Below are 47943 nucleotides of genomic sequence, written 5' to 3'. Positions count from 1 at the left end.
GAATTTGTTCGTCGTTTTGCTTGTCATAGACCCTACTTCTCACGAGTTGGGGTCTCCGGCAAACCCGGAGCGGTTCAGTACGAACTAAGGAACATAAATCGTCCTTAGGTTTCTTAGCGAGTGAAAATGGTATGATTTCCCTAGGCTTAGCCAACCCCTATTTCACGCATTACATAGGGCAGCGCGGGCGCAAGCTCGTATGCCGCTTCCGACATAGGCCAGACCTCGCGGTAAAGTAAATTGGTACTGTCGCTAGATGGTCAGTGCTGCGCCGCTCTTTGCGGGTTTTACGGTCTCTGGCTCTACTGCGCTTTCCCAAGCTGAACAGAAAATCTCTACGCAAGCAATCAGCGATAGCGATCGCGCAGCAGGGACGTGGTCCTCCAGGATCAGGTTAAACGCTTTCGCCAGTTTGGAACGATCTAGGTATCCACTCTTCATTAGGACCCCATTTTTAATAAACTCCATCAGATCCTCATGATTTTGCCGAAGCGAGAGAAATAACGCCATGTTCTTTTCTTCGCTCTGCTCGAACAAGAAATCCGTATTTCTTGGAAAATTCCTCAAATCCAGCTGATCGGGTTCACTTAAAAAGCTGTGATAACTCTTCCGCCGCATGGCCGCTTCCACGACAGGCTGCGAAAAATATGGATTCAGTATAGGGACGGAGGCAGAGAACGGCGGTGCTTGTAGATTCTGGGCTCGGGCAAGGTTCGCCCAGTGAGTGGGTGTGGAAGAAAGCCTTCGCTGTACAATCCGCGGCCGTCTGATACGGCTTTTTGGAATAATGTCTGAGCGGTCAGGAAAGAGCCCCCGATACCCGCCCTTCTTATGGTTCCTCGGGTCGGACTGCGAAACGAGAGCGCGGTAAATGCTGTCAGCAAGGATTTTTGACAGGGAGGTGCGTCGCACGCCGGCGAGCTTTTTTGCGGTCGCCAGTGCAAACGATGTGCCTTTGGCCCTGAAGGCGTCGAGGACCGTCCCTTCATCAGGAACCGCATTGAGCAGCACGTCTCCGCCATGCCAGTCCACTAAAATCCCGTGCTCTCCTGCTATATCCAGAACGGCTTCTTCCCGTTTAAGATATAGGAGCCGTTCATTTAGGGAAGTTGGGAGCCTCTTTGGCACGAGGGTTGCCAGCGGGGCAGCATCTGTTGCTGCAACTTTTGCTACTGTACTCCGAGCCATCTTCGCGACCGGCGGGGACAACTTCGTGTTGGCTACCGCCATTGGGCCGGATGGGGATACCTCAATAAAACGAATAGCCTCACTCGAAGGCAAGGCGGCCTCTAGCCAGATGGCTGCTACCGATGACGCTATCTCGCCCGATACAGGTAAACATATATTCGCGTGTTCTTCAAACAGCGCGCGAAGGGTAGAGGTCACTTCATCAGCGAGATCAACATTACCAGCCCGGCTCGCAGACGGTCCGAACCACACCCGCCTAGTCTCGATCTTCCCATCGCCGTTGACTTGCAAGCAATGTCCTGCGGGAACAGATCCGACATCCGAGAATGGCGTATGACCTTCAACTCCATAGCCTGTTTCGGCAAAGTTGACTAGGAAGCCTATGCTCCAAACCGGTTGTCGACCGGCCACCAATCTTTCTAGATCAACATCTAAACTTATACGTCCGCCGTATCCCTGACGGTAGAAAAGCTGCACACTCTTCATGGGATCGGGCACGAAGATTCTAGACGATTTTTGTTCGTCGATGATCACAGCGACATAGTGCCCCCATATAGTCTCTGGGATCCTCTCACTTAAAGCAACGTCGGTGTCCTCGGACGAGATAACAGCTTTCAACGCGAGAACCGGTGAGTTCCCGTCAAACGCAATAACGGGACCGATGTGAATCAACTCCACGCGCCGATCGCGGTCGATGGGTATCCGATCAATTGCAAAACCATCGGACGCTGTTTGCCATTCTGACGATATCAGCTCCCACCGTGGCTGCTTCATTACGTCCTCCTGGGAAATCGAAACAGCAAAAGGCATCTTCTCGCTCAACTTTTGCTGAAATGAACCAAACTACTTACCATCGTCCGCCAGCCGCGACTGCTGCGCGGCGAAATCTCTTTTGAGCTTAGACGCTTGCTCGAATGTGACTGCCCCTCGCTTCTGAAGGGCGGCGAGTATCTTACAAACGGTATCAGTATCGAGCGGTTTACGTGGCACGCCTAAAAGGTCGTCCGCCCAAGGATCGGAAGCCTGCCTTACTCCAAGGATTCCATGCTGGAACGCCAGTGATCGGATAGTTTCGTCGATCCCTAAGGGATATCCCGTGCTCGGATTGCTCATTATTAAAACCTCAGAACCAAAGCTTGGATTGTGCGCTATAGCTTGCTAAACACGGCTCGCGAAGGCGTTTCCCTTGCTGGAGAATGATGCAGAGCATCGAGGCGATCGCCGTTCATCTTGAACGTAACGGTCAGCCCCTTACTAATTGGGAATATTGCGGTGTCTCTTTCAATTGTTCCTCGATAGAGATTCCCGCCGGGCTTGGTTACCAACAAATTAGTTCCCCAAGCGTAGTAAGCTGTCACCTTCTTGCCGTCCGCTGAAACTATTGTCAGGAGGGCGTCCAGTGTTCCCTCCCATTGCCCTCGCCATACGCCTTCCCACGGCTTTAGTTCCTCTGGGAGACGATGAACCGACCTGTACTCTGCCGGCAGAGAAGCAGCGGAAAGAGAATCTAAGGGATCGAATCCCTTCACCGTTTCCGCTTCATTGATAGGCCTAGTCTCATTTTGAGCAATGGACAGGGACCCGGACAGCAATACAAGGGCTGTGGCCAAAAGTAATTTTGGTATCGTCATTGAAATACTCCTCAGTGCAGGTACCAATGAAAGACATCCCCGCCTCGTCTCTCCTTCCAGCTCTTCGGCGCGGGGATGTCGTGTTCCTCACGGCTTATCACAACACCAAAATCGGATCCTAATGGTCTCCCCAAGGAGAGCCATTCCTTAAAATCAGTTTCAAAAGCGTCTGCCGCATAGGGATTGTTGAAGCTTGCCAATGAACCTGCGCGCCATACGGCCAAAGATTCTTTCGCTTCATCTTTAATAGTAAGCGCAAGGGAAGGAGATCCCCCGAACAGTCGGTCGTTGATGTCCGACGGCTCGAAGGGGTTAGGAGGAGCAAACACCTGAAACCTGGTTTCGGTTTTTGATAAAAACGCGCTAAGCGGTAAAGCTCGATACTCCTGTTGCTCCATCGGACCCTCTCCCACAGGGAATGGCCGCGAGGTCCAGTCTGAGGCGAGGACAGCCGTTAGTGATGGCGGCAAAGCTTGTTGTAAACCTGACGGGTCAGAACCAACGGAGCTAGAGGGAGTCATAGGTACGAAACGGCACAGGCGAGCCGTTATGGATCGAAGAGTTTGTCCGGACTTCTCCAGAACGTAGGCTTCTTCGGTCGGCCCTCGGCCACGAAGAGGAACCACAACCTTGCCGCCCTCGGCGAGCGCATCCCACACGAAATCCGGAATAAAATAGGTAGATGCAGTGAAAATGATCCGATCGAATTTCTGTTGGAAGACCGAGGTATTTCCATCTTGAATAAGGACTTCGGCGTTGTTGATTCCAACACGCGAGAGATTTTGCTGTGCCTGAAGCCCGAGGACTGGCTCAAGTTCGACACCTAAAGCGTGCCCATGTTCGCCAACAAGCCGAGATATAAGTGCCAACAACCACCCCGTACCGCAACCGATCTCAAGCACCGACTGACCGGGCCTGACATCCAGAAGCGACAAAAGGTGTAATATGAATGCAGGCTCAGAATTGGACGCGTGCAAAGTACTCCCGTCGTCGCGGACGTACATTAGCGGTCGGTTCGAATATATCTGCTCCAAAGAACCCTCTTCTTCGACGGTCCGTAGCCGCGGATCGTTGAGCAGCTTAAACCGATTGACAAACTCGTGTCGCGGAAGAGAAAAATAGGCATCCCTCAGTTCTGGCGAAATGACTGTAGGCGCTCCACGGATAGGCCTGTAATCCATGATGACCTTGAACAAATCTTCCTGAAGTTTCCTAAACTCTTTCATGCTTACTCCTTCCCAACGAAGGTTACTGTTGCAACAATTTCCTCGATGCCATCTATTCCCAAGAGATCTTCCACCTCACGGTCGTAATATCCGCCCCAAACCACACTTGAGAGGTTTACAGCGGTGGCAGCCACTAGAAGAGATTGGGTTGCTAGACCCATCTCTACCGCGGCGAAATGTCGGCCTCGAAGGCCATACTTTTTCGATACACGCTGCGGGTTGGACGTGTGGACAATCGCAATTCCGGCGCTGTTGGCAAGCGCTTCAGGGATATTGAAAATGTCGCGTAACGCCTCAACAGCCGGCGCCTCTGCAAGTTTCCTCAGTTTCTGCTCGTACCGCGAATAGTGACAAACCCCTGAGGCTACGCCGGTTGTGCGGAGAAGGATTGGGTAGCACTCTATGGAATAGAGGCCGCCGGCGGCGGGATAAGGCCTCTTAGGCAAGACAAACCCGGTCGCCTCACCGCTGGAACCACGATCACTTCCGTAGGCTAGATGGAGAAGCGTTGATAGGTCTTCAATGCTAACCGGTTCACCGGAGAATTTTCGGACGCTAGTCCTTTTCAAAAGGCAATCTGAAATTGCGGAGCTCGGAAGGGCAGCTGCTGTGAGCTCGACCTCGGGATAGCCAACGTACTTCTTGTAGGCACTGGCTATGTAATCTCTGCCTTCCTCGGAACTATTGTAAAAGCCGACGCGCGAGCGAAAGGCCTCGTCATGCCCTGGAACCAATTTGGTCGCGTCATGAAGTATCTCAAATAAGTCGCCTGGATGCGAAACCGTTGTCATCAGGGTTCCTCATGCGAATGGGTGGAGCATGGTGTTGATTGCAGAATCGGCGGGTAGACCTAGGTGAGGCGCAACTTGGAAAAGACGACGATGGTCGAGGGTATGGTTGCCGTAACCATGGGTTAGCGGCTGTAATCCTGGCGTCAGGCATCGAACGACGTGAAACCCAATCTCGGATACGTCGTCGGTTGTTAAATCTACTAAGTACGCATCGATATTTTGACTTGATAGGTAATTTAGATGCCGATCGTACGGTTGCGGAAATGTTTCTTTCTCTTCTTTTCGGGCGACGCTTGAGCCTCCTCCAAAGAAAAAATCAACCCCGTCAGCTGCTTCGGGTTGGGCATAAAAATCTCCATGATCGAGAAAGCTCTCAACCTCTTCGAGTTTGAGTGAATTACTGGTTCGTCCTCGTCTGCTAACCAGTAAGATGCATATCTGAAGCGCTTCGATGAGCGCCTTAGTTAGGGCTTTTCCTCGATCAATGTTGGAACTGGCACCGAGCGCGATACCGAAACGTTCCTCGTTAGCAAGTGACACCCTGGCCAGTATCGTATGTTCTGGAGCGTCAATTGAAAGATCGAAAAGTTCAGCTTTCAAAGGCCCGTCTCGAAATACCTTTAACAGCGATGGATCAAGCCCCTGAACACTGTCAGCATCACGTTCAATTCGGGGAGGGGGGCAGCGAAGCATCCATCGACTCATAAAGCAATCACGCTCAATGAGTTCAGAGAGAGCGGAGGCAACCGCATCATTGCGAGTGCGTCCTGCGGCTAATCCAGACGAGGTTGTTTGATGAAATTTGTCGCCTTTGCAGGCTAGAGGAACCGAAAGCCACACCAATGAAGCCGGAACAAACTTCGTTTTTCCGCTTCTCAGGTCCTTAGCTTCGCCCCAATGCATGGGCGCTCCAGGATCGAACTGATAACGCGGATGTTGCGTGACACCGTCGGTATACCCAATCCACCTAAGAGGACTGACAGCTGCATCACCCAACTCATTATATGAAGCTTGAAATATTTTGCTTTCATCGGCGTTTAATGCGCAATACCGTTCAACGCTCTCCCCGATCATGCGCCACATCGCATCCTCATAGGTGAGACCGCATCCAGCCGCATGATTTGCGCGCTCCGTGTACCTCAAGGGCGCTTGGTGTGTTCGATAGAAGTACGGAGCAGCTAGTCTCCCCGCGATGAAGAACACCTGCGGGAAACCCGGAGGTGTCTGATTTCTCGAAACCTCCGTGATAATTCCGCAGTATGGATCAACGAGTTTAGAGACTATTGAGGCAAGTTCAGACATTAGCCATACTCTCCGCCACTGGTGACGCCACAAGAGGGGCAACGTGGAATCTTCAGAACCTGATGCTCTTTGAAAGCGCTTTTCAGCACGTTTCCAACGTAGAAGCGGTTGTATGCAGCATCCTCGCGGCGGAAGACGAGGTGTGCGATCAGCGCAGCACCAAACGCAGTTGCTGCCTGCACCGCCGCCCGGCTCGGCCGGCTGCCCCAGCTTACATCTCCGAACAGAGATATTTTATCCGGATCACGGGACGCAGCGTTTATTCGATGGCGAACGCAATCTTCACACGCCGTAACATGTGGTTCGATTGCAGGACCGATGCGAAACTCGTTTCCTGAAGCAACAATAACGAGCCCGATCTTTCGGGCTTGTAGCAGTTTCCGGTTGAAGGTGAGCATCTCTTCTTGATTATTTGTAGCAGATCCAAACACCCAGACATCCGCAGTCTCTGACGCAACTACGTGTCCTCCGATATCTTCAAACTGCTGTTGTAGCGGGTCAACAATAAGGGGATCGCCGCTGAAACAGACCGATCTTTCTTCGGCAGCTTGAGTTCCAAAACCGATAGCGCCAAAGAGAGCGTCCTGCTCATTCGGTGTTGCGACCAAAACTCCTTCAGATCTAAGAAATTTGACTAAAACGCCATGCTCTTCGTCCAGCGTTTTGGGAAAGCAGACGCCGGTCTCGTTCAAACCGTCGCGAAGCATTGCCTGGAATTCGGAAGAGCCCTTAATCTCAAAAACCCGCTCCGGTGTTTTTACAAGAAGGCTATCTTTAGATTTCGCGACTGTAACGCTTGGGCTGAAATAATACCGCATGAGTTCCCCTTTCGTGAAGGGGCTATCACTAGACAGCCCCTCCCTATTTGAGTGTATTGGCGTGGCGCTGCCTCAGTCGCTAGAACACACACCAGTGTCGCAGGATGTACAACTCCCTGTGCAACCCGAGCATGTGCCGGTATCGCAACTGGTGCCGGTGCAAGAAGAGCTGCAGTTCGGATCGATGTCCGTCGAACCGCGATAGCTCCTTGCGTTACCGAATTTGTTCCCGTCCGCCAGTACGGTAACATCTTCGATCAAATGAGCGATGATTGACGGTGGAACGTGGCTTCTTACGGGGGTGTGCAGATTCGCTTGATTCATGACCATACTCCTTTAGGTTTATGATTCAGCATGCTGCGTCACCGAGAGTGTCACATCTAGAGCGTGTGTGAAGATAATTAGTTATCACAATATTTTGAAGCGCGCGGATAAAGTGGCGTCAAAATAACCTAAATTGCAGAAAATAAGTTCAAAAAAACGGACTCAAGGAGGAACGATGCCCTATAAGAAAATTTCATCGGTTGTATCTGGTATTGACATCCGACCCACTCAGTCCTCGGACATTATGCAACTTGCAGAATTGATGAACCTACCCAAATTTATCGAGGGGCGTCTAAATCAACCATTTCAGTCACCTGATTGGATTCGGCGATGGTTGGAGGGAGGTAACCGCAACATCGTCAGCGTGGTTGGGGTCAAGGACGGCAAAGTTGTCGGGCAAGGTGGTTTTGAATGCGGTTTTGGCCGACGGTCGCATTCTGCAGAGCTTGTAATCGGGGTTCATGATGACTTCCATGGTCAAGGAATAGGAACGCTGCTGGTTGATAATCTCCTCGACGCTGGAGTGAATTGGTACAATGTGCGGCGCTTTGAACTGACGGTGTTCAGCGACAATGAACCCGCGATCAAGCTCTATAAAAAATTCGGATTTGAAGTTGAGGGAATCCGCAAACGCTTTGCATTCAGGGCAGGCGAATTTGCGGATGTAGTCCATATGGTACGGTTTTCGGAACAGGATTCCGGCTAACTGGGGTATTGAGATGTCGCTGGCAGACCGAATTTATAACCCTTTCGAGAAGTTCATTAGGCCGCTGGACATACCTTTTCAGCCTCTGCCAACGGATAACCCATTTTTAGCCGTATTGCATTTCGCCAAACTGTTTCGTTCGACTCTAATTCTTATCGCCTTGTTGAACATCGCAGTAGAGGCGATCAACCTGTCCGTTATTTGGGGCATGTCGTTTATCGTTGATGGCGTGAGCAATGGCGAGCCGGCAATCTTTCTCGCTCAAAACTGGCCGATCCTCGCGGGTTTAGGCGTCCTCATTTTTCCAGTCATGCCGATATTTATCTTCATCGCATCCGCGCTCAGTTCCCAGTCAGTTGGAGTCTGCATGCCGGCAGCCGTGCAGTGGCAAGGACACAAAGCTGTCGAAAGGCAAGATCTTGCCTTTTTCCATGACGTGTTCGCCGGTCAGGTAGCGAACAGAATTAATCAGGTGGCATCTGCTGTTCAGCAGCAATTAGTCGTTGCTTTTCAGAGCATCCCACATTTTTTGATGCAGTTTGTTGGTTCGCTTGGACTGCTTATCGCACTTTCTTGGCAGCTAGCCGTTCCAGCTTTCATATGGATGGCAGCGAATGTTACGATCGCATTGATTGCCGTTCCCCATTTTTCCGAGCGATCCAGTCGCTCGGCCCAGGCCCGAAGCCTCGCTGTCGGCGCAATGACGGATCTGTACGCCAATATCCAGCTGGTGAAACTTTTTGCCGCGGAAGACAGCGAGGCCGGGGCGATACGGAATGTAATGACGAACGCAATTGAAACCCAGCAGAAAGAAAGGCGCATCTTCCTCACCACTGATAATGGAGTTGTGACGCTCAATGTGCTGCTCTGGTTCAGCGTCGTTCTTGTGGGGCTATGGGGGCTGGCTGAAGGTTTCGTAACTGCTGGAGAATTCGCAGGCGCTGTTTACATCGTACAACGCCTCTCCTCGAACGGTCGGGCATTTCTGCAAATTGGGCAGCAGATTTTTCAAGCTATCGGAACCATCCGGGATGCGATGCCCGTAATGACAACTAAGCCGATGATAAGCGATACAAAGTCGGCGGTGCCACTGAAGGTCACGAACGGCGCAATTCACTTCAGCAATGTCAATTTCCAATATCTGCTTGGCAAGGAGGTACTACGAGATGTGTCTTTTCTCGTTAAGCCGGGTGAAAAGGTAGGTATTGTGGGTGTATCCGGCGCGGGAAAGACGACATTGATCAATCTTCTCTTGCGCTTTTTCGATCCAGAGGCTGGAAGAATCGAGATAGATGGCCAGGATATCAGGTCCGTCACCCAAGCAAGCCTAAGGCAGAGTATCGGTGTGATCACACAAGATGTGATGCTTTTGCATCGTTCCGCGGGCGATAATATCCGCTATGGACGTCCCGATGCTTCAGATGAGGAACTGAGAAAGGCTGCCGCCCTCGCTCAAGCGGATGATTTCATTGCGGAGCTCAAAGATAACCAAGGCCGGATAGGATACGGTGCGTTTGTTGGCGATCGAGGAATAAAGTTGTCGGGGGGGCAGCGTCAGCGCGTGGCGATCGCTCGCGTATTCCTAAAGGATGCACCTATCCTCGTTTTGGATGAAGCAACGTCTGCGCTGGATAGCGCTTCCGAGGCCGCAATCCAAGAAAGATTGTATTCTTTGATGAAAGAAAAGACTGTGATTGCAATCGCTCACCGGCTTTCCACGATCGCAGAAATGGACCGTATTCTCGTCCTAGACAGGGGACGAATTGTGGAAGAGGGAACCGTCGCGGAATTAGTTAAGCGAGATGGGCTCTTTGCGCGCCTCTGGGCCCGCCAGACAGGCGGATATCTCGCTGACGCGGTGGAATGAGAGCGGCGGTGCAAAAGTCGCCACGGTAGCGGCGGAATAATCCAGCCGCGGGCGGAGTAAAATCCGGCCACCCATTTCTGCATTGAAGGCAGGAGGGACAGGAGATCTACACCGTGGGCTTTATTTGAGGGTTCGCCTTGCTGTTTCCTAAGGGATGACGCAGCGACAGGCAGCGAAGCATTTCAACATATCTCGCGACAGCGTCGCCAAGATGGTGGCCTATTCGACGCCTCCGGGCTATCAACGGCGGTCACCGATCCGGCGTCCGAAGCTGGATGCGTTTGTGTCGACGATCGAGCATTGCCTCGATGAAGACCTGAAGATGCCGCGCAAGCAGCGCCATACAGCCAGGCGGGTATTCGACCGCCTGCGCGACGAATGCGGGTTCACCGGCGGCTACACGACCATCAAGGATTATATAGGCCTAGTCGGCCCGAAGCTGCGATTTTGGCCATCTCAAAGAACGGACAGAGAACGCCTGATTTACAAGGTTTCTGAGTTGGCACCTTGACCTGCCAGAGCACGGTATACGGTCATTCTGGAAACGTTCAGATCGCGAGCAACCGCTGCTTTGGTTGCGCCCGCAGATATTCGTTTGCGGATTTCAACTTCGTCGACATTCTTTTTCCGCCCCTTGTACTTCCCCATGGCTTTTGCCGCGTCGATCCCGGCTCTTTGCCGGTCCTTGATGAACTTGAGCTCCATGTCGACGACCATGCCGAGGATGGTAATGACCATTCGCCCCATGCTTCCCGCCGTCGTCACGTCGGGATCAAGAACGCGCAGGGATGCGCCTTTTTCATCAAGCTCGTGAACAAGGTTGAGAACATCGCGCGTTGATCGCCCCAACCGATCCAGCCGCAGCACCACCAACTCGTCGCCTGCGTGTAGAAACTGCATGATGGTTTCCAGCTCGGAACGACCTTTTCGAGAAGCGCCTGATCCGGTTTCCGCCCGAATGATTTCGCAACCGGCAGCCTTCAAGCGCTCGTTTTGAATGTCGAGGTCCTGATCTGTGGTGCTGACGCGGGCGTATCCGATGCGAGCCATGGCAAATCTGTCACTTTAGGGTGGTTTCGATTGTGTAACGTCACTTCTACCGAAAATCCACCCTTTTGTTACATGTGGTATGCGTCACATTTGGTTGTTTCTTATAGGTGTACCCAAAAGCGACAATCGTATTCAACGCCGTCACAAAAGCTCCTCATATCTCAGCTGTCGGGAAGATACCTCAAGGTTCCAAAGATTCGGGGCTCCGCCAGCGGTGCGGCCGCGTATCCTTCCATAGGTCGCGATGCCGTTGAAGATTTGCGGAAGAGACGATGGTTGCAGGCTTACCATATAGGTCGATGGTTTTATGGTGCAGAAATGGATGGTTCCATCGGAATGGTACGTCACCCCAATAATACGTCGTCGGCGTTGTGCTCGAATCTTTGACAAGAATGATTTCACACAACGTTTCCCGAAACACGAACGCTCTTTTGTGTCGGAATCGCTTTCCTGTGACTTCGGCAAACCTTTTGTGCTGGTAGCTAATTGCCATGTCTACAGGAGCGAATTCAGCGCCTCGATAAACCAAGTCGATGTCGCCATGTTGCCAAGGTTGGCGACTGCCAAGAAGCTCCTCAGCCCATCCTCCGAAGACATCCCACGCCGTTGCTCGAACGACAGGCCCGTTGCGGAATAAACGATGAAGAGACCGACAACGAAGGCAAGAAAACCAAATTCGGTCAGGTTGAGATGAAAACTGTCCGTGAGCCTTGCAACGTCGGGCCTGCTTCTTTTGCGTGTTCGAGGGAAAGTTCAGGGGCTATGTTTCCGATCGTCGGAAGATCGGGGTCTTGCGATGGCGAAACGATAAGCCGGCTCAGTTCACCATTGCGTTTCAACAGGCGGTCAGCCGTGGAAATATCGACAAATGCTGCGCCGTCGGGGAGATCCGCTCGTGGCTTAAGGGAAAGGCCAGAGGTATCTTTCAATGTGGCAGCCGTTGCAGGCGAAACGATCATCTGTCCGGGCGTCTGGATGAATTCGACCAGCCCGGACGGATCAGATGGTGCAGGCACCATTCCGTCGGATGGCATGGTCAGGGGGTCGATGCCGATAAGCCTGATACGCGTCGTACCAAACCTGTAATCGCCCTCAATGATCGGAGAGACGTGCAAACCCGCCCTTCGAAGCCGGGCATATGTTTGCGAGGAAATTCTGCCGCCGTCCTTTGCCACCAGTTGATCCAGCTGGTTTTGCGCCAGGACCGAGGCCGCCCGGTCATAACTTGCTCTGGCTTCGGCATTGATTGCCTGGACCGCGCACCAGAGGCCGGTTGCAAGCGTGACGCCGACAATGAGGGTGAGAAGCTGAAGCGGTCGGTAGCGCCAGTGTGAGAGCAGCGCCCGGAAAGCGGTCCAGTTCATTGCGAAACCTTTCCACCACTCAGCGCGATACGCCGATCGAGTTTTACCGCCAACCGGCTGGAATGGGTCACCAGGAGGAGTGTGATCTGCGCGGACTTTGTCAGTCTCAACATGATATCGATGACGATATCAGCAGTCGCCTCGTCGAGATTACCTGTCGGCTCATCGGCAAGAATGAGGGGCGGTCTTGCCGCAAGCGTACCTCCGATCGCCACCCTTTGCTGCTGACCGCCGGAGAGCTGTTCGGGATAGCGTGCAAGCAGCTCTCCGATCCCCAGCGCCTCGACCAGGCTTTTTGCCCAGACCGGGTCGAAACGGCCCGCCAGCCGGGCGTGAAACGAGATATTGGATCCGACATCGAGGCTCGGAATGAGATTGAACTGCTGGAAGATTAAGCCCACCTCCCGGCGTCGGAAGCTCGCTCGACCGGCCTCGTCGAGATCGGTTATTTTCCGACCCCCCACCGTGATAATGCCACTGTCGGGCAAATCAAGGCCGCCGGCCAGATGCAAAAGCGTACTCTTTCCGCTGCCGGACTCCCCCGTCAGGGCAAGACTTTCGCCGGCTTCAAGTGAAAGGTCGACGCCGTTCAGGACCGGGATATTGGCTTCGGCTGTCTGGTAGGATTTCTTGATGCCGGAAAGTGAAAGGACCATGGCTCTTCGATCTCTGCTTCGTCCTATATGGACCGATATGCTGGCGGATCTCAACCGGTTTAGATACCGATATTCCGCGCGCTGCCTTAACGACCGCACCGTTTCTGGCTGTAAAGTCGCCCTCCCCTCTGGCGTCTCCCCCCTCCCGTTCCGAGCGTGAGATGGCACCCGACATAAAAAACACTCGCCGTAGCCTTCCGACAGTCATGGCGGCTCCAGGGGGCCGGATTGACCGACGAACTATGATCAACGTGACGGTTTGTGTCGCAGCCCCTTCGATCATTTCTGAGCCGGGCAAAAGTGAGCGGCGTGGCGCTGAAGGCTGCCGAGGCAAAATTTCCTCAAAACTTGGGAGTATCCATGTCAGTCACGGGCATCCGATCACTTTGGCTCATATGACAGGCGCATACAGGCTTCACCCTGTTGAAAAATTGTCCTATGCTGTGGAAACATGACAGGCGGTGTGCATCCGGACGGCGAGGGTCGCCAAGGCAGTGTCCGGCCACAAGCAACTTCTAAACTCGGCCGGACTCTCATTGGAGAGTCGTCATGTCGGAACAATCTTTTGCAACGCCGTCCTTGCCGTTCGTACGTGTAGAAACCTGCGACGGAATACACGCCGCTGTCGCCTTTGAGGTGATGCGTGATCACTATGGAGTTTATGCTGCGACAGCCGCGGCATGGTGCGCCATAGAAGCACGTGGCGACGGTAAGGATGACCATTATCGTTTCTGGCTTGGTCTTTTTTGCGATCTTCGCAAGGCGTCCCCGGTCTTCTCTCTTCAGTTGCCACCAGCCTTCAACATTCCAGGAATTTCTGAGCGCTCCGGAATTCCGTCCGCGGAGAACAGGTGTGACTGCCTCTCGGTGCTGCTCAAATCCCGGCATGTCGGAAACGCAATTATTCGCGAAATACGATCAATAATAAAAAACTAATATTGGATTTGGCGCGGCAGCGTAGCCAATGTCTGCCGGCAAATTGCGAAAAATCAATCCATTACGAGGGCGAACGATGAAACGTGGAATCCTGTTTGTTACATTTGTAGCAGCAACCGGCCTGGTCAGTTCTGCAGACGCAGAGCAGTTGATCGTCAACAGCTACGGTGGACCTTACGAAGATATCATCCGGGATCGGATCATCGAGCCCTTCGAAAATGAATTCGGCGTGAAGGTTATCTACGACGCGGTTGGATCCGCGTCGCAAGACTCTTGTCATCGAAGAAGAGCCAGCCAGCGGCCTCCAGCAGCCGACTGATTTTGATCCTCGCCGTCGCTTCCTTGCGTGGTACCATCGCCCATCCCCCGAGAAAATTCAGCCATCATTGCGCCTTCGGAATAAACCCCACAGTAAACCCGAACAATCGGCCAATCTTCGCTAAAGTTTCGAGCGTTGGGTTCGCCGTCCCGGCTTCGATCTCAGCAACTTGGCGCCTGGTGAGCGATAGCGTCTTGGCGAATTCGTCCTGCGTCAAACCAAGCCCTCTTCGGATTTCAACAACAGCCTCAGGTAACCTCAAGTCGCCAGTCCGAGCGCGTTCCGCCAGTGTTCGCCGGTTCTCAAGAATTTCCTCTTTCGTTGGCTTTTTCCATCGAGCCATTTAGCTGTCCTCCGGCATCACTGGCACGCCGCCAGAACGCTCTCCGCGATTTCAATGCAGCGTCCCATTGCACGCTCTAGAATTTCCGGAGACCCACCCATATCTTTCGCCATATCCGGTGTTTGCCGGAGGTATTCGGCAAACACGGAAAGCTCAGCTGCGAGCGCATTCTGCTCATCTGGATCAGGGATCAGTTCAGCGCAAATGCGTTTCCAATCGGCAAGGTGATCGCGACCACCGTCCCGCATCATGGCCCAGCGGGTGGAACGAACGATCCCCTCTTTGGCAAGCCGCATTGGCGCGAAATCAAAGAGCGGAGACAGGCGGATCGTGCCGTCCTGGTGCTTACTCAGTGCAGAATTTCGGCCATGATTATCGGGATTGCCGAGCGCCAAATTGGCGATGTCCCGCTTCAGGTATTCGACAATGTCCGCGAAAGGATTGGCAGAATATTGGCGCAAAACGTCGATGTAGGCCTCGTGCGAGCCGACATGACCAAAATCAGCAATGCCGATCGCGGATACCAGGCTTTCTTGGCCCAGCCTAACGGTTCCGCCACCTTCTTTTTTCTTCCGGTCGAACCGAGGAATGATCAGGACACTTTCGGCGTAGGTCGAAGGTTCGTCCACATTCAGGCCGATCTCTTGAGCGATCCGCGAATAGAGAGCTTCGCCTTCGAGTATAAGGCGGTCCACGGGCTCGTTGCTGCGGACCAGCTTGACAATGACGTGGCGCACGGCCTCATCATCAGTCACGAAGCTGTCGGGATAATAGAGACCGTCATTCGCTTGGGTCATGGAGACCTTAGGCCATTCGCCTTGCAGGCCGCTTGAGCCAGAGGCGAGCATTCCGAAGCGATCTGCGACTTCCATGAAGCGATCCGAGCGCTCAAGGATTTCCGCTTCTGTAACCCCTTGGCGCTCAACACCGCGCAGCCGTTCCGTCTCGGCCTCCGCCGCTTCTTTGATCCGGATATTGCCTATGCCGCCCGTCGCCGATCGCAGAAGCAGCGGGAGATCAGAAGCACGCAAGCTTTCAGCAAGACTGAGATGCACGGCAAGCTTTCGCCTTGCATGCCCCTGGGGCATGAGATCCAAGAGGAAGGGCGGCCAGCTGCGGCTATATCGATTTTCGAGATCAACGGGATATCGGACAGATAACGCGCGATGGTCGCGAACCGTTTTTCCACCCGCGAACTCCGCAGATGCAACTGTGACGAAATAGTCGAGATCGTAATCGACGATGGACGCGCCCTGGTAGCCAGCCGCGTCGTCCTTAAGTTCCAGCGTCGCGGCGTGGTGCCACTGGCCATAAAAATGGGTTTGGAGGGTTAGGCGCATTAATTGACCCTTTCAATGGTTCAAATAATGCATATTTTTAATTTATTCAACCCATCAAAGTGGGTTAGATAACTGACATTAGAACTCCCCAGCTACCGACGCGGTCATTAACGCTCCTGAGCTGGCTGACCATCTTCCGGCCACGCAACGCATTGCCGCAAGCGAACAGCATGAGGGACAAGCTCAGCACAGGTGTTAGCCATTCATTGGTTAAAGAGGATAACGCCGCGGGCGCGGTCGAGTACACGCCGGTGGCGCTCTGCTACGATGTTCTGGCTTGCCTGCATGCGGACAACCTGCTGCAGCACCTTCAACTGTTCCCGCATTACCTCGAACGCACGGCGCTGAGCAGGCGGCACGCGATTGATAACATCCAGCTCTCCACGCAGGATGGCATTGCGGCCGAAGCGCTCGTCGAGGGCGCGGCTGACGGTTGCAAACTCCTTACTAATGGCGGGATCGAGTGAGCCGGCAGCGACGTCGAGCCTGCCGTTCTTTTTCTTCATCGCCACTGAGAGTTCTCTCAGTGCATCTTCGGCGGACGGCGACAGTCCCGGGATGGCGATTCTCATGCGCCGGCGCTCCTCATTGATCGCCTCCCTCTCTGCATCAAATGCGGCCCTAAATGAGGTGGCCAATGACCGGACACGGCTTGCCGCCTCCGGGACGGCACGGAAAGCCTCCCGCCGCTCCAGGCCGACAGCGAGCAATTTGTCCATGATACGGCCGGAGCCTCGCAACGCGCCGTAGGCAGCGGGATCATTGCTGATGGCCGCGGCGATCCGCTCACCGGCAAAGCCCTTCAGGATCAGATCTTCGATCTTTCCGACAGCACCTGCCGGATCGCGCCAGATACGCGCTGCCGCGTTCACAAGGGCGGCGCGATTCTGACTGTAGTGAGGAACAGCTCGCGCCCTCTCCCGCGCCTCATGGTCGATCGGGGTTTCAAACTCTGTTACAGCTGCAAGCATTGGCAACACCGGCACCGTCTCTTTCCCAGGCACGACGCTGGCGCCGGTAACGATCCTGGAGCGATCTTTCCTTTCGGCAAGATGCTGTTCTTCGGCAAAGCGGCGTATGGCAGCAAAAAGACGATTGAGCTTATCGCGCCGGTCGAGGTCAAGGTCGTCCGGCATGCGCTCGATCATGTTGCGCTGAGCAACAGTGTCTGCCTTGTCGGTGAAGGCGGACCAGCCGAAGCGAGCGTTGAGAGCGTCGTTGACCGCCCTCACCTCCCGAAGCAGAAGGCGATCCTCCGCCGCGTAAGCGAAGGCCGTCTTGTATGCATCCTTGCCACCGCGCTCGCGTACGGCTTCGATTTCGGCAAGGCGCGCCATAGCCCGTTTGGAAAGCGCCGGGATCGACAACGACATATGCGCGCGCCGTTGCTCCTCGCGCATGCCGAAGTGTTCGACCTGGCGGCGGAACTCTGTGGCATGGGCACGTGCCAGCGGCAGCAACTCGGACAACGCCGACACCGCCGCAACGCGCTCGGAGCGGGCCGCGCGGCCATCGACAAGAAGATCCGATCCATGCAGACGGCCGAGGCGCTGCGGCGAGGCCTCAAGGTCGCCGGCAAGCTCGCGGGGCGCAATCCGCGCGTCGGAGGCAAGCGTGTTCAGTCTGGCAAGCGCGCCTTCGGGATCGCGATAGATCTTTTGCAAGACTGGGCGAAGAATGGCGTCGCGTTCCTTCCAGTGATCCGAGCGAAGCTGCGCGCGGCGGGCATCCTCGCCGACACGACGGAAAAACAATGTTGTCGGCGGAATGAGATATTGTCGATCCGTCGGAATTTTTGCCGTCCGGGTTTCGGCTCGTTCCTCACTATAGGAAACACGCTTCTCGCTTTCGATCGCGAAGCCGAGCGCCACGCTCGCCCGCTCCCAAAGCTTCGCCACTTGCTCGCGCTTCTGCGCCAGCCACGCCAGCTGCCGCCCCGCCCCGTCCTCCATCCAGGCTGCGACACCGGAGAGCGTATCGATACCGCGACGCTTGGCGAAATCCCGAGCGTGCGCCTGGTAGCCAGCCTCGCTCTCGAAATCGAGCGACGTCGTCTTGGCGCCGGAGCGGCCAAGACGCTCCACCAACTGCTTGAACAGTTCCGGCCGATCGTTCTTCTCCTCGATGCGCTGCCGGCGAACCTCTGCCGTTTCGATCTGCTTGGTAGTCCAGACGTTTCGATCGACCGTCCGTTCCTCGAACCTCTTCTCTCCGGTTTTCTCGTCGATGACGGATACCGTCACCGTCACCCGTTCGACGCCGTCCTTGCGCAGCGTTACCGTATCTCCTTCCGACACGCCGCCCTCCTCCAGGGCCTTTGGCAGGCTCACGCCCCAAAGCCGATGCACGGTTCCGTCGTCCGTTTTCACATCGGCATAGGGGCTTTGATCGGCATACTCTTCCTGCGGCCGGAACTTCGCATTGCCGGTTCCGACCAGCTCGCCCGTGACGCCGGCGGCGTGATCAACCAGGGATCTTTTCCCCCATTCCGGCTTCGGCACAAAGTCCTCGCGAGCGGCATAAAGATCGGCCCGGTCGCGATGCCGGGTCATCGACACGTATGTCAGATGCTGATCCATCATGCTGGTTGCAAGCACGAATGTCCTGTCGACGGTCGCACCTTGGGACTTGTGAATGGTCGCAGCATAGCCGTGATCGACATTGCGATAGCTGTCTTCGCTGATGATGACATCCCGGCCATTATCGAGACGGACCGATAGTAGCGGGCCGCCGTGCGTGTCGCCGGTGGAGACGACCGTGCCGAGCATGCCGTTCTTGACATATTGGGGTCCAAGCTTTCGCGCACGCGGCTCGAGGAACCGGGCGTTTTCGAGGAAGATGATCCGGTCGCCGACGGCGAACTCCCGCACGCCTCGCTCCGTGTAAAATTCACGAGAAACGGTCAGGGCGCCTTCATCTTTCATGACGTTGCGCAGCGCTTCATTGAGCCGCCTCACGTCGTCATTGGTATGGGCGAGAACGAGCAGTTCGTCACCACGCAAGCGGGCCGGCTGTTCTTTATCGGCATGTTGCTGGATGAGCTCGCGGCGAGCGCTCGTCCAGTCAGCAACGATGCGCTCCACAGCTTCAGCCAGGCTCTCCGCCTCGACAATATGCCCCCGCTGCGCATAGGCATCCAGCCCCTCCTCAACCTTGCCGCAGGCGAAAAGACGGGAGGCCTCTCGCGCCCACTCTTCACGCTGGCGCCGCACACCGGCAAGTTCGGCAGAACCAATCCGTTCGGAAATCGCCCGAAAGGCTGCGCCGGCCTGGATCGGTTGAAGCTGCATTGCATCGCCCACCAGAACCACCTTGGCTCCAGCCTCCTCGGCGCGCTTGAGCACACGCGCCATCTGCTGCGACGAGACCATGCCAGCTTCATCGATGACAAAGATGTCCCGCCGGTCGAGGAGATCGCGTCCGTTCTCCCAGGCTAGTTCCCATGAGGCGAGCGTGCGCGATCTGATGCCGGAACTATCCTCAAGCCCTTCGGCCGCCTTGCCAGCAAGCGCCGCCCCGAAGACGCGGTAGTTGCCGCTCTCCCAGGCGATGCGCGCCGCGGCAAGCAGCGTCGATTTTCCCGCACCGGCATGCCCGACCACAGCGGCGATGCCAGTGTCGCCGGCGACATGATGGACAGCCTCCACCTGTTCGCGATCAAGCGTGAACGGATTTTCCGGATTGGCGGTTTCTATGGTTCTGACAGCCGCCGCAATCTTCGCCGCGGCGACGCCGAAGCCCTTGCGCCGGGCCAGAACTTCCGCCGACTGCGCCATGTCATATTCGGTGCGCAGGATATCGCGTGTGGTGAAGACCGCAGGTTCGGCCACCTTGCCGGTCTGCAGGTTAGCCTGTTGCGGCTTCAACAGCACGAGGTCATTGGAGGCCATCAGCTTGGCGCGTATATTGGCGAAATCAGCGGGATCGTCGACATAGCGGTGCAGTGCCTTGGCGATGTCACGTTCGTCGAAGGTGGAGCGCTCGTTGCCGAGTTGTTTCAGGAGTAGGTACGGATCGGCCAGGAGCCGGTCGGCCATCTCCTGCCGGCGCGCGAGATCGGCCGGCGCGAAATACATCGCGACACCCTTGCGGGCGAGCGCTGCCTTTTCCGGCCCAAGATGTTTCTGGGCAATCCCGTCGAGCCCCTGTTCGGCATAGGAACGCCCGTCGAGGCGGATCTCATGGCCGGCAAGCGCCAGATGCCGATTGGCCGTATCCGCCCAGGCGATCTTCCATGCCTTCATGGTTTCCTTGTCGCCGGCCCAGAGCCTGTAGACGATCTTGCCCTTCGGTCGGTCCGGCGTGACGACCCGCAACGGCTTGCCGTCGGCGCCAAGCACCGGCACTTTCTTCGGCCCGAAACCCTGTTCCGTCAGAGGTCGAAGCGCGGTCATCAGGTGGATGTGTGGATTGCCTTGCCTGTCATGATAAACCCAGTCGGCGATCATGCCCTTGGACGTCAGGTTGTCCCGGACGAACTCGCGCACAAGGGCGATGTTCTCTGATCGCGTCAACTCTTCCGGAAGCGCGATGATCAACTCGCGGGCAAGCTGCGCGTCGGCACGAGTTTCGAATGCGTCCACTGCATTCCAAAGCGCCTCGCTGGCCGCAACGACGCTCTTCCCATCGATGGCCGCGCGCAGCCAGGCCGGCACCTGGTCCGGCAGCGCCAACTCCTCGTGTTTCAGTTCGGCGCCGCCGCCACGGTAACTGAAGGAGGTTCCGGCCTGTTCGTCCATCATCCGCGCCCGATGACGATAGGCGGCCGCCGAAACGATACTGCGTCCCGCTCCCCTGCTGATCACCTGCGCTCTGACGAACATGATCGCCACTAACGTCTCCAGTCCTTCCAGGCACGTCGCGTCAGCGACGTATATTGCGCCCTCAAATCAATCGGCCTGACAAGACCGATGCTGCTTTTCCGGAAGACGGCCCTGCTGGGATTTCCAATATCGACGTTTGGGGGCTTGTGTACGGTAGCGTGTTTGACTAATATTTTCTAGTCAGTTAAATGACGGAATAGAAATTTCCCAAGAAGTTGAGAGGACTTGATTATGGCCACCAAGCCTGCGCTCATGGAGATTGATGCTCAAATCGAGAAGCTTCGCGAACGACGGAAAACTTTAATAGTAAAATCAGCTGATCGTTTCGCGCGTGCGGCGACGAAGTCGGGATTGGCGGAGATGGAGATCGCTGACGAGGAGGTGGATCGCATCTTCGACGAGATCGCTGCGCGATTTCGCAACGGCGAGAAGAAGCAAGCCGCTGGCTCACCTGCTTCGCCGCGTGGACAGGCAAATGGAGCGACTGGTTCGGAAACGGAGGTTCCTCATGACTTCTGACCGAAAGAAGGGAGCGAGAGAAAAGTTCTTGCTCGGTGACATTGTCGTTCGCGCGGGCCTGTCGGACGCCGATCGGGCTTTCCTGCTTGGCGGACTTCTCGAAATGACGCGGGTCGTGCCGGGGACACCTGAACATCGGCGTATTCGCGATATCGGGGAGCTCGCCTTCAGGGCCGCGGCATCCAGCGGCAGGTTAGAACGCTTTGCGAAGGCGTCGGAATGAAGGGAAGGGCCAAACCTCATCCAAGCGTGTTGCTTATCATCGTTCCCATCGTCGTCACCGGTTTTACCTTTTACGCCGCCCACTGGCGCTGGCCTGAATTGGCGACCGGCATCACCGGCAAGACGCAATACTGGCTCCTTCGGGCGCCACCGTTACCGGTCCTTTTGTTCGGGCCGCTGGCTGGATTGCTGGCGGTCTGGGCGCTGCCCCTCCATCGGCGAAGGCCCGTGGCATTGGCAAGCTTTCTATGCTTTCTCCTGATGGCCGGCTTTTACGGGATGCGCGAGTTCGGGCGGCTTCAGCCGCTCGTAGAGAGCGGTGTGCTGACCTGGGATCAGGCGCTATCATTCGTCGACATGATTGCGGTCGTTGGCGCAGCGATGGGATTCATGGCGGCCGCGGTCGCGGCGCGCATCTCCAGCGTCGTGCCCGAACAGGTGACGCGCGCCAGGTGCGGAACATTCGGAGATGCAGACTGGCTGCCGATGTCGGCGGCGGCACGGCTGTTTCCCGATGATGGCGAAATCGTCATCGGTGAGCGCTACAGGGTCGACAAGGAACTCATCCATGAGCTGCCGTTCGATCCGAACGATCCGGCCACCTGGGGACGTGGTGGCAAAGCCCCGCTGCTGACCTACGCCCAGGATTTCGATTCGACCCACATGCTTTTCTTCGCAGGCTCTGGTGGCTTCAAGACCACCAGCAACGTCGTGCCGACGGCGCTCAGATATACGGGTCCGCTCATTTGCCTGGATCCGTCCACCGAGGTGGCCCCGATGGTCGTTGACCACCGAAGAGATAAACTCGACCGAGAGGTCGTTGTGCTCGATCCGGCAAATCCGGTCATGGGATTTAACGTGCTTGACGGCATCGAGCACTCGCTAAAAAAGGAAGAGGACATTGTCGGCATCGCGCACATGTTGCTCTCGGAAAGCGTGCGCTTCGAATCGTCGACTGGCTCTTACTTCCAATCGCAGGCGCACAATCTGCTGACCGGTCTTCTGGCGCATGTGATGCTGTCACCGGAATATGCAGGACGGCGAAACCTGCGCAGCCTGCGCCAGATCGTCTCCGAGCCGGAAACCTCCGTGCTCGCCATGCTGCGCGACGTACAGGAACACTCCGCGTCCGCCTTCATCCGCGAAACGCTCGGCGTCTTTGTTAACATGACCGAGCAAACGTTCTCAGGCGTCTATTCGACGGCATCGAAGGATACGCAATGGCTGTCGCTCGATAATTACGCGGCACTCGTTTGCGGCAACACGTTCAAATCGAGCGAGATCGCTGGCGGAAAGAAAGACGTATTTCTCAACATTCCGGCATCGATCCTGCGGTCCTATCCCGGTATCGGTCGGGTGATCATCGGCTCGCTGATCAACGCGATGAACGAAGCGGATGGTGCGTTCACGAGGCGAGCGTTGTTCATTTTGGACGAAGTCGATCTGCTTGGCTACATGCGCGTGCTTGAAGAGGCGCGCGATCGCGGTCGCAAGTATGGCGTTAGCATGATGCTGATGTACCAGTCCGTCGGGCAACTGGAACGGCACTTCGGAAAAGACGGTGCGGTGTCGTGGATCGACGGCTGCGCTTTCGCGAGTTACGCCGCGATCAAGGCACTGGATACCGCCCGCAACGTCTCTGCCCAATGTGGAGAAATGACTGTCGAAGTCAAAGGCAGTTCTCGCAATCTCGGCTGGGGTGCGAAAAACAGCGCATCGCTCAAATCAGAAAACATCAATTTCCAGCGCCGCCCGTTGATAATGCCGCACGAAATCACCCAATCGATGCGCAAGGACGAGCAGATCATTATCGTCCAGGGCCATAGTCCGATCCGCTGCGGGCGGGCGATCTATTTCAGGCGGAAGGACATGGATATACAGGCCAGGCCCAACAGGTTCGCCAAGCTGCGACCTTGACGGCTCAGGCGTTTTCTTGCGGACCGTATTCGGCTTCTATTGGCCATTTCGTTGCCTTCATCAGCGCCATTCCTGCGTCGATCATCTTTCGCTCTTTGATCAGGTCGTTGTATCTCATTGAAGGATGAGCATGGACACCGCAGCATTGACGATGTGCTCACTAAACCCGCCCTAAAGCCTCTCCAGCGTAGATGACAGCTGCTCCTGTATCGTAGTCGTCGCGGTCGCCACCTCCTCAATGGATGCCATTTGATCCTCCTTTTTGGAAAACATGCGATGCCTGAACATGGACCGACTGACGATTGGAAGCGAAGACAGCTCGCCATCTGATTTACCGGCTGTGCTCACCTCAACGATCGCGCCCGGGCGTATCGTTCAGACCGGGAAGCTTGATCCCGTGAGGATGATCGGACACTGCCGAAACCGCAACAGGCATCCATCACAGAAATGAATCGGAAGCGACCTTTCGATTCATAAGTCTCGTTGGACCAGATCGCGAGCATCGCCGATCATGCGGGGATGGGAACACACCACTACCAGCTTTATTGCCAGAGGATCGACGCCAACAGGAACATGGCCCGATATTACGCGCTTGCGATCCGGCCAACCCTTTTTGGCGAAATAGCCGTCGTGCGAAGCTGGGGACGGATCGGCAAGGCTGGCGGGGAGATGACCGAGGTGTTCGGCAATGAGAATGATGCGATATCGCGCTTTCTCGAACTGGTACTGCAGAAGCGCAAAAGGGGCTATCAACCGGCAAGAAACTGTGGAAACCCCTGCAGGAGCGCCACTCTAAGGACATCGCCGCATGACAACGTAACGATCGCCTGAAAGGGTTTTCCCGTCTTTAACGAGGAAACCGTCATGACCACAACCAATGAAATCGCCGAAAAGATCGCATCCGAACAGAACCTGACCAAAGCCCAGGCGAAATCGATCGTCGAAACCGTCTTCGCGTCGATCACGACGGCAGCCACGTCCGGAGCGGAAACATCTATCCCCGGATTCGGCAAGTTCAAGATCAAGGATACCCCGGAGCGTGAGGCTCGCAATCCGGCAACCGGCGCCACCATCAAGGTTGCCGCTGCGAAGAAGCTTACGTTCCAGCCCGCCAAAGCACTGAAAGATGTGCTGAACAAGTGAGCCGCACCGCGGCAAGCGAGGTTGTCAGGGGGAGCCGCCAAAGCGGCTCCCGGCGGCGGAGTATCATTGGCGCTGCTTGCCTTGACGCTTAAAGCTGATCTCGATCTCGATGGCAATCGGACGATGGTGGCAGCATTGCGGGTGTATGCCGCCCTCAGAAGGGCGGCACGGCGTCAACGGAACCGTCCTGCTCGGCCATGATAACGGCCAGTTCCGCCAGCGCCAGTTCCAGCTCCGCTGCGAACTGGCGACGCTCGTCCGGGTGGCAATGGTTCATCTCGGCGCGCAGTTCTTCGATATGTTGTTCCAGTAGCATCGTCATCTCCTTGACGTTTGAGAAAGATGTCGCCGCCGGGCGTGAGGAAATGACGGGGTCAGGGATCGCGTCGGCGACCGCCAGAGGCGGCGAGCGGGGTGCCGGGTTTGTTGGAGCGCAGGGAACCGGAGCGGAAGCAAAATCGGGGGGCCACGCGAAGTCCTTGAGGCCGGCATTTGCTCACGGCACGATTGGTCACTCTGAGCAGCCCCACCTTTCCGCATCGCGGCCGGAAGGAGGAAGCGGGCTCGATGCCCGGTTCCTCCCTGATTTGAGCAAGGGAAAAGCCCCGCCGCTTCCGGCAGGGCTTCGTCTTTGATCAGGCGTCGCGCTTCGGGCGGTTCCAGACCAACGTGTAGTCGCCTTCCTTCTCGGTCGGCCAAAGTGCCGCGTTGATCGGGGCTGGAAAGCTCGGATCGTCGAGCTTTACCGAGATGTAGGGCTCTCCGTCGCCGGAAACCTGGCTCCAGGCCGCGCCGACTTCGGCCGCTCCGGACATGATCCGGAAGTCGGGAGCGTCGCGGGATGTGCGTTCGATCGGGTTCAGGCGGGCCTTCATGGAGACCGTCAGAGTGTGTACGTGGCCGAGGATGGTGTTGCCGTTGGTGGTGAATTCGCCGATGACTGCCATTGTCGTGATCCTTTCGGTTTGATCGGGCCGCGACCATCGCGTCCTCGATGACTGTCGATTTGATCGGGGACGATCGGACCGCATCCCCAGGGACCGGAATGCAATGGAGGGCGGCGGGAGACGGCTTTCTTGGACCGCGAGGAATGCGAACGCCGTTCGCAGGGGAAGAAAGTTGGCGATGCCGTTGCGGGTGAACGATCGAGGCGGAGCCGCTCTTCGATCAGACATGTCAAATCGAGGCCGCGTTGGCCGTGCCCACTTGCTATGCCCGAATGGATGGCAACAATGGCCAGATCGATCGTTTGGGAGTTTGCCGGGCCAATGCGACAAGTCCGAGGAGCGTTGCCGAACTTTCCGTCTCGATGGCGGCTCCGGTTTTCGATCGGGCACATGTCGCCCATGCTTGCTCGTATCCGCAAGAATGACCTGTTGCTGATGCAGGACGCATTAGGGCCAGTCGCAGCAAAACTGGCTCGCGCCCGCACGGAACAAGATCGCCTTCGCTTTCCTCCCGAACGGTCAATCCGCGCTGCCCGGATTCAGATTTTGGGAGCAGCACCAAAGGACGCTCTAAAAAGAGAGGAGCGCTATTACACTGCCTCCCTCGTCGCGCAGGCATCCGCCCTTGGCTGAAGACCGTGGAGATAATTGACCGCCCGCTGCGCATGCGCGGCCGCCTGGAAAATTGCCCGTTTGTCGTTGGCCAGCACCGAGAGCCATGACTGCAGATAGGACGCGTGATCCGGCCGCGACTCAAGTTCCGGCGCGATACCAAGGTCAGCGCAGAGGAAGCAACTGCCAAGTTCGGCAATGAGTTCTTCCCGCGCCCGCTCCGTCCGGTCCTTGGCATAGCGCGACAGGTCACGTCCCACGCAATGTTCTGCCGCCGTCCAGTGGGTCGCCTCATGGCTGAGGACTGCCGCGTACCCGGCGGCATCGCGGAAGGCTTCGAACGGCGGCATCTGGATATAGTCCATGGCCGGAGAATAGTATGCCTGGTTGCCGCCGTGCCGAATGACTGCGCCGGTATTGCGGAAGAACTCGTCGGCGTGACCGATGCGCTCGATCGGGCTCAGGAACGGTTCGGGTGCGCCATGATAGTGGTCAGGCAGGCCGTCGATCTGCGCCACGTTGAACACCGTGTACGATTTAAGGAACGGAATATCGCGCTCCACCTCGCCGCCGTTGCTGTCGGTCTCCGACTTGGTGAAGCGGCTTGCATAGATGACCGTCGTTCCGGTCTCGCCCTTGCGAACAGCTCCATCCAGCTGCAAGGCCTGTTTGAACGTCATCCATGTCGGCGAGACATAGCCCCTCGCTGTGCTCTCCGACCACAACAGCAGCACGTTGAGACCGCTATAGGCTTCGCCGTTGTGGCGGAGCGGCCGGGTGATCCATCCGGTCGTGTTTGCGGCCGACCAGGGCTTCATCCAGGGACGGACGCCTTTTGCCAGATCCGCAACGATCCTGTCGGTGATCCCCGCATAGAGATCGGCGCGCTCGCCCTGCCCTTTTCTTTTCATATCCTTCAACCTCCGTTTTCGGAGGTCGCGACCATCGCGACCCCGTCACGTCGGTCAAAAGCGGGGGAGATCAGGGATGAGCGCACGCGGAACGCGCCGTAACAACGTGAAGGAGGGCGAAGCCCTTGCGCGAGACCCTCGGCCCGGCAGACCGAAGGCGGGACGGGGTAGCAATGGACAGATTACCGATCTTCATCCGCAGCCAATGCAGGGGCTTCGCCAGCAAGACCACTTTCTGCCGCACGGCAGCCGACGGAATCTTAGCAACGGCGCGGTTGAGGTTGGGACCTTCTGTCGACGCATTGAAGTCGCGTCCCGTCGTTGATCCGAGGCGGTGGCCGGCACAGGCCCTCGTGACTTCGAGCTGACGAGAACAGGGCACCTTCGTCTACGTGAACAAAGGCGGGGCAGGAGCCCCGCCGTGATGGATGTTATTCGAAGGCTGACAGCTGGACTGCTGCCACCTTGCGGTCGAGCGTCTGGCCGGGATTTTCGACCGGCCGGTCGAAGGGCTTCCATGTTTCGCCGACCACCTGCTCATAGGCTGCGACAGCGCCGACGGCCGCCATTCTGAGCGCATGTGCCTGGATGCCCATGTCGGCTGCGAATTCGCGCTTGCGCTGGGCGACGCTGTCATAGCCGGCCGGACCGTCGAGATCCTCGTCGCGGGCATCCGCAGCGCTCTTGGCGGTGGCGTCCCGCGCCTCGGTGACGGCGCGGGAGTAGAACTGGCCGGCGCCATGGGCCGATCCGACATAGGCCCCGACGATGCGCTGCAGATGGATCTGCATCGCCCGGTCGCCAAGGCCATCGGAAAGTGCGGTGGCGGTTTCGACGATCAGGCGCTCGTGCATGTCACGGATGCCGTCGCCGTCGACAATGGCGGTCCCGAAGCTTTCGGCGATCCGAAGCGCCTGTGTTTCATCGGGGCATGAAAGGCGGACCATTTCGAGGGTGGCGCCTCTGCGCAGCGGCACGACGCGGGCGGATTGGCGGATTGATTGACGGAATTGGGTTGCTGACTTTGCCATGGTGGTCTCCATTGCTTCGCCGAAGTGTCGGCCCCCTAGCCGTTCTGTCCTTCGGTGCGGTCGAAAGGAACAGGCGCAATCCGGGCGGATCATGGCCCGGGCAGGCCAGATCGAGCGAAGCAGGCAGGCGGTCAAGCAGGGGTGACAAGCCCTTGCGAAGCCCCGCGTGCCTGCTTTGTCGAGAGCGGCATGACCGGCCGCCCCGCGGCGCGACAGCGGCCTTGAACCGAACGGGCGCCGGTTCAGACGCCACGAAACCGAAGGACAGAACGGCCAGAGGCAAACCTCGGATGCCGAAGCTGAGAGGAAACCACGCCAGACCCGCGCCAGGCCGCGCCGATCCAACGTCCAAGCCGCAGCTTGCCCAGTCGTCACAACCGCCGACGTCACTATCGGCTCGTGGTCCCGTTTGGCCTGAGCCACCCGGCAGATGTGCACGGGCACGCAATGATGCGATTGCATCCTCCTGTCGCGCGAGCTTTCACGAAAGTCCATCGACGGAGGGATTATGCCGCAGAAACGCGATAATCGTCCCCAGTGCTCGACCAGATATGTTCCAGCTTCTCGTCGTGCGTCATCGCTCGGGAGGGCCTGGATTCGCGTTCAATGATAGCGCTTCGCATGCGTTCGGGCGAGCTCTTGTCGGCTAGGTCGCAATAACCGCGGAGATGCCGGAGGCACCCGTCGACCGACAGAGAGAAGAGGATGCTGGTGACCAAACCGGTCGGGAATTCGCGCATAGCGAATATCCCGGCCTTGATCGAGAGCAGCGGCAGTATCTCAAACGTGTAGTCGTGGGATGCATCGGCGATCATGAACCATTCGCCGCTGTAGAGCGCGCTGTCGTCCCACTCCCATACATGCTCAGCCTCGTTCGGTAATGATCGCGCTGATGTGGCACCCATGGCTGCACGCCAACTCTACTGTTTTCCCAAAAAAATGCTGCGGGGGGCCCTCGAGGGACGCCAAGCGGTGCGGCTCCCGGGATAGCGAAAAATCACTGAAAATTCCTACTCTTCACCTTCAGCGTATCGATATGGAGATCGGGTGTGAACATGTCCCGCGGGACAACAGGCTTTTGTCGATCACGCGAATCCGGCCCGCCGCCGCCGTGGGCAAACTCGTCGCCCCGCCCGGTCGGCAGCCTGAATTCGACATCCCGATCGGCCAGGCCAACGAGATCGCCTGAAAGATCGAATAGTTGCTGCGCGACGAGGTGCACGACCTCCCCTTCCCGCTGAATCCGCCCATTGATTGCCATCATCGAGGATCCGAGCACCACGCTCCTGCGCTTCTCGAACAGTGACGGCCAGACGACGATGTTGGCAGGGCCTGTTTCGTCCTCGATGGTGATGAACATGACACCCTTGGCCGACCCGGGCTTCTGGCGCACCAGCACCAGACCTGCAGTATAAACCCATCGCCCATCCCGAGCATTCATCGCCTCCGCACAGGGGATGATATTGCGTGCCGACAGGTCCCTGCGCAGGAACGCAACCGGATGCTGCCGCAGCGTCAAGCCCGTATGGCTGTAATCCTCGATGACGTTGTGCCCGTCCGTCATCTGCCGAAGGGCGACCTCCGGCTCCTGCTGCTCAGCAATTGCCGCCATCTCGCGCTCAGTCGCCGCGGCAAACAACGGCAAGGGTTCATCGCGCAGCGCCTTGATGGCCCAGAGCGCGTCGCGCCGTTCGAGTTTGAGCGATGGCAGAAAGGCATCGGCCGCTGCCAGCTGGACAAGGGCCTCCGTCGGCACGCTGGACCGGCGCCACATGTCATCGACGGATAAGAAAGGACTATTCATCCGTGCCGTCACGATCCGCGCTGCGTCAGCGACAGCCAGTCCCTTCACCTGCCGAAACCCAAGCCGGACAGCATGCCGATTGGTGCTGCCGATTTTTTCCAGCGTGCAGTCCCAGCGCGAGCGGTTGACGCACACAGGTCGCACCTCGACGCCATGTTTGATCGCATCACCGGCGATCTGGGCTGGAGCATAAAAACCCATCGGCTGACTGTTGAGAAGGGCGGCACAAAAGACATCCGGATAATGGCATTTGACGTAGTTCGATGCATAGGCGATCAGCGCAAAAGATGCCGCGTGACTTTCCGGAAAACCGTAGCTGCCGAAACCTTCGAGCTGGGAAAAGGTCTTTTCGGCGAACTCCGCCGAATAACCGTTCTTGACCATGCCGGAGACGAGTTTTTCCTTGAAACGGGAGACCCCGCCGGTGAACTTGAAGGTGGCCATCGACTTGCGCAGCTGGTCGGCCTCGCCACCGGTAAAACCGGCGCAGACCATGGCGACGCGCATGGCGCTCTCCTGAAACAGCGGCACGCCCAGCGTCTTGCCGAGCACGGCCTCAAGCTCGGGTGTGGGATATTCGACCGGCTCCTTTCCCTCTCGGCGGCGAAGATAGGGATGCACCATGTCGCCCTGGATAGGACCGGGCCGGACGATCGCCACCTGCACGACCAGATCGTAGAAGGTGCGGGGTTTCAGGCGCGGCAGCATCGCCATCTGGGCGCGGCTCTCGATCTGGAAGGTCCCGAGCGTATCGGCTTTTCTGATCATTGCGTAGGTGGCTGCGTCCTCCTGCTGGATCGTAGACAGATCGAGATCCTCGCCCTTATCCTCACGGATGAGATGAAACGCCTTTGCTATGTAGGTGAGCATGCCGAGTGCGAGCACATCCACCTTCATGAACTTCAGCGCCTCGACGTCATCCTTGTCCCATTCGATGATCTGGCGGTCCTTCATCGTTGCCGGCTCGATCGGCACGAGATCGTCCAGTCGGTCATGGGTAAGGACAAAGCCGCCAGGATGCTGGCCAAGATGGCGTGGCGCACCCATCAGCTGCTGCGCCAGTTTCAGGGTGAGCGCTAAGCGCCGGTCGTCCGGGTTGAGGTTGAGTTCCCGGATGTTTCTGTCGGGCACTTCCTCCGACCAGGACCACATGCCCGATGACAGCGCCTTGATCACGTCTTCCGGCAGGCCGAGCGCCTTGCCGACATCGCGGATCGCTCCCTTGGCACGATACCGCGTAACGGTGGCGCAGAGGGCAGCCTTGTCATGTCGGTAGGTCTTGTAGATCCATTGGATGACCTCCTCGCGCCGTTCATGCTCGAAGTCGGCATCGATATCCGGCGGTTCGTCGCGCTCCTGGCTGACGAAACGCTCGAACAGGAGGTCGTTGGTCGAGGGATCGATAGAGGTAATGCCGAGAATATAGCAGACGGCGCTGTTGGCCGCCGATCCCCTGCCCTGGCAGAGAATGCCCTGGCTTCTCGCAAAGCGCACGATCGAAAACACCGTCAGAAAATACGGCGCGTATTTCATGGTGCGGATGAGATCGAGCTCGTGCCGAACGGTCTTTAAAACATCCGGTGGCAGGCCTTCCGGATAACGGTCAGGCGCGCATTCCCAGACATAATGCTCCAGCGAGGCCTGCGCATCCTTGCCCGGCACAATGGCTTCCTCCGGGTACTGGTAGGTCAGTTCCTCAAGCGAGAACTTGCAACGACGCACGATCTCCATGCTTCGTGCCAGGGCCTCCGGATAACGTGGAAATAGGCGAGCCATTTCTTCCGGAGGCTTCAGATATCGGTCGGCATGACGCTCGCGCTCGAAGCCGACATCGTCGATCGTGGTATTGTGCCTGATGCAGGTAACGATGTCTTGCAACTGCCGCCGACCCGGCTCATGAAACAGCACGTCATTGGTGACGACGGTTTTGACCCTGAACCGTTCCGCCATGTTGGAAATCTCATGGAGCCGCATCTGGTCGTTGGGTCGCCGGCGCAGGCACAGCGATACATAGGCGCGATCACCAAAAAAGTGCGCCAACTTGCGAAGCTGCGCGGCGCATGTGGTATCCGGCAGATCCGGCACCAGAATGCCGATCATGCCTTGCGAGTAAGCCATGACATCGTCCCAGTGCAAAATGCAGTTGTTCTTGCCGCCGCGCGACTTGCCAAGCGTGATGAGCCGGGTCAGCCGCGAATATGCCGGACGATCCATCGGATAGACCAGCAACGACATACCGTCGGCGAGGTCGAGGCGACAACCAACGACGAGGCGGAGACCCGTCGCGCGGGATGCTTCAAGGGCGCGGACGATGCCTGCGAGCGAATTGCGATCGACGACGCCGATCGCACTGATCCCAAGGAGTTTTGCAGTATCAAACAACTCCTGCGCCGACGAGGCACCACGCAGAAACGAAAAATGTGTCGTGACCTGGAGCTCGGCATAGCTCATGCGAATATCCCGTGGCAGAACCAGCAGTGTGACCCGGTTTCCGGATCAATACCGTCGCCGGAGCGGAACACCCACAAGCGCTCGCCTGCTTCATCCTCGATGACGAAATAGTCACGCACGGCGTCCATTTCGGCATCTCGCTGCCACCATTCCCCGAAAATGCGTTCCGGGCCGTCGGCACATTTGACCTTGCGGCGTTTGCCACGCCAGACGATGGAGACTGGGGGCCGGTCCGGCATCAGCGCGATCGCCTCGATCAACTCAGGTCTCGGCAAGAGACGAACGGGGCGTCGCCAATGGCTGACCCAGGCAACGGCGATCGGTTCGGCGACGGGGCTGATGCGCTGGACAGAGCGTTCCGGCACATCGGAGGCGACCGGTGCGACGCGATAGACCCTCTGCCCCCGGTTTCCATAGAGGTCGATCAGCGGCGTGACATCAGTGACCTCATCCTCGACCAGAGCAGAGGCTTTCTGAGCCTCCTCGAGAGGCTCGGCTATCACGGCGAGCAGGATCAGCTTTTCGATCCCGAAGCCCGGCTCGATCTTTTCCGTCCGGTCCCGAAACAGTTTTGTCAGCCAGGCGACATCGCGGGCGGGCCTGGCGGTTCCGGCGCGGATGGCCTGTCTCGTGCCATCGACCTTCTCGACGATCAGGTCGGCACGGCGAACGCCAAGCCCGCGCTTCTGGAGTTCGTCAACGAGTTGGACGACCAGACGGCCAACATATTTATTGATTGTTTCCGCAGCCCCGATCGGTTCGGCAAAGGCCTTGGAGACTTCAACCAGCTCTGCGGTCCGGATCGGTTCGATCGGCTCGGCGACACGACAGAGCATCTGGTCGAGACGGCGGCCGACCTCCGGACCGAAGCGCAATGTCAGCGGAGCCCGCGGGGTGTTGGCAAGCTCGCCGATTGCCTGGAAACCGAGAATGCGCAGATCAGAGACGATCTTTGACGGCAGGCGCAGAAGCGAAATCGGCAGTTTTTCGACGGCACGGGCCGTCTTGCCCGGAGGAACGACAATCGTTTCGCGATTGATTGCGCGGGCGCAAGCATGGGCAGCACCCCAGCTGTCGGCAACCGCCACGCGCGCCGTCAGTTTTCGGGCAAGAAACTGGTTGGCGATCTTCGTCACCATCGGCAGTTCACCACCCTGCAGATGATCGGCGCCTTCCGTATCCATTACGATACCATCAATCCCGTCGACGGCGACGATCGGCGAATAGATCGTCAGCGCCCAGAGCGTGATGCGCTCGAGCGCGGCTTGATCGGCTTGCGAATCTGCGTCAACCAGCATCAGGCCGCGAAACAGCGACTGCGCCTTTGCCGCCGCCATGCCGGCATGCACGCCCGCCTTTCTGGCAGCCGGATCGGCGGCAGACACCCATCGCTTCGAACCGCTTCTCGCGATCACGGCGATTGGCTGTTCAGGCGGAATAGACGGATCGGCCCGACGAATGCGATCCGTCGACAGATCCGGAAGATAGATCGAGACGACCCTTGTCATCGCACGCCCTCACGAGAAACTCAGCACACTCACCCGCTTTCACGCGCATCAATTCCAGAAACCATTGAGGCCTGCCCACCCCCGGTACCGGCAACTCCTCTGACGGCATCACGCTGACACGCCATCGCGTGGTCGAGGCCGTCGGCTGCCCAAAGTCATTGGCCTCCGTCTGTCGCCGCCATCGGCGGACCGCGAGCGCCATGGTCCCGGTTCGCTCGGCTGCAAGCTGCAGGCGGCGGGAACTGACCATAGGCAGGCGAACAAGTTCACCGACGACGGCACCAAGTCCGCCGAAGGAAAGGCCCTCCTCCATATTGGCCAGCACATCCTCTTCCTTGTCGGATTCAACAAAGATGACGCGGTCGGGATGCAGACCCACATGGGCAAGAGCTGGAAAAAAAAGATCCGGCCGCGTCAGACACCAGATGACGGGGCCTTTTGTTCTTGCGGCAATGCCGGCAACACAAAGGGCGGCCGCTGCACCATCGACAGTACCGGAGCCACCGCCTGCAAACTCGTGCAGCGCGCCATAGGCGAGGCCCCCGCCAGGCAAGGCCGCATCGATCTCGGAAACGCCAAAAGAAAGTGTTCCGGCCCGCTTCGCGGATACCCCTTCCATCGACGCGATGCGGTCTCGCAAGTCGCAAATCACCCTCTGGCGGGCAGCAGTCATCGTTCACGGCTCCCTTCAAGGTCGTGTTCAAAGGATCGACATTATGTCGTACGGGCTATATGTTCATTGTTTGTTCTCGTAATGCAAAAGAGTCAAGCACCACATGGTTGAGGAATATTATCCCAGTATTAGCAAAGTCGAAGATTCGAAAAGGATTCAAGGAGGTAAGGGGAAACAGAAATTTTTGCAGCCCTTGCGTCCGTCGGGTTCAAAACGGTGGATAGCGGGGATAGATGAACGGCGTCACAATCTTCTTAAGGTTTTCGTGCTGAACTCGTTTGCATGACGAAGCCACCGAGATCAAAGCCGCTCCTTCGTGATACCGAAGCTCCGCTACGGTCAAAGCCGCGTCGGAAGCGCAATCCCGCACAGCCACAGCTGCTGTTTGATCCGATGCCCGATCGCGTCGAGCCGGCGCTCGCCCAATTGAAGGCGCACCCTCCACAAGGCGACCAATGGAGCTGGGAGCTGAAATGGGATGGCTATCGCCTGGCTATCCATATCGAGCCGACAGGGGTCCGCATCCTCACGCGAGGTGGCCATGACTGGACGCACCGGTTTCCGGCGATCGAGCAGGCTGCCCGGGCGCTTGGTCCGGCAACGATGATCATTGATGGCGAGGCGGTTGTGCTTGACGATGAAGGGCGGCCGGATTTCGGGCTGCTGCAGAAATCGTTGGGTGCGTCTGGAAAGACGGCTGGCAACCGAGCTTCGGACGCCATCCTCTACGCGTTCGATCTTATTTATCTCGACGGCCATGACCTGCGCAACGTGGAGTACCGTTCGCGCCGGCATCTTCTCGAGGATACGCTGAAGGGGCACGGCGGCGCGATCCGCCTTTCGGAAACCGTTGACGCCGATCCCGCGATCCTGCTGGAACACGTTGGCAGCCTTGGTCTCGAGGGCATCGTCGGCAAGCAATTGGATCAACCCTATCGCTCCGGCCGGACTGGCGACTGGGTCAAGATCAAGTGCGTTAAGAGCGAAGCCTTCATGGTTGTTGGCTACGAACCATCGACGGCATCGCCCGGCGGCTTCGGCTCTCTGGTGCTTGCTGCCTATCGCGGTGACGAGCTCGTTCATGTCGGGAACGTCGGGACGGGCTTTAGGCAAGCAGAGATGAACAGGCTGCGCAAGATGATCGACAGGCTGCGCTGGAAACGGAAGCAGCCGCCTGTTCCCTATGCCGAAAAGGCAGACATCGTTTGGGTCGAGCCGACTTTGATTGCCGAGATCGAGTTTCGGGCCTGGACGGCCGACGGCAAGCTACGCCATTCTTCCTATAAGGGCTTGCGGGAACGGCAAGACAATGCCGACGTTTACAAGCTCGACTAGCGACGCAGGCGGAACTCACCACACAACTGCATTCGGTCGCAACGGAGGAATTGCTGCCATGTGCAATCTATATCGGATGGAAGACAAGGACTGGGTCTCCAAATGGGCTCAGGACGCCGAAAGCCTTATCAACCTGATGCCAGCCTATCAGATGAACCCCGACCAAATGGGGCCGATCGTCCGCAACACGGCGGAAGGCAAGAAGCAGCTTGTGCATGCGCGATGGGGATTACCTTCCCCTCGCTTCGCCTTGGAGAAAGCGGCCAAAGCCAAGGCCGAGAAGCTCGCAGCCAAGGGCAAGCCATTTGATCTCGAGGAGCTGATCCGCATGGAGGCCGACCGCGGCACGACAAACGTGCGTAAGCTCAATTTCCCGCACTGGACGCGATGGTTCGACGTCGAACACAGATGCCTTGCCCCAGTCACCAGCTTCGCCGAACCGGATCCGGCGAGCAGAGAGGAAGGCGGCAATGTGCCCAATGCCTGGTTTGCCCGCGATGACGAGAAATCCCTGATGTTTTTTGCCGGCATACATGTGCCGCAATGGAAGAGCGTCCGGAAGGTTCGGGACGGACTCACGATCGACGACCTCTATGGTTTTCTTACCACGGATCCCAACGATCTCGTGAAACCGATCCATGAGAAAGCCATGCCGGTTCTGTTGCTGACGAAGGAGGACACGGACATCTGGATGCGGGCGCCGTGGGACGAGGCAAAACATCTTGTCCGCCCGCTTCAGAACGATGCGTTGATTATTTCGTCGCGAGAACCGTACGGGTCCACCGTCGTGTCGAAATCGGGCGAACCGGTTGACCAAGACTGATTTGTGTCGTGTCTGATCAGGCGGCACTGGCGCCGAGAGGCCGTGGCTGCTCGTATCCCTTTACTGGCACCTGTTACAAGGACGATAGATCGAGACGGCATTTGTGAAGAACTCCCTTAAATAGCTGCTAGCTACACAGGTCGTGGAGATCGGTAGTGATCGCCGCACCGACTGAAAACTCCGAAAACCGGACATCCAGTCCGCCACGCTCAGGCGTACATGCAGTCAACCCAACGAAATAATGGGAAACTTTAGGAAACGGAGCAAGCCGCAGCAACGGCCAAATGCTCCCATTGGAGGATGCCTGAATACGCATCGTGCCTTCCTTCAATGTGATCCGGATATAGAAATCTTCAAGTTCCTTGAAGGACTGGGAAACTGACCAGTCGGATTTTCCATCGGTGATGACTGTGCTGAGAAACCGTTCGCCATCTGTAAACTCAACGCCTGACTTCACCCATCGATTTTCATCAATGCGCACCATAAGACCGGCCTGATCGTAGAGCGACCGGAATTCGCCTTGGACGCGGACACTCGCTGTGAAACCATCCACGACCGTTACGCCTAGGAAATGGCCACTGTCGCGCGTGAAGCCGTAATGCGTTTCACGCCAGAAGTCAGTGTTTGCATCGGTGGTTAAAGAGAGACCCGTCTCGGTGGCTTCCCACACTACAGGTTTATTCAGCCACTCGGCTTCTTTGAGATTAACGTCCACGGCACTGTCTCCAGAATTGCCCTCGCATCACTGCTGGTGGGGCTATTGCCCGACTCAACGGATACCCGTGATCATAAACCTGGTAAAGTGAGTGTTGTCCTGCTGCCAGTTTCGTGGACACCAAGTTAAGGTGCTTCCAACGAAACTGGAGTGCATAAATGCAACGAAGGAAGTCCAGCCGCGAGTACAAGCTTGAGGCAGTGAAGTTCGTTAGGGAGCGTGAGGCCACACCGTCACCGAAGCGCTCGGCAAAAATCTTTCGATGGCAGTTGGTAGCACTATAGACAAAGCGCCTGACGGTCAGATGCAATTCGATCCGTCGAGCCGTACACGGCAGATCACCGATCACCGGAGGAGAACGGCTATGAACTCGACGGGAAACGGTCCCGCAGTGGGGACATATAGAGTCCGTTGACCCGGCGGACGCAGTGACAACGATCGCGTCGGTGGCATCATGCACCGATTCAACGTTCAAACCGGCCGGGATCAGATCGGAAGTCGAAACTGCGCTCGCATGGCGCTAATTCTCCTTCGGAAATCACACCAATTGAATCCGAAACATCATCGAGAATGAGTCAGAGCCCAAAAAGATCCCCACGGCCATAGTCGCGACGCGCTGCGTGAAGGACAATGTATTGCGAAGATTGCCAGACGTGTTCGTCACCCCCCTCTGGCATGAACTATGCCACGCAAACGATTTCCGATTGCGTGGCATAGTCCTTGATTGGCGGCGGGGATATCTCCCGCCGAAGCTCACGTCGTTGACCGATCGCCGATCAAAACTCCTGCCAGTCGTCCTTTGACGTATCGACAGCAGCGTTACCGGAGAATGCGGATGCAATCTTGCGGCCAAGCGCGCGTACGGGGGATGCCACGTATCTGTCGTTGCCGCCGGCATTGCGAACCGGAGCGGGCTGGCTCTTCTGCTGATAGGCGGTATCGGCGAGCTTGAACTGCGCGAGAAGCTGGTTGAGCGAAGCTACCTCCTTGGCCAGATTGTGGCTGGCGGCGTTGGTCTCTTCCACCATGGCAGCATTTTTCTGCGTGTCCTGGTCCATCTGGTTGACCGCGGTATTGATCTGCTGGAGGCCGGAGGATTGCTCCTGCGCGGATTCCACGATGGAGACGACGTGCCGGTTGATTTCCTGCACTTCCGATACGATCGTCGCCAGCGCCTTGCCGGTGTCGCCCACCAGCTGAACGCCCTGCTGCACCTGATCGTTCGAGGTGGTGATCAGCGCCTTGATTTCCTTGGCCGCATTGGCGGAGCGTTGCGCCAGCTCGCGCACTTCCTGCGCGACAACGGCAAAGCCCTTGCCCGCCTCGCCCGCACGCGCAGCTTCCACGCCGGCATTGAGCGCAAGAAGGTTGGTCTGGAAGGCGATTTCGTCGATCACGCCGATGATATTGCTGATCTCGTTGGCGGATTTGGAGATCTGCTCCATGGCGACCACGGCGCGACGTACCACCTCGCCGGATTGTTCGGCACCTGCCTTGGCGCGGCTGACGATCAGGCCGGCCTCCTGCGCGCGCTTGGTGGAATCCTTCACAGTCGTGGTGATCTCTTCCAGAGCGGCAGCGGTTTCCTCAACGGCTGCGGCCTGCTGTTCGGTACGCTTGGCCAGATCGTCGGCGGCCGATTTGATCTCGTTTGCGCCCGCGCCGATGCCACCGGCATTCTGCGCAACCCGGGTCAATGCCGATTGCAGCTTTTCGGCGGACATGTTGAAGTCGTTACGAACGCCGTCGAGTGTCGCCGTGAACGGCTGGCCGATGCGGTAGGACACATCGCCATCCGAAAGCTTCGAAAGACCGGTTGCAAGATTGTCGACGGCAAATTTGACGTCGGCAGCTTCCTTGGCCTTCTGCTGCTCGCGCGCGATGCGTTCCTTTTCCGAAAGGCTGCGATTGGCTTCGGTTTCCTGTTCAAGGCGGATGCGCTCGATCGCACTCTCGCGGAACACCTGAACAGCAACCGCCATCTGGCCGACTTCGTCCTTGCGGTCCATGCCATCGATCTCGGCTGCCGTATCGCCGCCTGCCAGCGACACCATGCGCGCGCGCAGGCGGGCAATCGGCGTTGTGATGCCACGCGAGGCCACGAAAAGTGCGAGAATGATGCCGGCTGCAAAGCTGATGCCAACCACAACAAGTGAGGTCAGTATGGTCGAGTTGGTCTGGTTGGTCAGGCCGTCGCTGCCTTTTGCAACACTTGCAGAAAGCCGGTCCAGCAAAGAACCTATTTCGTTTCCGGCCGCGCGAATTTGCCCATCAGCCTTCAGGAGTTCCGCCGCGGACTCCTGATTACGATTAGCGGAGCCAAGCTCGACGGCCTTATCCGTGCTTGTGATGATGCTCTGAGATTGTTTGAGCAGTTTGTCGATTGTGGCCGTCTCTTCCGGGAATATGGCCTTGACGTTGTTCAATCGCGAGATCAGTTCGCCTTTGTCGGCGTTATACTCGCCTTTGGCGATGGCGAAATCCGGAATGGAGGTGTCATATGCCATTACCTGATAAGCACCGTAAGCCACCGCCTGAAGATTGCGGTTGGCACGAGAAAGCTCGACAAGCGCGGCATTATCGCCGGCAATGAACTCTGAATAGAGCGTGTCCGCGTTTTTGTAACGGGCGGACATATATACTGTTGCACCCAGACCGATGATGCAGAGCGGTAGAATGAGCGACAGAATTTTGGTGCGGATACTGGCATTCTGGAGAAATGACACGGATAACCTCAGGGCATGAATACCGCTCCTTCCCCGTGCCGGAGGTGTTCGGCAAGACTGACATTGCACGTCGCGTAACCTCGATCATCAAGGCTTCGGTAGCCACATCATCGGCTCTGATCGCAACTGCATCATGCATGCGCCGAAAAACGCCGGCCTGCCCCCTCAAATACGGGCAGGTCACCATTCCGCGGGCGAAACGACAGCCCCGCCAAAAGGCGGAAACGCCGGGCCGCATTTCGCAAAACACGGACTAGAACCGATTGTTCCACGGCCGTGCTTCGCTGGTTTTCTTGCGATTAGTTATAGTTAAATACTTTACAATTTCTTCATGCCCAAACGGGCGCAGGAGATACCAATATCTAAAAGATCAGCGTGCGATTAGCCATCCTGACAAGTTGGGCGATTTTTCTTCCAGCCTCGAGCATCACATGCCTTGGGTGATCAAGCAGATACGGACGGATACGTTCAACCTCGAAGCCTTGAGGTGCAACTCGCAGCGCGTCGATGAGTTTTCGGAGCTTGATATCGAGAAAGCGATTTTGCACGAAGCCGACAATTAGACGAAATTTTATATAGAACTGATGGTCCATTTCCGACCAGCACGCGCCTCGACCGTCTGCTGGCGTTAGAGTTGAGAGTTTCGCGTTCGCCGCTGCAAACGCTTCATGACGGCGGTATGCTTCAGACAAATTCTGACCGCGCCAACGTCCTGCGGCGGCGTATCAAAACTGGTACCCAGCTTATCTTCGACCTCTCCACCGAGGGCGAACGACTGCAATTGTGGAGACCTTTAGCGACGAGTTAGCCCGGTATTGCCGTATCACAAAGGCCCGAAATTTCAGGCCCTTCGCGATTTCACACCTCGTTTTCAGCAAACGTTCTTGCCTCATTCTGTCCTGCCGTTGTTTCGCGGGATATCAACGCGATGCCCTCAAGCGGGTGCTAGAGAATATAAGGCCTTACTTAGTCCGTTTGATCATCTACCGGAAATTGCCCGCTTCTGAATGGCCATATCGACTGGACGATGATTAGTCAGGCCTGTGGGATCGAAGCCGAGTTGACGGCAGAACTGAAAAGCAGCCCCGGCCAAGCTTGCATGCAATCATCCGCTGGCTCGGCGCATCAGCGGCCGAAGAACGACGACCGCCAAAGCCGACAGTTAGCTCGAGCAAAATGGCACCCGCCAAGAAGGCAGCATCCGCAGGCTCCGCCCGACAGCCACAACGCTCGGCAATGGACGCTGTTAGCGATCGCAAATCTCTTCGCGGCTCGTGCGCCTGGTGGGTTGGTAACATTAGATGCGACCGTTCTTCCCATTGTCTGAGGACAGCAAATTTTCTGCGAAAGCAGGAGCCTGAATCGCAACAATCTGCTTGCAACGGGTTCGCATATGACTGGAAATAGTGCTCTGACCGGTGATGATTAAAAAATAAATGTCACACACGCCCATAGCTCCGGTGGTCGCGAACGAACTGAGGTCAGCGATGCAGACGCTTCTACTTAACAAGAATCAAGTGAGGCGGCTCATCGACTTGAAACAAGTCATCGGCGCTGTCGAAGACGCCTATAAAGCCTATAGCAGCAATCAGGTCGAGCAGCCCGATTACATCGGGATTAGTCTTCCTGCCAGGCGGGGAGAGATTGATTTCAAGCTGGGCTATCACAAGCAGGCTGAAATCATTTCGATGAAAGCACATTCCGGGGGATTTACCCGAAATCCTGAGGAGCATGGCGTACCGAACAGCATGGGGACAATTCTCCTTTTCGATGCCAGGAGCTGTGCATTGATCTGCGTCATGGACGGAAGCCTGATCACGGGGCTCCGCACCGGGGCCGCCGGAGCTGTGTCCGTCAAAGCGCTTGCAAGACCGAACGGCCGTGTTGTCGCTTCGATCGGCACAGGCAGTCAGGCGAGAATGCAGATCCGGGCAATCAACGAGGTCATACAGATCCAGGAAATCCACGCCTGGAGCCGCACCCCTTCGGCTTTGTCCGACTACAAGAACGATATCGAACGCGAATTCGCAATTCCCGTAATCATCGCCCCCTCCAAGAAGGAGGCCGTTGAGAAAGGCGACATTTTGATCACGACAACGCGGGGCAAAGGTGATGTCGTACAGGCGGACTGGGTGAGGCCCGGCACGCACATTGTCGCGATCGGTACGGATCAGCGGGGCAAACAGGAGCTGGACCCCGAACTTTTCAGACACGCCAAGATCGTTGTTGATTCCGTCCAGCAATGCACACAAAAGGGTGAAACGTGGCACCCGCTGCAAACTAACGTTATCACAATGGCCGATATTCACGCTGAAATCGGAGAGCTGCTGCTGGGTGCGAAGCCCGGCCGGACAAGCGATGATGAAATCACCATTTTCGATTCCACCGGTATGGCGATACAGGACAACACCACAGCCCGAACGATCTACGAAAAAGCCATTGCCGCCAATGTCGGCACCTTCTTTTCATTTTTCGAGTAGTAGCCATGAACAGTTTTCCGACGATACAAGATATACTCGACGCCCGCACCCGACTGAAACCCCATGTCAGACACACGCCACTACTGCGCGCGGACAAGATTGGGGAGACCGTTGGCTGCAATCTCTACCTCAAGCCTGAAACCCTGCAGATTACCGGAGCCTTCAAAATAAGGGGGGCGCTGAACAAGGCTCTTTCGCTTTCCAAGGAGGAAATCGCAAACGGCATCATTGCGACATCGTCGGGCAATCATGCACAGGGACTTGCCTATGCCGCCAGGATGCTGGGTGTGAGGGCGATATTGGTGCTGCCTGTTAACACGCCCAAAATCAAGATTGAGAACACAAAGGCCCTTGGGGCAGAGGTCGTCCTATTCGACGGCGACACTGCGGCCAGATGGAAAAGGGTCTATGAAATCGCTGCAGAAAACCACTATGCCCCGATCCACGCATTTGAAGATCCGATCGTCATGGCCGGACAGGGAACGATCGGCTGTGAAATACTCGATGATCTTCCCGAGGTGGATACGGTCGTCGTGCCGGTCGGCGGCGGCGGACTGATTTCAGGGATCGCCACGGCCATAAAAGAGACCAGACCCAGTGTGCGCGTGATCGGGGTGGAGCCCGCGCTGACACCGAAATACTTCCACAGCCGTATTAACAAGACGCGGACCTCGCTACCCTTGCAGAACATAATAGCAGATGGTCTGAGAATCAGCGTTCCCGGCCAGAACCCTTATCCCATCATCGAGAAATATGTCGACGAAATCGTCCTCGTCGACGATCACTATATTGTTGAGGGTATGCGCGCTTTGGCAAAGGATGCAAAGCTCATTGCCGAACCTGCAGCCGCTATCACGGTCGGAGCACTGCTGGCGGGTGCGCTCGACGTCAAGCCTGAAGAAAAAGTCTGTGCCGTCCTTTCCGGCGGAAACTGGGATCTGGGCGATCTCGCAGCAGTCTATGTTGACAGGTGACTCCCGCCAAACTCGAGCCAAGCTATCCAAAACTGTCCAGGCGTTCGCCTACAATCTCCCGCACCTGCGCCGCTCTTTCAGCGCCCACTGATCCATCTGTCAGCGGCGGCGGTAGCGCAAGCTGTTCCAATCCGCGCGCAAGCAACTGCTCTCATTTCATCCATGGCCTTATCCGCCGCCGCCGGAATACCCGCTGTCGCTGCGAAACGCTTGAAATCGGCTCTCTTCAGTCGTTCATCCTTGCCGCTGATTTTGAAGGCCATGCGGCCATGGTGCAGGTTCGGAAACACCCGCGTTGTTACCGCATCATAGAGCGGCGCCATGCGAACCGAGCTGAAATCTCCTGTCCTTGGCGCTGCAATCTTCAGAAGCGCCATATTCGCACCGTCTGGTCTATATCGTCGTCGGCGTCGACATAGATACCGCGCATTGGCTGTACAAGCTTGCCAGCCTCGGCTTGGCGAAAGCCGCGGGTTTTGTCGATGTTTTCGCCGACGAGATAGAGGGGCATGTATGTAACTTTCGCAGACTTCAGATACGAGAAAGTTACATTGCCCGACCGTAAAGCGCTCGTGTCTGAGGCTACGATACTGCTTTCTAAATGGAGATCTTGTCGCCTTGAGCGGAGTCGCACCAGCGACCCGCAATAGGCATGGTGGTAATGGTCGGATCGAGGGGCGTAGATTATCGCACCAATTGGTGCCATGAGCGCGTCTCTATCTGGGAGCTAGCTATGCGCACTTAATGAGATGGATTCTTGATCCAGCATATACTCGCGCTCCTGCGAAGCAGCCTGCTCACGCTCAGTCATAAAGTCGGATGTCGTCTCCGCTCCTTTAAACCAACTGCCCCAGATCTCACCGGCTGGTACAATGATGCGAGTGCGTTCCACTCCATATGCATGCCTCCGAATTGCATCGACAACGACGTAGCCCATGAACGGATGTCTAGGAATGGGGCCATCTTGTATCACCGCGGATAAGCCCGACTTGTGGGATGGTGATGCAGGCCACATTCACATATGGGCAGCGCAAGGCTTAAAGAAACCTGCGAACAAGGGCTGTATGGCGGTCGCGAGTGTACGCTTCGATGAAGCTGCAGGACCGGTCGTTTCAAACTGTCCAGCAAATGCTGCGCGATTGCGTGTCGTCAAGGACGTCGCCGCCGAATGCATCAACTCTTTAAATTCGTCCAGACCCACGTCGTCGGCGCGCATGACTGAACGAATCAGTGGATCTGCAAAAATCTCGGAGAGCGTCATCTCGTCTATCGTGTGTCTCATCTCAGTCTCCTTTTGATAATTCCCAGGCTCTGAAAGCGGGCGATTGCTTGACGGGCTCGCGCCAAGGTGTTACCGGTAAGTAACATTTGAATAGTTACCGATCGGTAACACGCATGTCAACACCGATTGAGGGTAAAAATTAAACTCATGAAATCCGAGACATCTGATCGTGCTTCTGAGCAGAAAATCGCACCTCGTGACCGGATTGTGTCAACGGCCTGTCAACTGTTTCGTGAACATGGGATACGCGGCATTGGTGTTGATGCCATTGCCGAAGCCGCCTCAACCAACAAGATGACGTTATACCGACATTTTGGTTCCAAGGACGATCTTGTGTGTGAAGCGCTCAAGCACAGTTCTCGAACGCTCAATAAAGCCTGGGAAGATCTCGAAAAAGAGAACCCGGGCGACCCGAGGGCTCAGCTCACGGCATGGGTTAAAGCGCGCGCACAATGTCTTTCCAGCGAGCCCTATGGATGCGATTTGGCCAATGCTGCGGTAGAATTGAAGGAGCAAGGACACCCTGCACATGCGATAATAGAAACGTTGAAGATGGAACAGCATTCCCGGCTTGCCGATCTTTGTCGTTCGACAGGTGTAAGCGATCCTGAACTTTTGGCTGATACGCTATCCATGCTGTTAGAGGGAGCACGCGTCAGCAAGCTTGCCGCCGGCAAAGAAGGTCCGTCGATGCGGTTTACGCGTGCGTGTGAAGCTGCGATGGTCTCGTTTGGTCTAGGTGCACAGGCTTCTGTCTGATCCTGGTGGTGCAAGAATGAAGTGCCACTGAAAGAGCTAATGTGCATATTGATCGGCCAACTTAGAGTAACCTTCGCGATACGCGTTCTCTTCCGGATTAAGGGGCGGTTGACCAGTTTATCAGCAGCAACTGCGTTGTTTCGGCTGCCCACCAAGTGTGGGGTGCGACCACCGCTGTTTCGACATACAGCCTGAAAGTAGAAATTGGCCGGCTGCGCTGTTCAAACCGGCGAAGAAGGTCGCAGCTCCAGCCGTTGAACGTTCTGCAATCCCCAACACCAAGGAGCTTGTATCCTTGAAAATCGACAGTGATGTCCGTTCGCATTTTCAGGCGGACGGTCCGGGCTGGCAAGAGCGCATCAACGATACCTTGCGAGCCGCAATAAATTTGTCCTATCAAGCACTTGAACGGATTTGAGCCGTTGGCGCGCTATTGCTTAAAGGTATTCTCGCGATGCCATCTCAGAAATTGTGGATGCGGGCGTTCGTGAACACCTGCCGGTACGATCGCTCTTCCGGTCTTGTTGATAAGACCTTGGATGCTGCCGCGGTCGTTCGCTTGACGCGAAACCAGGACCTCAAGATCGTCCGACAAGCCGATAAGGCCGCGATCGAACATCCAGTGTGCCGTGCCAGAGAGCGCGATGCCATTCGACAGAATATCCGGGCCGTCCGCTTCAACCGGGCGAATATGGGCGGCATCAACCTCGGCGCGGCCGCCACCATTGATCAGCTTCAAGCCTGTTATCGCGCATCGTTTGTCGTAGGCCTGCAAGATCAGTCGGCGAAACAGGCGATCGCGAACGATACGCGATGAAAGCTGTGTGACCCGCACCCTTTCCTCTTCGAACATAAATGGAGCTTGAATGCCGCCCGAGAATCCGGCGCCTGTTGGCGTGTCTATTGCCTCGCCCGATCGCGGCAGTTCCGGTTGATCCTCCGCCAGGCCAATCGACAAGATACGATTGAAGTCTGCGGCGGAGATCGGCCGCACGGCGGCTTGCGCCCTTCCCGAAATTCGCCCCGCGTCGTTGAGCACTCCCCGCTCGATCACGCCATCTGGCCCGCTGAAAGGAACAGCGTTGACGAAATCGAGATAGCTGCCGGGTTCAATCAGAGCCAGATACATACCGGACGCTTTGGGGTCTGGAATGACCTGTGCGACCTTGGCGACCGCGAAATATCCGCGCGTCGCCGCCACCTTTCGAGGCTCGTAGTATATGACCCAATCTCCAACGCAGGCTTGGACGCGGCCGAGATACTGGCTCGGAAACTGATATTCCTCAGCCGGACTGTCGTCGTAGATTGAATCTGTGCGGTGAATGAAAACCCCGAATCCCATATTCGATCTCTACCATGGTGATCGCGATACAAACAGGGAGATCGGTCATTATGCATGCCCTCAAGCGCATCGTGCTTTACACGCGTTATGCAACAGATCAACAAGACCTCGCTTGGATCACAACCCAGCCCGATCTCGGAAAGCAATTCGTTCTGCGACAAGGCTGACATTTGGCCGACACTTTCGTCGACGCCTATGTAAGCGGTTCGTCTTTCGAGACGCGGCCTGGGCTCCAGGCCGCTTTGGCGGTGGCGAAGACCGGCGCCTATGGCGTGTTTCTCTGCCTTACTCTCGATCGCCTTTCCCGCGGACTTTAGCACAGTGCCCAAATTCTCAAGATCCTGCAGTTTCATGATGTTGATTTGTGGAAGGTTCACGGCGCCGCGGCGGTGTCATTGATGGAACTTGGATTGAGGGCGGTTCTCAGGCAGGAAGTGCTCGAACAAGTTCGCTACCGCGTGCGCGCAGGCATGAAGACCGTCGCCAAACAGGGGCGGGTGCCAGGCGGTATCTTTTACGGCTACAGAGTGCGACGTGAGTTCGATGATAGTGGGGAGCCGGTTCGCGGCCTGCGTTCGATTGACATTTAGGATGTCGCGCTCCTCGGTGGCGCGAGCCAGTTCCTTCTTCAGCCGCTTGATCTCATCAGCCTCGTCGCTGCCTTGGCGTTCAACGAAGCAAACTTCTTCTTCCATTCGTAAAGCGAATGCTGACTGACGCCGAGCCGCTGCGAAACCTCCGCAACCGGATAGCCTCGCTCTGTGATCTGACGCACCGCGTCACGCTTAAACTCTTCGCTGAAATTCGATTTTCTCATGGATTGGGAAAGAAGGTGTCTGCAAATCTAGGGCTATTCGCTGTATCGTCATCGGTGGGGCGCAGTTTCCGGCGACCCAATGTAGAGCCGGTGTCCCCGGCAGGTCCTGCACGCGTTAGACTTGTGGCGTGGAAAATCCCTCTGCCTGCTTGGTTTCGCCCCCTCCGATCCTCGCCTTGAGCCATACAAGCGCGTCATCCAGGAAAGTGAAGACCACAGGAATGACCAGAAGGCTTAGGAAAGTGGAGGTAATCAATCCGCCTATGAC

General features: G+C 56.8%; 43 protein-coding genes and 3 pseudogenes. 17 read left to right on the top strand and 29 right to left on the bottom strand.

Going from position 1 to position 47943, the window contains the following annotated elements:
* Positions 1-252 precede the first annotated feature (252 nt).
* The 6 genes from V6S97_RS26385 to V6S97_RS26360 form a co-directional block, all read right to left on the bottom strand.
* A complete protein-coding gene (locus V6S97_RS26385; protein ID WP_334428064.1) occupies positions 253-1962 on the bottom strand; it encodes a hypothetical protein in 1710 nt (569 codons plus the stop codon).
* A 374-nt stretch (positions 1963-2336) separates the two neighbouring features.
* Positions 2337-2819 carry a hypothetical protein gene (locus V6S97_RS26380; protein WP_334428063.1) on the bottom strand — a complete coding sequence of 161 codons (483 nt, stop codon included), beginning with the start codon at positions 2817-2819 and terminating at the stop codon, positions 2337-2339.
* An 11-nt stretch (positions 2820-2830) separates the two neighbouring features.
* Entirely contained in the window at positions 2831-4045 is a 1215-nt protein-coding gene (locus V6S97_RS26375; RefSeq protein ID WP_334428062.1) for a protein-L-isoaspartate O-methyltransferase family protein, read from the bottom strand.
* A 2-nt stretch (positions 4046-4047) separates the two neighbouring features.
* Entirely contained in the window at positions 4048-4836 is a 789-nt protein-coding gene (locus V6S97_RS26370; RefSeq protein ID WP_334428061.1) for a SagB/ThcOx family dehydrogenase, read from the bottom strand.
* A gap of 9 nt (positions 4837-4845) precedes the next feature.
* Positions 4846-6138 carry a YcaO-like family protein gene (locus V6S97_RS26365; RefSeq protein ID WP_334428060.1) on the bottom strand — a complete coding sequence of 431 codons (1293 nt, stop codon included), beginning with the start codon at positions 6136-6138 and terminating at the stop codon, positions 4846-4848.
* Complete coding sequence (locus V6S97_RS26360) at positions 6138-6956, bottom strand: TOMM precursor leader peptide-binding protein (protein WP_334428059.1); 819 nt, start codon at positions 6954-6956, stop codon at positions 6138-6140. The genes V6S97_RS26365 and V6S97_RS26360 overlap by 1 nt, the downstream gene beginning before the upstream one ends.
* 499 nt (positions 6957-7455) lie before the next feature.
* Here V6S97_RS26360 and V6S97_RS26355 point away from each other — a divergent pair, with 499 nt between their 5' ends.
* From V6S97_RS26355 to V6S97_RS26345, 3 genes and pseudogenes are all read left to right on the top strand, one after another.
* Positions 7456-7986, top strand: coding sequence for a GNAT family N-acetyltransferase (locus V6S97_RS26355; RefSeq protein ID WP_334428058.1), 531 nt, complete (start codon positions 7456-7458; stop codon positions 7984-7986).
* Between the two features lie 13 nt (positions 7987-7999).
* A complete protein-coding gene (locus V6S97_RS26350; RefSeq protein ID WP_334428057.1) occupies positions 8000-9853 on the top strand; it encodes an ABC transporter ATP-binding protein in 1854 nt (617 codons plus the stop codon).
* Positions 9854-10007: 154 nt separating this feature from the next.
* A pseudogene (locus tag V6S97_RS26345) lies at positions 10008-10274 on the top strand (IS21 family transposase); the annotation flags it as partial.
* 62 nt (positions 10275-10336) lie between these two features.
* Here the strand turns inward: V6S97_RS26345 and V6S97_RS26340 are convergent.
* From V6S97_RS26340 to V6S97_RS26330, 3 genes and pseudogenes are all read right to left on the bottom strand, one after another.
* The gene (locus V6S97_RS26340) at positions 10337-10903 is read right to left on the bottom strand and encodes a recombinase family protein (RefSeq protein WP_334428056.1); all 567 of its coding nucleotides are present in this window, start codon (positions 10901-10903) and stop codon (positions 10337-10339) included.
* A gap of 597 nt (positions 10904-11500) precedes the next feature.
* Positions 11501-12267: pseudogene (locus V6S97_RS26335) on the bottom strand (ABC transporter permease); the annotation flags it as partial.
* Positions 12264-12923, bottom strand: a complete 660-nt coding sequence (locus V6S97_RS26330) for an ABC transporter ATP-binding protein (protein WP_334428055.1) — start codon at positions 12921-12923, stop codon at positions 12264-12266. The pseudogene V6S97_RS26335 and the gene V6S97_RS26330, both read right to left, overlap by 4 nt.
* Before the next feature lie 549 nt (positions 12924-13472).
* On the opposite strand from V6S97_RS26330, the gene V6S97_RS26325 reads away from it, so the two are divergent.
* Positions 13473-13859: a hypothetical protein gene (locus V6S97_RS26325; RefSeq protein WP_334428054.1), complete on the top strand. Its 387-nt coding sequence runs from the start codon at positions 13473-13475 to the stop codon at positions 13857-13859.
* 76 nt (positions 13860-13935) lie between these two features.
* A complete protein-coding gene (locus V6S97_RS26320; RefSeq protein ID WP_442886117.1) occupies positions 13936-14178 on the top strand; it encodes a hypothetical protein in 243 nt (80 codons plus the stop codon).
* A gap of 64 nt (positions 14179-14242) precedes the next feature.
* Here V6S97_RS26320 and V6S97_RS26315 read toward each other — a convergent pair whose 3' ends face one another.
* From V6S97_RS26315 to traA, 3 genes are all read right to left on the bottom strand, one after another.
* Positions 14243-14521 carry a helix-turn-helix transcriptional regulator gene (locus tag V6S97_RS26315; RefSeq protein ID WP_121557688.1) on the bottom strand — a complete coding sequence of 93 codons (279 nt, stop codon included), beginning with the start codon at positions 14519-14521 and terminating at the stop codon, positions 14243-14245.
* A 17-nt stretch (positions 14522-14538) separates the two neighbouring features.
* Positions 14539-15861 carry a type II toxin-antitoxin system HipA family toxin gene (locus tag V6S97_RS26310; protein WP_334428053.1) on the bottom strand — a complete coding sequence of 441 codons (1323 nt, stop codon included), beginning with the start codon at positions 15859-15861 and terminating at the stop codon, positions 14539-14541.
* A gap of 203 nt (positions 15862-16064) precedes the next feature.
* Positions 16065-20693 (bottom strand): Ti-type conjugative transfer relaxase TraA, encoded by a 4629-nt coding sequence (gene traA / locus V6S97_RS26305; protein ID WP_334428052.1) that lies wholly within the window; start codon positions 20691-20693, stop codon positions 16065-16067.
* Positions 20694-20915: 222 nt separating this feature from the next.
* On the opposite strand from traA, the gene V6S97_RS26300 reads away from it, so the two are divergent.
* The 5 genes from V6S97_RS26300 (at position 20916) to V6S97_RS26280 (ending at position 24485) form a co-directional block, all read left to right on the top strand.
* Positions 20916-21203, top strand: coding sequence for a TraC family protein (locus tag V6S97_RS26300; RefSeq protein ID WP_112277375.1), 288 nt, complete (start codon positions 20916-20918; stop codon positions 21201-21203).
* Positions 21193-21426, top strand: a complete 234-nt coding sequence (locus V6S97_RS26295; RefSeq protein ID WP_112277374.1) for a conjugal transfer protein TraD — start codon at positions 21193-21195, stop codon at positions 21424-21426. The genes V6S97_RS26300 and V6S97_RS26295 overlap by 11 nt, the downstream gene beginning before the upstream one ends.
* On the top strand, positions 21423-23342 hold the full coding sequence (gene traG / locus V6S97_RS26290) for a Ti-type conjugative transfer system protein TraG (RefSeq protein ID WP_334428051.1): 1920 nt from the start codon (positions 21423-21425) through the stop codon (positions 23340-23342). Before V6S97_RS26295 ends, traG begins: the two co-directional genes overlap by 4 nt.
* Positions 23343-23861: 519 nt before the next feature.
* Positions 23862-24173: a WGR domain-containing protein gene (locus tag V6S97_RS26285; protein WP_111785368.1), complete on the top strand. Its 312-nt coding sequence runs from the start codon at positions 23862-23864 to the stop codon at positions 24171-24173.
* Between the two features lie 33 nt (positions 24174-24206).
* Positions 24207-24485, top strand: a complete 279-nt coding sequence (locus V6S97_RS26280) for an HU family DNA-binding protein (RefSeq protein WP_003517400.1) — start codon at positions 24207-24209, stop codon at positions 24483-24485.
* Between the two features lie 154 nt (positions 24486-24639).
* Here the strand turns inward: V6S97_RS26280 and V6S97_RS26275 are convergent, their stop codons facing one another.
* From V6S97_RS26275 to V6S97_RS26240, 8 genes are all read right to left on the bottom strand, one after another.
* Positions 24640-24801 (bottom strand): hypothetical protein, encoded by a 162-nt coding sequence (locus V6S97_RS26275; RefSeq protein WP_334428050.1) that lies wholly within the window; start codon positions 24799-24801, stop codon positions 24640-24642.
* 319 nt (positions 24802-25120) lie between these two features.
* A complete protein-coding gene (locus V6S97_RS26270; RefSeq protein ID WP_334428049.1) occupies positions 25121-25432 on the bottom strand; it encodes a DUF736 domain-containing protein in 312 nt (103 codons plus the stop codon).
* 590 nt (positions 25433-26022) lie between these two features.
* Positions 26023-26955 (bottom strand): ArdC family protein, encoded by a 933-nt coding sequence (locus tag V6S97_RS26265; RefSeq protein ID WP_334428048.1) that lies wholly within the window; start codon positions 26953-26955, stop codon positions 26023-26025.
* Positions 26956-27386: 431 nt separating this feature from the next.
* Positions 27387-27986, bottom strand: coding sequence for a hypothetical protein (locus V6S97_RS26260; protein WP_334428047.1), 600 nt, complete (start codon positions 27984-27986; stop codon positions 27387-27389).
* Between the two features lie 506 nt (positions 27987-28492).
* Positions 28493-28891 carry a DUF1419 domain-containing protein gene (locus tag V6S97_RS26255; RefSeq protein ID WP_334428046.1) on the bottom strand — a complete coding sequence of 133 codons (399 nt, stop codon included), beginning with the start codon at positions 28889-28891 and terminating at the stop codon, positions 28493-28495.
* Positions 28892-28983: 92 nt separating this feature from the next.
* Positions 28984-32241: an error-prone DNA polymerase gene (locus V6S97_RS26250; protein ID WP_334428045.1), complete on the bottom strand. Its 3258-nt coding sequence runs from the start codon at positions 32239-32241 to the stop codon at positions 28984-28986.
* Positions 32238-33749 (bottom strand): Y-family DNA polymerase, encoded by a 1512-nt coding sequence (locus V6S97_RS26245; RefSeq protein ID WP_334428044.1) that lies wholly within the window; start codon positions 33747-33749, stop codon positions 32238-32240. Before V6S97_RS26245 ends, V6S97_RS26250 begins: the two co-directional genes overlap by 4 nt.
* Positions 33670-34422, bottom strand: coding sequence for an ImuA family protein (locus V6S97_RS26240; protein WP_065687553.1), 753 nt, complete (start codon positions 34420-34422; stop codon positions 33670-33672). The genes V6S97_RS26245 and V6S97_RS26240 overlap by 80 nt, the downstream gene beginning before the upstream one ends.
* A gap of 282 nt (positions 34423-34704) precedes the next feature.
* Between V6S97_RS26240 and ligD the strand changes: the two genes are divergently transcribed.
* Positions 34705-35757: a non-homologous end-joining DNA ligase gene (gene ligD / locus V6S97_RS26235; protein ID WP_065687552.1), complete on the top strand. Its 1053-nt coding sequence runs from the start codon at positions 34705-34707 to the stop codon at positions 35755-35757.
* Positions 35758-35815: 58 nt separating this feature from the next.
* Positions 35816-36580 carry an SOS response-associated peptidase family protein gene (locus V6S97_RS26230; RefSeq protein WP_065687551.1) on the top strand — a complete coding sequence of 255 codons (765 nt, stop codon included), beginning with the start codon at positions 35816-35818 and terminating at the stop codon, positions 36578-36580.
* A 127-nt stretch (positions 36581-36707) separates the two neighbouring features.
* On the opposite strand, the gene V6S97_RS26225 is transcribed toward V6S97_RS26230, so the two are convergent.
* The 4 genes from V6S97_RS26225 to V6S97_RS26215 all read right to left on the bottom strand — a co-directional run bounded on the left by V6S97_RS26225 (position 36708) and on the right by V6S97_RS26215 (position 40713).
* A complete protein-coding gene (locus tag V6S97_RS26225) occupies positions 36708-37295 on the bottom strand; it encodes a DUF1349 domain-containing protein (RefSeq protein ID WP_334428043.1) in 588 nt (195 codons plus the stop codon).
* Positions 37285-37644 (bottom strand): hypothetical protein, encoded by a 360-nt coding sequence (locus V6S97_RS29270; RefSeq protein ID WP_442886116.1) that lies wholly within the window; start codon positions 37642-37644, stop codon positions 37285-37287. Before V6S97_RS29270 ends, V6S97_RS26225 begins: the two co-directional genes overlap by 11 nt.
* Positions 37645-38071: 427 nt before the next feature.
* Positions 38072-40021: a methyl-accepting chemotaxis protein gene (locus V6S97_RS26220; protein WP_334428042.1), complete on the bottom strand. Its 1950-nt coding sequence runs from the start codon at positions 40019-40021 to the stop codon at positions 38072-38074.
* A 362-nt stretch (positions 40022-40383) separates the two neighbouring features.
* Positions 40384-40713 (bottom strand): hypothetical protein, encoded by a 330-nt coding sequence (locus V6S97_RS26215; protein WP_193749465.1) that lies wholly within the window; start codon positions 40711-40713, stop codon positions 40384-40386.
* A 795-nt stretch (positions 40714-41508) separates the two neighbouring features.
* Here V6S97_RS26215 and V6S97_RS26205 point away from each other — a divergent pair.
* Together V6S97_RS26205 and V6S97_RS26200 are read left to right on the top strand one after the other, a co-directional pair.
* Entirely contained in the window at positions 41509-42501 is a 993-nt protein-coding gene (locus V6S97_RS26205) for an ornithine cyclodeaminase family protein (protein WP_334428041.1), read from the top strand.
* 5 nt (positions 42502-42506) lie between these two features.
* A complete protein-coding gene (locus V6S97_RS26200) occupies positions 42507-43475 on the top strand; it encodes a threonine/serine dehydratase (protein ID WP_334428040.1) in 969 nt (322 codons plus the stop codon).
* Between the two features lie 77 nt (positions 43476-43552).
* Here the strand turns inward: V6S97_RS26200 and V6S97_RS26195 are convergent, their stop codons facing one another.
* From V6S97_RS26195 to V6S97_RS26185, 3 genes are all read right to left on the bottom strand, one after another.
* A complete protein-coding gene (locus V6S97_RS26195; protein ID WP_442886115.1) occupies positions 43553-43852 on the bottom strand; it encodes a hypothetical protein in 300 nt (99 codons plus the stop codon).
* Positions 43840-43986: a hypothetical protein gene (locus V6S97_RS26190; protein ID WP_334428066.1), complete on the bottom strand. Its 147-nt coding sequence runs from the start codon at positions 43984-43986 to the stop codon at positions 43840-43842. Before V6S97_RS26190 ends, V6S97_RS26195 begins: the two co-directional genes overlap by 13 nt.
* Before the next feature lie 504 nt (positions 43987-44490).
* Complete coding sequence (locus V6S97_RS26185) at positions 44491-44757, bottom strand: hypothetical protein (RefSeq protein ID WP_334428039.1); 267 nt, start codon at positions 44755-44757, stop codon at positions 44491-44493.
* Between the two features lie 147 nt (positions 44758-44904).
* On the opposite strand from V6S97_RS26185, the gene V6S97_RS26180 reads away from it, so the two are divergent.
* Both V6S97_RS26180 and V6S97_RS26175 read left to right on the top strand, forming a co-directional pair.
* On the top strand, positions 44905-45516 hold the full coding sequence (locus V6S97_RS26180; protein ID WP_113049355.1) for a TetR/AcrR family transcriptional regulator: 612 nt from the start codon (positions 44905-44907) through the stop codon (positions 45514-45516).
* 184 nt (positions 45517-45700) lie between these two features.
* A complete protein-coding gene (locus V6S97_RS26175; protein WP_334428065.1) occupies positions 45701-45934 on the top strand; it encodes a BrnA antitoxin family protein in 234 nt (77 codons plus the stop codon).
* A gap of 12 nt (positions 45935-45946) precedes the next feature.
* Here V6S97_RS26175 and V6S97_RS26170 read toward each other — a convergent pair whose 3' ends face one another.
* On the bottom strand, positions 45947-46858 hold the full coding sequence (locus tag V6S97_RS26170; protein ID WP_025591372.1) for an HNH endonuclease: 912 nt from the start codon (positions 46856-46858) through the stop codon (positions 45947-45949).
* 170 nt (positions 46859-47028) lie between these two features.
* Here V6S97_RS26170 and V6S97_RS26165 point away from each other — a divergent pair, with 170 nt between their 5' ends.
* The gene (locus V6S97_RS26165; protein ID WP_334428038.1) at positions 47029-47175 is read left to right on the top strand and encodes a recombinase family protein; all 147 of its coding nucleotides are present in this window, start codon (positions 47029-47031) and stop codon (positions 47173-47175) included.
* Between the two features lie 270 nt (positions 47176-47445).
* On the opposite strand, the pseudogene V6S97_RS26160 reads toward V6S97_RS26165, so the two are convergent.
* A pseudogene (locus tag V6S97_RS26160) lies at positions 47446-47675 on the bottom strand (transposase); the annotation flags it as partial.
* Positions 47676-47943 lie beyond the last annotated feature (268 nt).

The sequence above is a fragment of the Agrobacterium sp. CCNWLW155 genome (genome assembly GCF_036888815.1).
Lineage (GTDB): Bacteria > Pseudomonadota > Alphaproteobacteria > Rhizobiales > Rhizobiaceae > Agrobacterium > Agrobacterium radiobacter.
This window is presented reverse-complemented; position numbering and strand designations above follow the sequence as displayed.

Bases quoted from the DNA above. Each gene is read 5' to 3' on its own strand.
- V6S97_RS26385 (WP_334428064.1), bottom strand. From the start codon at position 1,962: ATGAAGCAGCCACGGTGGGAGCTGATATCGTCAGAATGGCAAACAGCG.
- V6S97_RS26380 (WP_334428063.1), bottom strand. From the start codon at position 2,819: ATGACGATACCAAAATTACTTTTGGCCACAGCCCTTGTATTGCTGTCC.
- V6S97_RS26375 (WP_334428062.1), bottom strand. From the start codon at position 4,045: ATGAAAGAGTTTAGGAAACTTCAGGAAGATTTGTTCAAGGTCATCATG.
- V6S97_RS26370 (WP_334428061.1), bottom strand. From the start codon at position 4,836: ATGACAACGGTTTCGCATCCAGGCGACTTATTTGAGATACTTCATGAC.
- V6S97_RS26365 (WP_334428060.1), bottom strand. From the start codon at position 6,138: ATGTCTGAACTTGCCTCAATAGTCTCTAAACTCGTTGATCCATACTGC.
- V6S97_RS26360 (WP_334428059.1), bottom strand. From the start codon at position 6,956: ATGCGGTATTATTTCAGCCCAAGCGTTACAGTCGCGAAATCTAAAGAT.
- V6S97_RS26355 (WP_334428058.1), top strand. From the start codon at position 7,456: ATGCCCTATAAGAAAATTTCATCGGTTGTATCTGGTATTGACATCCGA.
- V6S97_RS26350 (WP_334428057.1), top strand. From the start codon at position 8,000: ATGTCGCTGGCAGACCGAATTTATAACCCTTTCGAGAAGTTCATTAGG.
- V6S97_RS26340 (WP_334428056.1), bottom strand. From the start codon at position 10,903: ATGGCTCGCATCGGATACGCCCGCGTCAGCACCACAGATCAGGACCTC.
- V6S97_RS26330 (WP_334428055.1), bottom strand. From the start codon at position 12,923: ATGGTCCTTTCACTTTCCGGCATCAAGAAATCCTACCAGACAGCCGAA.
- V6S97_RS26325 (WP_334428054.1), top strand. From the start codon at position 13,473: ATGTCGGAACAATCTTTTGCAACGCCGTCCTTGCCGTTCGTACGTGTA.
- V6S97_RS26320 (WP_442886117.1), top strand. From the start codon at position 13,936: ATGAAACGTGGAATCCTGTTTGTTACATTTGTAGCAGCAACCGGCCTG.
- V6S97_RS26315 (WP_121557688.1), bottom strand. From the start codon at position 14,521: ATGGCTCGATGGAAAAAGCCAACGAAAGAGGAAATTCTTGAGAACCGG.
- V6S97_RS26310 (WP_334428053.1), bottom strand. From the start codon at position 15,861: ATGCGCCTAACCCTCCAAACCCATTTTTATGGCCAGTGGCACCACGCC.
- V6S97_RS26300 (WP_112277375.1), top strand. From the start codon at position 20,916: ATGGCCACCAAGCCTGCGCTCATGGAGATTGATGCTCAAATCGAGAAG.
- V6S97_RS26295 (WP_112277374.1), top strand. From the start codon at position 21,193: ATGACTTCTGACCGAAAGAAGGGAGCGAGAGAAAAGTTCTTGCTCGGT.
- traG (WP_334428051.1), top strand. From the start codon at position 21,423: ATGAAGGGAAGGGCCAAACCTCATCCAAGCGTGTTGCTTATCATCGTT.
- V6S97_RS26285 (WP_111785368.1), top strand. From the start codon at position 23,862: ATGGGAACACACCACTACCAGCTTTATTGCCAGAGGATCGACGCCAAC.
- V6S97_RS26280 (WP_003517400.1), top strand. From the start codon at position 24,207: ATGACCACAACCAATGAAATCGCCGAAAAGATCGCATCCGAACAGAAC.
- V6S97_RS26275 (WP_334428050.1), bottom strand. From the start codon at position 24,801: ATGCTACTGGAACAACATATCGAAGAACTGCGCGCCGAGATGAACCAT.
- V6S97_RS26270 (WP_334428049.1), bottom strand. From the start codon at position 25,432: ATGGCAGTCATCGGCGAATTCACCACCAACGGCAACACCATCCTCGGC.
- V6S97_RS26265 (WP_334428048.1), bottom strand. From the start codon at position 26,955: ATGAAAAGAAAAGGGCAGGGCGAGCGCGCCGATCTCTATGCGGGGATC.
- V6S97_RS26260 (WP_334428047.1), bottom strand. From the start codon at position 27,986: ATGGCAAAGTCAGCAACCCAATTCCGTCAATCAATCCGCCAATCCGCC.
- V6S97_RS26255 (WP_334428046.1), bottom strand. From the start codon at position 28,891: ATGGGTGCCACATCAGCGCGATCATTACCGAACGAGGCTGAGCATGTA.
- V6S97_RS26250 (WP_334428045.1), bottom strand. From the start codon at position 32,241: ATGAGCTATGCCGAGCTCCAGGTCACGACACATTTTTCGTTTCTGCGT.
- V6S97_RS26245 (WP_334428044.1), bottom strand. From the start codon at position 33,749: ATGACAAGGGTCGTCTCGATCTATCTTCCGGATCTGTCGACGGATCGC.
- V6S97_RS26240 (WP_065687553.1), bottom strand. From the start codon at position 34,422: ATGACTGCTGCCCGCCAGAGGGTGATTTGCGACTTGCGAGACCGCATC.
- ligD (WP_065687552.1), top strand. From the start codon at position 34,705: ATGACGAAGCCACCGAGATCAAAGCCGCTCCTTCGTGATACCGAAGCT.
- V6S97_RS26230 (WP_065687551.1), top strand. From the start codon at position 35,816: ATGTGCAATCTATATCGGATGGAAGACAAGGACTGGGTCTCCAAATGG.
- V6S97_RS26205 (WP_334428041.1), top strand. From the start codon at position 41,509: ATGCAGACGCTTCTACTTAACAAGAATCAAGTGAGGCGGCTCATCGAC.
- V6S97_RS26200 (WP_334428040.1), top strand. From the start codon at position 42,507: ATGAACAGTTTTCCGACGATACAAGATATACTCGACGCCCGCACCCGA.
- V6S97_RS26195 (WP_442886115.1), bottom strand. From the start codon at position 43,852: ATGGCGCTTCTGAAGATTGCAGCGCCAAGGACAGGAGATTTCAGCTCG.
- V6S97_RS26190 (WP_334428066.1), bottom strand. From the start codon at position 43,986: ATGCCCCTCTATCTCGTCGGCGAAAACATCGACAAAACCCGCGGCTTT.
- V6S97_RS26185 (WP_334428039.1), bottom strand. From the start codon at position 44,757: ATGAGACACACGATAGACGAGATGACGCTCTCCGAGATTTTTGCAGAT.
- V6S97_RS26180 (WP_113049355.1), top strand. From the start codon at position 44,905: ATGAAATCCGAGACATCTGATCGTGCTTCTGAGCAGAAAATCGCACCT.
- V6S97_RS26170 (WP_025591372.1), bottom strand. From the start codon at position 46,858: ATGGGATTCGGGGTTTTCATTCACCGCACAGATTCAATCTACGACGAC.